Below are 57,671 nucleotides of genomic sequence, written 5' to 3' on the forward strand. Positions count from 1 at the left end.
CAACGCACCCGACAACACGACCGCGACTACCGCATCAACGCCGAACGCACCCGCAACGCAGCCGCTATCGCTCTCGACGGCGACCCGCCGTTCTGACGCGGAAAGCTCTGGCGTCCGCTCACCGCCGCCGCCCGACGATGCTGGGCCAGCGGCGATGTGGTGCTACCGTTGCGCGCGCGGACGAGTTGGCCGGGCGGCCGCGGGCCACGGGGCGACCCGGGGTTCGAGGAAAGTCCGGACTTCACAGAGCAGGGTGATTGCTAACGGCAATCCGGGGCAACCCGCGGGAAAGTGCCACAGAAAACAGACCGCCGCCCGCAAGGGCGGTAAGGGTGAAACGGTGCGGTAAGAGCGCACCAGCATCCCGGGTGACCGGGATGGCTAGGCAAACCCCACCCGAAGCAAGGCCAAGAAGGCCGCAACCTGGTTGCGGTCGCGCGAGCGTTCGAGGGCTGCTCGCCCGAGCTTGCGGGTAGGCCGCTTGAGGCACCCGGCGACGGTGTGTCCAGATGGATGGTCGCCTATCGGTCCTCCGTCAGGAGGCCGGTACAGAATCCGGCTTACAGGCCAGCTCGTCCGCCCGCTACTTCTTGACGGCCTTCTTCAGCGACGCCAACGCCTCGTCGATCCCGGCCTCGGCCTCAAGGGCCACCTCGACCTCCTTCTGGTACAGCACGCCGTAGGTGAAGGTGTCCTCGCCGGCGGCATGCGCGGCGTCGGCCTCGTGCAGCAGATGGGTCCGGCTCACCACGCTGTCCTGGTGGTCGCCGAGCAGGCTCTGGATCGTCTTGGCCTTGGCCTCCACCGCGGTGTCACCGATCGCCGAGGCGGTATAACGAAGTCGCTTGGCACGCTTGCGGATCCGGTGCAGAGACTCGTCGGTGCCATCGTCGGCGGCAGCCTTCGCCGCCTTCTGCACCTTCTTGTAGGCCGCCGCCATGCTCGCCGCGGCCGACTCCGACCCGGACTTCTCGGTGGTCTCCGACGGCGCGGCCACCAACTCGTCGAGACCGTCGAGCAGCCGGAAGTACCGCTCCGAGCGCATCGCCATCAACGACCGGCGCCACCCACCCGCATAGCGAGCCTTGGCACCGTCGACCAGCCGAGCCCGCACCGGACCGCGCACCAACTCCGGGGCCAGCGAGTCCAGTGCCTTCTCGTACTTCTCGGCGAGCACCTCGGCGTCACGGGCCACCCCGAGGATGCCCGCCAGTAGCTTCAGCTCGTCGAGGATCCAGGAATCCTCGGGCAACCCGAACGACTCGTCGGCCAGCAGGCTCCGGATCTTGCGGGTGGTGACGCGCATCTGGTGCACCGAATCCCACGCGTCGGCGCGCACCGCCCGATCCCACACCAACAGCTCGGCGACGTTCTCGGCCACCGCCCGGCGCACCGGATCGGAGGTCTCGACTCCGGCCGTCGACGGCTCACCGGTAGCCAACACGCGCGCCAGCTTCGACCCGTGCCCGGCCGGTACCGCGCCCGCGTCCAACAGCCGGTTGGACAGTCGGTCCAACAGATCGGCGGCTTTGCGCGGCTGGCCGATCAGCTCCAGCTCCCACTCCCGCCAGGTCTGCGGCTCGCTGTCGGGCCGCAACGCCGCCGCGTCGACCTGGTCATCGCAGAACTCGGCCAGCGGCGTGCCGTCGGCGCCGAACAACAGCGACACCGTCCGGTTGGTGGTGATGCGCGCAACGGCCGACAGCGAACGGTCCCGCACGATCGCGGCGACCACATCGCGGATGTCCTCGGGCACCGAGTCTGCCAACGGGGCCCGCACCTCGGTCCGCGCATCCGGCCCGGCGGGCAACTTCACATGCCAGCCCTCGTCGGTGCCCCCGGTGCGGCGGCGCAGGGTGATCTTGTGGGCGGCCAGGTCATGGGACGGTGTGTCGTAGTACACCGCCTCCAGCAGTTGGGTCGGCTGGTGCTGAACCCTGGACACCAGAGCGAGCCCCTCGAACGACGGCGAGACCGTGCTCTCGACGACGTCGAACTTGCGCTCAACCTCGGTGTGGCGCGACGTCTTTGGTTTGTCGGCAGGCATGTTCACCCTTGTTCGATGTGGCACCCGGTGCTTGTTGTGAACAGCGTGCCACATTCGGGCGAACAACCCACCGGGCGCGGGAGCGGGCCGAAACCGGGGCGGGTGGGACGTCTGGCGGTGGCCAGGTAATACGGTGTGCGCCATGACCGCTTTCGAGACGCTGAAGTTCACCAGGGACGGGTCCGTCGTCACCATCGTCCTGGACCGGCCCGACGCCGCCAACGGCATGAACGCGGAGATGACGCGCGACTTGGCCGCCGCCGCCACGCTCTGCGACACCCCGGACACCAAGGTGGTCACCCTGACCGGCGCCGGCCGGTTCTTCTGCGCGGGCGGTGATCTGAAGGCCATGGCCGCCGCCGATGACCCGGGCGTCTTCGTCAAATCCATGGCCAACGACCTGCACCGGGCCATGTCCACCTTCGCCCGGATGGACGCCGTCCTGATCACCGCGGTCAACGGTGTCGCCGCCGGAGCCGGTTTCTCCCTCGGCGTCTCCGGTGATCTGGTGCTGGCCGCCGAATCGGCATCGTTCACGATGGCCTACACCAAGGCCGGGTTGAGCCCGGACGGTGGAGCCAGCTACGTGCTGCCGCGGCTCATCGGCCTGCGCCGCACCCAGGAACTGATGATCACCAACCGGGTGGTCAAGGCCGCCGAGGCGCTGGACTGGGGTCTGGTCACCACCGTCGTTCCCGACGCCGAACTGCCCGACACGTTGGCCGAGCTGGCCGAGCAGATCGCTACGGGCGCCCGTGGTTCCAACTCGGCGGTCAAACAGCTGTTGCTGTCCAGCTACGCGAACGGATACGAGGCACAGCTGGAGAACGAGGCGCGCCATATCGCCACGAACGCCTCCTCCGCCGATGGCAGAGAAGGCGTCGCGGCATTCGTGGGTAAACGGGCGCCTGCCTTCGGCTGAGCCGGAGAACAGGCCGAGGGCTAGTAGGAGTGTTCGTCGGCGGGGAACACCCCGCCGGCGACCTCATCGGCGTACTGCCGAGCCGCACGTCCCAGCTCGGTGCCGATCTCGGCGAACCGCTTCACGAACTTCGCTGTCTTACCCGAGGTGAGCCCGGCCATGTCCTGCCACACCAGCACCTGCGCGTCGCAGTTGGGACCGGCGCCGATGCCGATGGTCGGGATGGTCAGCTTGCCGGTGATCTGGGTGGCGAGCTCGGCGGGGACCATCTCCAGCACCACGGCCACCGCACCGGCCTCGGCCACCGCGATCGCATCGTGGATGGTCTGGTCACCGTTGTCGCCGCGCCCCTGCACCCGGTAACCACCGAGGCCGTTGACGCTCTGCGGGGTGAACCCGATATGGGCGATCACCGGGATGCCCGCCTGGGTCAATGCGGCGATCTGCGCTGCGACCCGCTCGCCGCCCTCCAGCTTCACCGCGTGCGCCCCGGTCTCCTTCATGAACCTGGTCGCGGTCTCCAGCGCCTGGTCGACGCTGCGCTCGTAGCTGCCGAAGGGCAGGTCGGCGACCACCAGCGCGTGCTGGGCGCCGCGAACGACCGCACTGACCAACGGGATCAGTTCGTCGATGGTGACGCGGACGGTGGTGTCGTAGCCGTACACCACGTTGGCAGCGGAATCGCCGACCAGGAGCACCGGGATGCCGGCCTCATCGAAGATCCGGGCGGTGGAGTAGTCGTAGGCGGTCAGCATGGACCACTTGTGGCCTTCGGCCTTCCACTTCTGCAGGTGGTGCGTGCGCACCTTCACGGGGGTATTGCCGGCACCATAAACGGACTGTTCAGACATCTTTGTCCTTCGATGTGGGTTGTCGGGTAGTCCTCGAGGCCCATTCGGGTCCCCGGGTCTTCTGACGCCGACAAGTCTGCCACCTTCGGGCGCATCGGGAGAACAGCGTGGTCGAGTGGATTTGCTCACACCGATCACCGGCAGCCCTACCATCGGCATCATGCAACGACTCAGTGGGCTCGACGCCAGCTTCCTCTATCTGGAGACGGCAGCCCAGCCGTTGCACGTCTGTTCCATCCTCGAGCTGGACACCTCCACGATGCCCGGCGGCTACACCTTCGACCGGTTGCGCGACGAGCTGGCCATGCGGGTCAAGGCGATGCCCGAGTTCCGGGAGAAGCTCGCCGACAGCCGTCTCAACCTCGACCATCCGGTGTGGGTCGATGACCCCGATTTCGACGTGCTGCGCCACCTGCACCGGATCGGACTGCCCGCACCCGGCGGCCGCGCCGAGCTGTCGGAGATCTGCGGTCACATTGCCTCTCTGCCGCTGGACCGCAGCCGTCCGCTGTGGGAGATGTGGGTCATCGAGAACGTCGCGGGCACCGACGCGCACTCCGGCGGGCGGCTGGCACTGTTGACCAAGGTGCACCACGCCGCGGTCGACGGTGTCACCGGCGCCAACCTGATGTCGACGTTGTGCACCACCGAGCCCGACGCCCCGCCGCCGGACCCGGTGGACGGCCCCGGCTCGGCGACCGAGCTGGAGATCGCGATCAATGGTGCATTTCGGTTCGTCACCCGGCCGTTGAAGCTGATGAACGTGCTGCCTTCGACGGTGTCCACCGTCGTCGACACCGCGCGCCGGGCCACCAAGGGGTTGACCATGGCGGCCCCGTTCGCCGCGCCCAAGACCCCGTTCAACGCGAATGTCACCGGACACCGCAACATTTCGTTCGCCGAGTTGGACCTCGCAGATATCAAGACCGTCAAGGACCGCTTCGGGGTGAAGGTCAACGACGTGGTGATGGCCCTGGTCGCCGGGGTCCTGCGCCGGTACCTGCTCGACCGTGACGAGCTGCCGGAGTCCTCGCTGGTGGCCATGATCCCGGTATCGGTGCATGACAAGTCCGATCGGCCCGGCCGTAATCAGGTCTCGGGCATGTTCTCCTCGCTGCACACCAACATCGCCGATCCGGTCGAGCGCCTCAGGGTCATCGCCGAGGCGAATTCGGTGGCCAAGCAACACAGCTCGGCCATCGGGGCCACCCTGCTGCAGGACTGGACGCAGTTCGCGGCCCCGGCGGTGTTCGGCATCGCCATGCGCGTGTACGCCCGCAGCAAGCTCTCGGCCGCCGCGCCGGTGCACAACCTGGTGGTCTCCAATGTGCCGGGACCGCAGGTCCCGCTCTACCTGCTGGGCTGCGAGGTGAACGCGATGTATCCGCTGGGCCCGATCTTCCACGGCTCGGGCCTCAACATCACCGTGATGTCGCTGCGCGGCAAGCTCGACGTCGGCATCGTCTCCTGCCCCGAACTGCTGCCCGACCTGTGGGAGATGGCCGACGATTTCACCGTCGAATTGGGGGACCTGCTCACCGCGGCGCGCGCCTGACCTCGCCCTCACCTGCTGTGATGTCGGCGCATGGCAGCATGGTCAGCCATGAACCTCACGCGCGGGATCCTCGCGGCCTCGATGACACTGCTGCTGGTATCCGGATGCAGCAACGCCGTCGAGGGTCGCGCCGTGCTGTCCGCGCCGCGGCCCGGCACCCCCGTGCAGTGGGCGCCGTGCGAGGCGGGTGCGGGGGAGTCGCAGATCCCCACCGGTGCCGAATGCGGGCTGCTGTCCGTGCCGGTCGACTACGACAAGCCCGATGGTGACGTCGCCCAGATCGCGATGATGCGCATCAAGGCCACCGGCACCAAGATCGGCACCCTGTTCATCAATCCCGGCGGCCCCGGCGAATCCGGCGTCAAGGCGGCCGCCTCGCTGGTGAGCAGCCTGCCCCAGCCGGTGCGGGAACGCTTCGACCTGGTCGGCTTCGACCCGCGCGGGGTGGGCGCCTCCAGGCCGGCGCTGTGGTGCAACTCAGATGAGGACAATGATCGCCAACGTGCGGACCCCACGGTCGAGTACGACGACGAGGGTGTGGCCCATATCGAGGCCGAGACCAAGGCCTTCGTGGACCGCTGCGTGGACAAGATGGGCGAAGAGTTCCTCGCCAACATCGGAACCCAAAGTGTGGCAAAGGATCTCGACGCCATGCGACAGGCTGTCGGTGACGAGAAGCTGACCTACCTCGGGTACTCCTACGGCACCAGGATCGGCGCCACCTACGCCGAGCTGTTCGGTGGAGACAAGGTGCGCGCGATGATCCTCGACGGCGCGGTCGATCCCAACGCCGATCAGCTGGAAGCCGATCTGCGTCAGGCCAAGGCCTTCCAGACCGCATTCGACGACTACGCCGCCGACTGTGCCAAGGATCCGGACTGCCCGCTGGGCACCGATCCGGCCAAGGCCACCGAGGTGTACAAATCGTTGGTCGATCCACTCGTCGACACACCGGCTCGGACCCGCGACCCGCGCGGGCTCGGTTACAGCGATGCGGTGGTCGGCACCATCCTGCCGCTGTACTCGCCGAGCCTGTGGCGCCATCTGACCGATGCGTTGACCGAGCTGCGCGCCGGCCGCGGAGACACCATGCTCGCGCTCTCCGACCTCTACATGGGTCGAGACGCCGACGGCCACTACAACAATTCGACCGACGTGCGGGTCGCCGTCAACTGCGTCGACGAACCCCCCATCACGGATCGCGATGTCGTCATCGAACAGGACCGCAAGTCCCGCGAGGTCGCCCCGTTCCTGAGCTACGGCGAGTTCACCGGTAACGCGCCGATGGGAACCTGCGCGTTCTGGCCGGTGCCGCCCACCTCGGAGCAGCACGAACTGCGGGTGCAGAACATGCCGCCCACCCTGGTGGTGTCGACCACCAACGACCCGGCGACGCCGTACCAGGCCGGCGTCGACCTGGCCCGCCAGCTCGGCGGAACGCTGTTGACCTACGAGGGCACCCAGCACACCGTGGTGTTCCAGGGCGACCGGTGCGTCGACGACATCTCCAGCAAGTACCTTGTCGACCTCCAGGTTCCGCCTCCGGGCACCCGCTGCTGACCGGCGGCCGACAGGTCACGGCTACGTCACCGTCTGATCTCCGCGGCGGTGCGCGGGCGAGCGGGCGCGCCGACCCGTGCGAGCATGGCCCGCATGTGGCTGGCGGGCAGGCTTTTCGCGATGCTGCTGGCCCCACTGTTGCTGGCCGGCGTGCTGGTTGTGCCGGCGCAGGCCGCCGTCTCGTGGGGCGGCTGCGCACAGCTGCTGGGTGACCGGCCGGTCATCGCCACCGCGCAGTGCGGCACCGTCGCCGTCGACGGGGCGCAGCTGGCGGTCATCCGGGTACCCGCATCGGGGGAGCGGATCGGGATATTGATGGTCAATCCCGGCGGTCCTGGCGCCTCGGCGGTGGACACCGTCGCCGATATGGGGACGGCCCTGGCCGACACCGAGATCGGCAGGCGCTTCGATCTCGTAGGCTTCGACCCGCGTGGAATCGGTTATTCCACACCGCAGCTGCGCTGCCGCTCCGACGCCGATATCGACGCCTACCGGCGCGAGCCGATGGTCGATTACAGCCCGACCGGGATCGCGCACACCGAAGAGGTCTACCGCTGGTTCGGTCAACGCTGTCTCGACCAGCTGGGGGCGCCGTTCCTCGCCGGTCTGGGCACCGATACCGCCGCCGACGACATGGACACCGTCCGCGCCGCCCTCGGTGAGGAGCAACTGAGCTACCTCGGCTTCTCCTATGGCACCGCGCTCGGTACCGCCTACGCCGAGCGCTACCCGGATCGGGTGCGCGCCATGGTGCTCGACGGTGCGCTGGACCCGGCGGTGGGGCCGATCGAGCGGAACATCGCCCAGCTCGCCGGTTTCCAGGGTGTCTTCGACGAGTACGCCGCCGACTGCGCCCGCTCGCCGGCCTGCCCGCTGGGCACCGACCCCGCCGCCTTCGTCAGCCGCTACCACGCGCTGATCGACCCGCTGGTCCAGCGGCCGGGCGCCACCTCCGACCCGCGCGGGCTGAGTTACTCCGATGCGATCACCGGCACCGCCAACGCGCTCTACTCGAAGCGGTACTGGCCCTATCTGACCAGCGGTCTGCTGGGGCTGGCCCATGGCACCGATGCCGGCGACCTGCTGATGCTCGCCGACAACTACCTGGGTCGCGATGCGAATGGCCGCTACAGCAGCCAGCAGGATGCCTTCACCGCGATCCGTTGTGCCGATTCCCGCTTCTCGCCGGACCCCGCGGTGTGGGTGGACGCCGACCGACGCACCCGCGCGGCCGCACCCTTCCTGGAGTACGGCAGCTTCACCGGGTACGCGCCGCGCGATATCTGCGCGCTGTGGCCGGTGTCCTCCACCCGCGAGCCGCACCCGGCCGTCTCACCGGGGCCGGGCAAGGTCATCGTCGTGTCCACCACGCGTGATCCGGCGACCCCGTACCAGGCCGGGGTGAACCTGGCCGCGCAGCTGCAGGCGCCGTTGGTGACCTTCGAGGGCAGCCAACACACGGTGGTGTTCAACGGCGACGCCTGCGTCGACACCTCGGTGCTGGCCTTCCTGACCGATCTGACCCCGCCCCCGGCCGGGTTGCGGTGCTGAATCGGCCGATTCGTCGCCACCGGACTCGGCCGCGTAACACAGATTTAACAGCCGGTACCTAGGCTTCGCCTATGGACCGCCAGAAGGAATTCGTGCTGCGCACGCTGGAGGAACGCGATATCCGTTTCGTCCGGTTGTGGTTCACCGACGTGCTCGGCTACCTCAAGTCGGTGGCGATCGCGCCCGCCGAACTCGAGGGCGCCTTCGAGGAGGGCATCGGCTTCGACGGCTCCTCGATCGAGGGCTTCGCCCGGGTGTCGGAGGCCGATATGGTCGCCCGCCCCGATCCGTCCACCTTCCAGGTGCTGCCGTGGTCGGACAGCGCGGGCAGGCATCACTCGGCGCGGATGTTCTGCGATATCACCATGCCCGACGGTTCCCCGTCGTGGGCGGATTCGCGGCACGTGCTGCGCCGCCAGCTCGCCAAGGCCAGCGATCTCGGCTTTTCCTGCTATGTGCACCCGGAGATCGAGTTCTTCCTGCTCAAGCCGGGCAACGACGAAGACCCGCCGGTACCGGCCGACAACGGCGGCTATTTCGATCAGGCCGTGCACGACTCGGCCCCCAACTTCCGCCGCCACGCCATCGACGCCCTCGAGCAGATGGGCATCTCGGTCGAATTCAGCCATCACGAGGGTGCGCCCGGCCAGCAGGAGATCGACCTGCGTTACGCCGATGCGCTTTCCATGGCCGATAACGTGATGACGTTCCGCTATCTGGTCAAAGAGGTCGCCCTCAGCGATGGCGTGCGGGCCTCCTTCATGCCCAAGCCGTTCTCCGAGCATCCCGGTTCGGCGATGCACACCCATATGAGCCTGTTCGAGGGTGACACCAACGCTTTCCACGGCCCCGACGATCCGCTGCAGCTCTCCGATGTCGCGAAGTCGTTCATCGCAGGCATCCTTGAGCACGCCAGCGAGATCAGTGCCGTCACCAACCAGTGGGTGAACTCCTACAAGCGGCTGGTGCACGGCGGCGAGGCACCGACCGCGGCGTCGTGGGGTGCGGCCAACCGCTCGGCGCTGGTGCGGGTGCCGATGTACACCCCGCGCAAGGCGTCGTCGCGGCGCATCGAGGTGCGTAGCCCGGACTCGGCCTGCAACCCGTACCTGACGTACGCGGTGCTGCTGGCCGCCGGCCTGCGTGGTGTCGAGAAGAACTACGTGCTCGGTCCGCAGGCCGAGGACAATGTGTGGAGCCTGACGCCCGAGGAACGGCGCGCCATGGGCTACAAGGAGCTGCCGGGCAGCCTCGGCGTGGCGCTGCAGGAGATGGAGAGCTCCGAGCTGGTGGCGGAAGCCTTGGGGGAGCACGTGTTCGACTACTTCCTGCGCAACAAGCGCACGGAGTGGGAGAACTACCGCAGCACCGTCACCCCGTTCGAGTTGAAGAACTACCTGTCGCTGTAGCTTGGGGGGGTGTCCAAACCCGTCACACAGCGTCCCAAGCTGCCCGGTGTCGGGCGCCTGGGCCTGGTCGAGCTGACCGCCCGGGCGGACCTGGACCGGCTCGGCTGGAACACCGACGACCATGTCGAGTTGTTGTGGTCGCTCTCGCGCGCGCCCGATGCCGATGCCGCGCTGCGCACGATGGTGCGTCTCGCCGACGCCCTTGAGAGCGACTGGGACGAGCTGAACGCCGCGCTGCTGAAGGACAAGTCGCTGCGCGGGCGGTTGTTCGCGGTGCTCGGCGGTTCGCTCGCCCTCGGTGATCACCTCGTCGCGCGCCCGCAGTCCTGGCGGCTGTTGGCGGGCGCGGTGCGGCTGCCGGACCGGGATGCGTTGGCCGAGCAGTTCGTCGCCGCCGCGCACGAGGTCACCGACACCCGACTGGCCAGCCTGCCGCTGCAGACGCTCTACCGTGACCGGCTGATGGTGCTGGCCGGTCTGGACCTGGCCCCGACCGTCGAGAACGAGCCGGTGCTGCAGTTCAGCACGGTCGGCGAGCACCTGTCCGATCTCGCCGACGCCGCGCTGGCCGCGGCGCTGGTGATCGCCGTCAGGACCGTGTGCGACGACCCCGGGAAGGCGCCGGTCATCTCGGTCATCGCGATGGGCAAATGCGGTGCGCGCGAACTGAACTACGTCAGCGACGTGGACGTCATCTTCGTCGCGGAGAATGCCGACGCGATCACCACCCGGGTCGCCGGTGAGATGATGCGGTTCGCCGGGGACACCTTCTTCGAGGTCGACGCGGCGCTGCGTCCGGAGGGCAAACAGGGCCAGCTGGTGCGGACCCTGGAATCACATGTCGCCTACTACGAACGGTGGGCCAAGACCTGGGAATTCCAGGCGTTGCTCAAGGCGCGTCCGGCCGCCGGGGACCCCGAGCTGGGCGCGCGCTATATCGAGGCGCTGATGCCGATGGTCTGGACCGCCTGCGAGCGTGAGGATTTCGTCCCCGATGTGCAGGCCATGCGTCGCCGCGTCGTCGAGCTGGTACCGGCCGGCGTGCGTGATCGTGAACTCAAACTGGGCACCGGCGGCCTGCGCGATGTCGAATTCGCGGTGCAGCTGCTGCAACTGGTGCACGGCCGCACCGATGACACGCTGCACGTCGCGTCCACCGTCGATGCGCTGGCCGCACTGGGTAGCGGTGGGTACGTCGGCCGCGACGATGCCGCCAATCTGACGGCCTCCTATGAGTTCCTGCGGTTGCTCGAGCATCGGCTGCAGTTGCAGCGCCTCAAGCGCACGCACATGTTGCCCGAGCCCGATGACGAGGAGGCGCTGCGCTGGCTGGCGCGCGCGGCTCATGTCCGGCCCGACGGCCGGCATGACGCCCTCGGCGTGCTGCGCAACGAGCTCAAACGGCAGAGTCACCGCGTGTCGCGGTTGCACGCCAAGCTGTTCTATCAGCCGCTGCTGGAGTCGGTCGGCAAGCCCGGCATCCAAGACGTGATGTCCACCGAGTCGGCCGAACGACAGCTGGCCGCACTGGGTTACGAGGGTCCGAGCAGTGCGTTGACCCACCTTGCCGCGCTGACCGGTGAGGGCGGCCGCCGCGGGCGGGTGCAGCAGGTGTTGTTGCCCACGCTGCTGGACTGGTTGTCCGACACCCCCGACCCCGACGCGGGGCTGTTGGCCTACCGGCGCATCAGCGAGGAACTCGGTGACCTGCGCTGGTATCTGTCCACGCTGCGTGACGAGGGGGCGGTCGCCAAACGCCTGATGCGGGTGCTGGGCACCTCGGCGTATGTCCCTGATCTGTTGATGCGCGCCCCGGAGGTGATCCAGCTCTACGCCGACGGGCCGTCGGGTCCCAAACTCCTTGATGCCGACCCCGATACGGTCGGTCGGGCGCTGGTCGCCTCGGCCGCACGACATCAGGATCCGGCCCGCGCGATCGCCGCGGCGCGCACCCTGCGCCGTCGTGAGCTGGCGCGGGTCGCCTCGGCTGATCTGTTGGGCATGCTCGAGGTCACCGATGTGTGCCGGGCGCTGACCTCCATCTGGGTGGCGGTGCTGCAAGCCGCGCTGGATGTGGTGATCCGGGACAAGACCCCCGCCGCGGGAGCGCCCGCGCGCATCGCGGTGATCGGGATGGGTCGCCTCGGTGGCGGCGAACTCGGGTACGGCTCCGATGCCGATGTCATGTTCGTCTGCGAGCCCGACAACGGCGCCGAGGAGTCGGTCGCGGTCAAGTGGTCGGTGACGATCGCCGAACAGGTGCGCGCCCTGCTCGGAACCCCCAGTGCCGACCCACCGTTGGAGGTCGACACCGGTCTGCGGCCGGAGGGCCGCAACGGTCCGCTGGTGCGCACGCTGGCCTCCTACGAGGCGTACTACTCCCAGTGGGCGCAGCCGTGGGAGATCCAGGCGCTGTTGCGGGCGCACCGGGTGGCCGGTGACCTGGAGTTGGGGGAGCGGTTCCTTCATCTCGTCGACAAGACCCGATATCCGGCGGGCGGGGTGTCGGCCGAGGCGGTCCAGGAGATCCGCCGGGTCAAGGCACGCGTGGATGCCGAGCGGTTGCCGCGCGGTGCCGATCCCAACACCCACACCAAGTTGGGCCGTGGTGGATTGGCCGATATCGAATGGACCGTCCAGCTGCTGCAGCTGCGCTACGCCCACGAGATACCGGCGCTGCACAACACCTCGACATTGGCGACGCTGGATGCCATCGGCGCTGCGGAGTTGCTCGCCGAGGGTGATATCGCGCAACTGCGGGAGGCGTGGCTGACGGCCACCCGGGCCCGTAACGCGCTGGTGTTGGTGCGCGGCAAGGCGACCGATCAGTTGCCTGGCCCGGGCCGGCAACTGAACGCGGTGGCGGCGGCGGCGGGATGGCCCGGTGGCGACGGCGGCGAGTTCCTCGACAACTACCTGCGCGTCACCCGACGTGCGAAAAACGTGGTGCGCAACGTGTTCGGAGCCTGAGATGCAGCCCTTCCCCGAGATCACCGCCGCCGAGCATGACCGTCAGCGGGCCCTCTACGGTCCGCTCACGGCGGCGATCCGTCGGCTCGTCGCCGCCGGCATCCGCACCGGTGCCGACGCCGAGACCGTGCACGCCGCGCAATCGGCCATCGAGGCGGCGGCCGAGGCGCTGGAGGGCAGGCAACACGATGCGCCGCGCACCATGCGCCATGCCGAGACGGGGCGACCGGTCACCTGGGCCGACCCGGCGATCGGTCTTCGCAATGCCATTGCACCGCCGCTGCACATCGAGCACGGTGACGACGGCCGGTGCTGGTCGGAGTTCAGCCTCGGGTCGCCGTATGAGGGCCCGCCGGGGCGGGTGCACGGCGGGATCTGTGCGCTGGTGCTCGATCACATCCTGGGAGAGGTGGCCAGCGAAGGTCTGGTGAAACCGAGGTTCACCGGGACCCTGACACTGCGATACCGACGCGGCACACCGCTGGGCCGGCTGCGGGCGGAGGCCTGGGTGGAACGCATCGACGGCGTGAAAGCCTTTGCCCGCGGCCACATTTTGGATGACGAGGGGCCCACGGTGGAAGCCGAGGGCATCTTCGTCATGCCGGCCTGGGCGCGCCCGGCGGTCTAGCTCGCGACCCTGCCGCGCTTTTTGCCGACGACGCTGTCCAGCGCGATGGCGCCGCCGCCGATGAACACCAGCAGCAGGAATGCAAAGCAGTACAGGACGGTGACCTCGCCGCCGTTGTCGATCGGCCACAGTGCCGTGGGCTGGTGGGCGGTGAAGTAGGCGTAGGCCATTTCGCCGGAGGCGATGAAGGCCGCGATCCGGGTGAAGAGTCCGGTCAGGATCAGCAGGCCGAGGACGAGCTCGATCACACCGGCATACCAGTAGGGCCAGGTGCCCACGGGCACGGTGCCGCTCTCCATGGCGGTGGGGAAGCCGAAGAGCTTCTGGGTGCCGTGCACGGTGAACAGCAGTCCGAACACGATTCGGAATGCCGACAGTGCCAGCGGGGTGAACGAGGCGAGCTTGGAGTCCAGACCTGTAGATGACATGGACCCGATAATAGGACCGTGGTCCGTTTTGGATCTAGTCCGCCGGCGTGCGACTTCTCACTCGGTCGAGGGAATAAGCGCCGCCCCCGGTGAACACGAACAGCAGGAAGACGAAACAGAACAGGATGGCGTCCAGGCCGCCGTTACCGCCGTATTCGGGGCTGACGATCGGCCACAGCGCCAGCGGCTGGTGCTGCCAGAAGTAGGCCACCGCCATCGATCCCGACGCGATGAACGCCGCGGCGCGGGTGAACAGACCGGCCATGATCAGCACACCGGCGATCAGCTCGATCAGCCCGGCGTACCAGACCGGCCACGACCAGACCGGCATCTCCATCGCGATGGGCCACCCGAAGATCTTCGAGGTGCCGAACAGGGTGAACAGGAACCCGAAGACGACCCGGACCAGACTCAGCACCGCCGGGGCCGCCGAATTGAGACGATCGGACAGATTGATCATGTCGTCCGACCCTACCCACCGGCGGCGAGGATCTGCGTGAGCCGCTTCTTCTTCAGGTTCTGCTGGATCACCCAGGACACGTCCGGATCGGTGTCGTCCAGGGACGAAAACACCGGCAAACCGGACTCCGGTGCCGCGGCCACCGCGACACTCCAGCAGTAGCCCAGGGTCTGACGCAGGGTGCGCAGCGCTTGGTCCCGGCGCGCGTCGGCGGGCCACCTCGCCACGACGGCTGTTGCGACGGTGCAGGTGTCGATGGCACACGCCGCCGCGGGCTCGGTGCCCAGCAGCCTTGGCTCGCAGATCGCGGCCACCGCGGCGCGCACCACCAGTGGGTCCCTGTCGCGGGCCCACCGCGTGACCAGCTTCTGCACGGTGCCGATATCGCTGTCCGCCAACAACTGCAGGCCGAGGACCACCCCCTCGCGGACCCGCCAGCGCGGATCGGAGGCCGCGGTGTGCGCCCGCGCCCGAGCGGCGGTGTCGGTCGCGCGGGTGCCGAGGGCGACGGCCCCGCACATGGCGCGGTACTCGTCGGCGCTGTCGACGACGCGGTCGATATCCCCCTGATCGGCCAGCGCGCCGAACGCCAGCGCCAGCTCGGTGTTGGCGCGGGGGCCGGGCAGCCCGGAATGCTCGTCCAGATAGCGTGGCCAGCTGGTCCGCGGGAGGGCGTGGAGTTCGGCGGTCCAGTGCGTCCGCGGAGTCATGGACCAGAGCTTAGGGGTACCGGGGAACTTCCCCGCGAAAGCAGAAGTGCCCCAGGTCATAGGACCTGGGGCACTTCTGTCGACTGCCCTGCTTCAGACGGCTGGTCAGACGCCGCAGAATTTAGACGCAGCAGAAATTAGACGTCGTAGTACAGGCTGAACTCGTACGGGTGAGGACGGATCTGGATCGGCATGATCTCGTTCTCCCGCTTGTAGGAGATCCAGGTCTCGATCAGATCCTCGGTGAACACGCCACCCTCGGTGAGGTACTCGTGGTCCTCTTCCAGGCGGTCGATCACCGCGGCCAGCGAGGTCGGGGCCTGCGGGATGTTGGCGGCCTCGTCCGGGGGCAGCTCGTAGAGATCCTTGTCGACCGGTGCCAGTGGCTCGATCTTCTTCTTGATGCCGTCGATACCGGCCATCAGCATGGCGGCGAACGCCAGGTACGGGTTACCCGAGCTGTCCGGGCAACGGAACTCAAGACGCTTGGCCTTGGGGTTGTTGCCGGTGATCGGGATACGGACACAGGCCGAGCGGTTGCGCTGGCTGTAGACCAGGTTGATCGGGGCCTCGTAGCCCGGCACCAGACGCTTGTAGGAGTTCACCGTCGGGTTGGTGAACGCCAGCAGCGACGGCGCGTGGTGCAGGATGCCGCCGATGTAGTGGCGCGCGATATCCGACAGGCCGGCATAACCGGACTCGTCGTGGAACAACGGCTTGCCGTCCTTCCACAGCGACTGGTGGGCGTGCATACCCGAACCGTTGTCACCGAAGAGAGGCTTGGGCATGAAGGTGACGGTCTTGCCGTTCTGCCACGCGGTGTTCTTGATGATGTACTTGAACAGCAGCACATCGTCGGCTGCGGCCAGCAGCGTGTCGAACTTGTAGTTGATCTCGGCCTGGCCCGCGGTGCCCACCTCGTGGTGACCGCGCTCGAGCACGAAGCCGGCGTTGGTCAGGTTGGTGGCCATCTCATCGCGCAGATCCACGTAGTGGTCGTACGGCGCGACGGGGAAGTAGCCGCCCTTGGGGCGCACCTTGTAGCCGCGGTTGGGGGAGCCGTCGGCCTCGTAGGGCTCGCCGCTGTTCCACCAGCCGGACTCGGAGTCCACCTCGTAGAAGGTGCCGTTCATCTTCGAGTCGAAGCTCACCGAGTCGAAGATGTAGAACTCGGCCTCGGCACCGAAGTAACAGGTATCGGCGATACCGGTGCTGACGAGGTAGTTCTCCGCCTTGCGGGCGACGTTGCGTGGGTCGCGCGAGTAGGCCTCACGGGTGAAGGGATCGTGCACGAAGAAGCTCAGGTTCAGCGTCTTGGCTGCCCGGAACGGATCGATGCGCGCGGTGTTGGGGTCGGGCAGCAGCATCATGTCCGACTCGTGGATCGACTGGAAGCCGCGCACCGACGAGCCGTCGAAGGCCAGTCCGTCCTCGAAGACGCTCTCGTCGAACGCCGAGGCCGGGATAGAGAAGTGCTGGACGACACCGGGCAGATCGCAGAACCGAATGTCGACGTATTCGACGTTCTCGTCCTTGATCAGCTTGAAGATGTCATCGGAGGTCTTTTCTGCCACTACGAATTCTCCTTTTCTGGTGACCCGCGCGTTGACGCTATGGACACCATGTTGCACGGTCATCAACCGTATGTTGCGTAGACGTTACGCAATGGCCCGTCGGGGCCCGGAACCTATGCTTGGGGCATGGCCCGTGAGATCTCATCCTGGTTGTCCGGACCGGAGCCCTTCGATTCGGCCGCAGGCGCCCCCGGGCAGGACCGCGGCGACTATCCCGGGCACCGGCTGGGATTACCGCAGCACGGATCGGGCTCGATAGCCGGTTTCGGCAGGCGCGCGGCCGCACTGCTGATCGACTGGCTGATCGCCTACGGTCTCACCGCACTGGGCATGTCCTTCGGGCTGGTCTCGCTGACGATGATGTCCACGGTGGTCCTGCTGGTGTGGTTCGTCCTGGGTGCGGTGTCGGTGCGCCTTTTCGGTTTCACCCCTGGTCAGCTCGCGCTCGGCCTGATGGTGGTGTCGGTGGACAACCGTCAGCACGTGGGACTGGGCCGGGCGGCGGTGCGCGGCCTGCTGGCCGCACTGGTGATCCCGGCCCTGTTCACCGACTCCGACCAGCGCAGCCTGCACGATCTGGCCACCAAGACCGCCGTCGTCCGGCGGTAGGCCCCGACTTCGGTTGACTCTGCGCACAGGGCGCGAAAGGTCGAGTGGCGCGCACCTTCACCGCAGAGTCAGCGACTAACTTTCGTGGCGGACCTGACCGTTCATCATCGTCATCGTCACCTCTGCGGCATGGATGTCGTGCGGGTCGATATCGAAGATGTTGCGGTCCAGCACGATCAGGTCGGCCAGCTTGCCGACCTCCACCGAGCCCACCTTGTCCTCCAGCCGGATCTGATACGCCGCACCGAGGGTGTTGGCGTGTACGGCCTGCTCGACGGTCAGCTTCTGGTCGGCCGGGGCGAGGACCTCGGCATCCGGCTTGCCCACGAGTTGACGGGTGACGCCGATCTGGATGGAGTCCAACGGCTTGTAGGTGGAGAAGTAGCCCGCCGCGGGCCAGTCGGTGCCCAGCGAGATGCGCCCGCCTGAACCGAGCACCGCCTGCGGCCGGTAGAGCAGATCCTTGCGCGGTGCGCCATAGCGGGCACCCATGTTCTCGATGGTGTCGGGATCGGCCGACATCCAGTTCGCCGAGAACTGCGCGGTGACGCCCAACTGGGCGAAACGCGGCGCGTCGGAGTCCTCGACGTAGACCAGGTGCGCGATGGTGTGGCGCCGGTCCCGCGGCGGGTTGGCCGCGATGGCGCGTTCCACGGCGTCCAGACCCACCCGCGCCGTGCGTTCACCGCAGGCGTGGATGTGTACGTCGTAGCCCGCCGCGTCGACATCGTTGACCAGCCGATGCCACTGCTCCTCGGTGAACGGGGAGGCACCGGTGGAGTCGGGTTTGTCGGCGTAGGGCTCGATGAGCCAGGCGGTGTACCCGCCCTGGGTGCCGTCGCCGACGATCTTGACCACACCGACGGTCACCAGCTCGCTGGAGACCGCATCGCGCACCGCGGTGAACTTCTCGACGGTGCCCTCGATCGGGGCGCCCCGCACCGAGTACGAGGCCGCCACCCGGATCGGCAGTTCGTTGCGTTGCTCGATATCGGTGTAGATCCGCAGGATCGCGGCCTGATCGTCACCGATGGGCGGCACCCCGGCATCGAAGACCGACGTGATACCGGCCGCCGAGGCCTTGGGCAGCCAGCCCTGTACGAGGGTGGCCATGGTGTCCGGGGAGATCGGTTCGACGGCGTCGACGAGGCCGAGCACCGCGTTGACCTCGAGGACATACCCGGTCGGCTCACCGTTCTCGTCGCGCGCGTAGTAGCTGAAGCCCGGGATCGGGTCCGGGGTGTCGCGGCTGACGCCGGCCAGCTCCAGGGCCTTGCTGTTGGCCCACAGGCTGTGCCCGTCGATGGCGAAGAAGAAGCCGGGCCGGTCGGGTAGCACCCGGTCCAGATCGGCGCGGGTGGGTCCCTGCGGGCCGAACATGTCGACACGCCAACCGAATCCACGCACCGGGCCGGTCGGATTGGCCTTGGCATAGGCGGCGATGGCATCCAGGGCCTCGGCCAGCGTGGGCACCTGCAGGTCGACACCGGAGGTCAGGAATGCGCCGAGGAACGGATGGGTGTGCCCCTCGACGAAACCGGGCATCAGCAGCTTGCCGCCCAGGTCGATCACCGTGGTGTCCGGGCCGGCGAGTGCCATCGCGCCGGCGTCGTCGCCGACGTAGCTGATGGTGTTCCCGGTGACCGCGACCGCCTGGGCCCACGGCGCCGGGCCTGCCACGGTGTAGACCCGTCCGTTGCGGAAAACGGTGGTCGCCGAGCCACCCGGTCCGGGGCTGGGATCAGCGCCAGGGGTGGGCGCCGGCGAGGAATCCGGGGCGCAGGCGGCGAGCGTGCCCACGGCGGCGGTCGCTGCGACGATGGTTGCCGCGCGCAACACGGTGCGCCGGTCGGTCAGTGCGGAGAAGTGCGGTGCCCATTCACATGCGGTGCACATGCACCCGCCCGGCTGTCATGGGTGTATCTAAGCAACCGGGGTGTACCGGTGGCGGCAACTCGCCGAAAATGGCGGCCGCGCCCTATTGCCCTACTTGCGGCGGACGGTGCGCCCGACGCCGCGCATCTTGGCCTGGTTGGGCAGCGGGCCCTTGGGCATGGCGGCCGGACCGATCTTGGAGCCCAGTGCCACCAACTTCGATTCGAGCGAATCCATCTGCTTGGTCGTGATGTTGGCGGGCAGTTTGCCGAGGTGACGCTCCAACTTGGCCAGCGGCACCTCGCCCTCGCCGTTGCCCACCACGATGTCGTAGATCGGAACGTCGCCGACCAGCCGTGCGGTCTTCTTCTTCTCTTGCGCCAGAAGCGGTTTCACTCGGCTGGCCGAACCCTCGCCGACCAGGATGACACCCGGGCGGCCGATCACCCGGTGCACGGCGTCGAAGTGCCCGGTCGCCGCGACGCCGGGGGTGACGCGCCAGCGGCCACGAAGGTTGTCCAGCGCCCAGGCGGCCGCGCCGGTCTGTCCCTCGGCCTTGCGGTACACCGATTTCTGGGCGCGGCGGCCGAAGATGATGAAGGCCACCAGCGCACCGAGGATGATGCCCAGCGGGATCATCATGTACAAGGTGAAACCGCCGGCCAGCACGCCGAGCGCGATCGAGACACCCACGATCAGCACGAACGCGCCGATCATGTACGGCAGCAGCCGGGTGTCCTCTTTGCGTTGGATCTGGAAGGCCTGCCACAGCTGGCTGCGGCGCTGCTTGGACGCAGCCTTACGGGCGGCCTTCGCCTCGGCCTTGGCGGCCTTGGTCTGGGCGGGATTACGCGATTTCGCCATTCGACAAGTTTACGATGCGCCGGAGGCTGCTCTGACCCGCGCAGCCTCGGCGTACAACTTGCCCGCCCGGTAGGACGACCGGACCAGCGGTCCGGCCAGCACACCGGTGAAACCGACGCTCTTGGCGTAGTCGGAATGCTCGACGAATTCCTCGGGCCGCACCCAGCGCTCGACCGGATGGTGGCGCGGTGAGGGCCGCAGGTACTGGGTGATGGTGACGATATCGCAGCCCGCTTCGTGAAGATCGACCAGCGCGGTGCGCACCTCCTCGGGGGTCTCGCCCATGCCGAGGATGAGGTTGCTCTTGGTCACCAACCCGAAATCACGGGCGGCGGTGATGACGTCGAGGCTGCGCTGGTACCGGAAGGCGGGGCGGATGCGCTTGAAGATGCGCGGCACCGTCTCGACATTGTGGGCGAACACCTCGGGGCGGGACTCGAACACCTCGGCGAGTTGTTCGGGTATCGCGTTGAAATCCGGGGCGAGCAGCTCGACACCGGTGTTCGGGTTGAGCTGGTGGATCTGGCGGACGGTCTCGGCATACAGCCAGGCACCGCCGTCGGGCAGATCGTCGCGCGCCACCCCGGTAACCGTCGAATAACGCAGACCCATGGCTTGCACGCTCTCGGCGACGCGGCGCGGTTCATCACGGTCGAGCTCGGCGGGCTTGCCGGTGTCGATCTGGCAGAAATCGCAGCGCCGGGTGCACTGTTCGCCACCGATCAGGAAGGTGGCCTCGCGGTCCTCCCAGCATTCGTAGATGTTGGGGCAGCCGGCCTCTTCACACACGGTGTGCAGACCCTCGCGCTTCACCAGGCTCTTGAGTTCGGTGTACTCCGGGCCGGTGCGCAGCGTGGTCTTGATCCACGGCGGTTTGCGTTCGATGGGGGTCTCGGCGTTGCGCACCTCAAGGCGCAGTAACTTACGGCCTTCAGGGACGACACTCACGACGTCGATGCTACGCGGATCTGTCCGTCCAAAGCACCCGAGACGGCCTCTGCCACCGCGTCGGTGACATCTTTCACTCGCACATGCCTGCCCAGTTCGGCGGTCAGTGAGGTGACCCCGGCATCGGCGATGCCGCAGGGGATGATCCCACCGAACGCGCCGAGGTCACAGTCGCAGTTGAGCGCGAAGCCGTGCAGGGTGACCCCGCGGGCCACCCGGATGCCGATGGCGCCGATCTTGCGCGCGGGACCCGCAGGCCCGGCGGGCACCCAGACCCCCGACCGCCCGTCGACCCGCGTCGTGTGTAGACCGAGATCGGTGCACACCGTGATGAGCGCCTCCTCAAGGCGCCGAACGAAATTCACCACATCGAGTGGTTCGGCCAGTCCGATGATCGGATATCCGACGAGCTGGCCGGGTCCATGCCAGGTGATCTTGCCGCCGCGGTCGGTGTCGACCACGGGGGTGCCGTCCAACGGCCGCTCGTGATCCTCGGTGCGCTTGCCCGCGGTGTAGACCGGCGGGTGTTCGAGCAGCAACATGGTGTCCGGGCCACCGGCCACCCGCGCGTCGGCGATCTCCCGCTGCAGCTGCCAGGCCTGCACGTAGTCCACGCTGCCCAGCACGCGCACCTGCAGCGGTTCGGCGGAGGAACGGATGGAGGTCACCCGAGAGACGTTACGCCGGTGGGACACCGGCCAGACACCTACGCCGGTGGGACACCGGCGGTCACATAGCTCAGCGCGGCACCGACGGTGTTGTGGTGAAAGACGAAACCGGCCCGCTCCAATGCAGCCGGGATGGCCCGCTGGCCGGCCAGCAGACCCTCGTCGGCGAACTCGCCGAGGGCCGCGCGCAGCGCGAACCCGGGGACGATCATCGGGGTGGGGCGGTTGAGGGCCCTGCCGAGCGCGGCGGTGAACTCGCCGTTGGTCACCGGCGCCGGGCCGGTGAGGTTGACCGGACCCGCCAGCTGCTCATCGGTGAGCGCGAACCGGATCGCACGGATCTCGTCCTCCAGGCTGATCCACGGGAAGTACTGCCGCCCGTTGCCCAGGCGGGCGCCGAGGCCGAGACCGAAGATGGGGCGCAACCGGTTGAGCATGCCACCGGCGGGGGAGAGCACAAGCCCCGTGCGCAGCAGCACCACCCTGGCACCGGCGTCCTCGGCAACCGCGGTCGAGGCCTCCCAGTCCGCGCAGAGCTGGGCCAGGAACCCCGTGCCACACGGTGCGGTCTCGTCGACCACCCGGTCCCGGGTGTCCCCGTAGTAGCCGACCGCGCTGGCGTTGACCAGCAGCGGGACGCCCGCGTCGGCCACGGCCGCGGCGAGCACCTCGGTCGGGCCGATCCGGCTGTCCCGCAGGCTCTGCTTGAACGAGCCCGACCAGCGTTTGTCACCGACACCGACACCGCACAGGTTGACCACCGCATCGACGCCGGCCAAGGCGTCGATGTCGAGCTGGCCGGTGGCCGGATTCCAGAACACCTCGTCGGGACCCGCCGGCGAGGTGCGCACCAGGCGCAGCACCCGGTGATCGGAGGTGCGCAGCGCGGTCGTCAGGGCTGAACCGATCAGCCCCGACGACCCCGCGACAGCGATGACCTGCCCGGCCATCGGTTACAGCCCCAGATCGGCCTCGAACGCGCCTTCTTCGAGCCGGCGCTTGACCGTGGTCAGGAAGCGGCCGGCGTCGGCACCGTCGATGAGGCGGTGATCGTAGGTGAGCGGCAGGTAGGCCACCGACCGCACCCCGATCGACTCGTTGCCGAACTCGTCGGAGATGACGCGCGGGCGCTTGACGATCGCACCGGTGCCCAGCATCGCCGCCTGCGGCGGGACCAGGATCGGGGTGTCGAACAGCGCGCCCTGGCTGCCGATGTTGGTGATGGTGAAGGTGCCGCCGGACAGCTCGTCGGGCTTGAGGTTGCCCGACCTGGCGCGCGCGGCGATATCGGCGATGGCCCTGGCCAGGCCACCGAGGGAGAGATCACCGGCGTTGTGGACGACGGGGGAGAGCAGACCCTGTTCGGTGTCCACCGCGAAGCCGAGGTGCTCGGCGTCGTAGTAGGTGATCTCCTTGGTGTCCTCGTTGTAGCTGGCGTTGATGTTCGGGTGCGCCTTGAGGGCGTCGACGACGGCGACCGCGAAGAACGGCAGGAACGTCAGGTTGACGCCCTCACGCTCGGAGAAGCTCTTCTTCGCCTTGGCGCGCAGCGCCACGATCTTGGTCAGGTCGACCTCGTGCACCTGGGTCAGCTGCGCGGTGGTCTGCAGGGACTCGCGGGTCTTCTTCGCGGTGATCTGCCGGATGCGGTTCGCCTTCTGCGTGCTTCCCCGCAGATGCGCCAGGGATGGGGCCGGGGCGGCCTCCTTCTTCTGGCCGGCCGCCGGGGCGACAGCTTCCTTCTCCTGGCCGGCCGCTGGTGCCTTTGCCGCCTCCGCGGCCGCGAGCACATCCTGCTTGCGGATGCGCCCGCCCACGCCGGTGCCCTTCACCGAGGACAGGTCGACGTTGTTCTCGGCGGCCAACTTGCGCACCAGCGGTGTGACGTACGGATTGGCGTCGGTCTCGCTGCCCGCCGCCGCCGGGGCGGGTTCGGCCTTGGGCTCCGGCTTCGGTTCGGGCTTGGCCTCTTGCTTGGGCTCAGCCTTGGGTTCGGGCTTGGCCTCTTGCTTGGGCTCAGCCTTGGGTTCGGGCGTGGCCTCCTGCTTGGGCTCTTCCTTCGGCTCGGGCTCGGCAGCAGCACCCTCGGCGCCGGCGTCACCGATCTTGGCCAGCTCGCCGCCCACGGCGACCACATCGTCCTCTTCGGCACTGATCGACAGCAGGGTGCCCGCGACCGGTGACGGGATCTCGGTGTCGACCTTGTCGGTGGACACCTCGACCAGCGCCTCGTCGACGGCGACCTCGTCGCCGACCTTCTTCAGCCAGCGGGTGACGGTGCCCTCGGTGACCGACTCGCCCAGCTCGGGCATCTTCACCGACGTCGCGTCACCGCCGCCGGACGCCGCCGGTTTGGCGGGCTTGGCTTGTTCCGGTGCGGACTCTTCGGCCTCGGGCTCGGGCTCGGCTTCCTCGGCGGCGGCGGCGGCGGCGGGCTCGGGCTCGGCTTCGGGCTCGGCTTCCTCGGCGGGGGTCGAGTCACCGGTCGGGGCGGACTCGCCCTCCTCGCCGATCAGGGCGAGGTCGCCACCGACCTCGACGACATCGTCCTCGGCCGCGATGATCTTGGTGAGCACGCCGGCGGCCGGTGACGGGATCTCGGTGTCGACCTTGTCGGTGGATACCTCGAGCAGTGGCTCGTCGACGGCGACGGTGTCACCCTCTTGCTTGAGCCATCGTGTGACGGTCCCCTCTGTGACGCTCTCACCGAGTGCGGGCATCTGGACTGAGATTGCCATGGGTTTTGACTCCTCGAAAGTCATCGTCACGTGTCGAATGCGGTGCCCTTCCATCCTGTCATGTCCGCCGTTCGCGGTCGTCGCGGACCGCCGACTCGATGCTCTGGCACCATCGAATCAAGGGTCGGAGAGGAGAATCCGCAGTTGGGACTGTTGGACAAGTGGCGGCGGCCGCGCGGTGGCTCGCGGGGCCTGGCCCGTAAACAGGCATCGGCCGACCTGGAGTACCTGCGTCACTGGGTCGCGACGCACACCGGAGTCGAGGCATTCGTCGAACCTCAGACCACGGTCACCGAGGTCACCGTGGTGCTGGTGGCCGTCGACGGCGAATGGACGCGCAGGCGCACCGGTGGGGAGGCCGGCGCCAAACGGCTCAGCAGGCAACTCGACATCCCGGTATACGACGTCCAGAAGGTCGGCTATCCGCAGCGGATGCGCGACTACGATGCCCGACGCCGGATCGAACGCGACCGGGAACGCCGCCGTGAACTAGAGGGGTAGCCATGTCAGCAGTCGCCGAACGGTTCGTCACCAGCGCCGACGGGACACGCATCGCCGTCTACGAGGAAAACGGCACCGCCGGGCAGGCCGCCCCCACCATCGTGCTGGTGCACGGTTGGCCCGACTCACACGTGCTGTGGGACGGTGTGGCGCCGCTGCTGACCGGACGATTCCGGGTGGTGCGCTACGACAACCGCGGTGTCGGTAATTCCGACGTGCCCAGCGACACCGCCGCCTACACCATGGCCCGCTTCGCCGACGATTTCGCCGCGGTGGCCGCCTCCGTCAGCCCGCAACACCCGGTGCACGTGCTGGCCCACGATTGGGGCTCGGTCGGGGTGTGGGAGTACCTGGGCAGGCCCGACGCGCCATCGGTGGTGGCGTCGTTCACCTCGGTGTCCGGACCCAGCGCGCGGCATCTGAACCGCTATATCAAGGACGGGCTGCGCAGGCCCTACCTGCCGCGCCGGTTCGCCCGCGGGGCCGCCCAGCTGGCCCGGTTGTCGTATATGGGCGCGTTCTCCGTGCCGGTGCTGGCCCCGGCGGCCGTGCGGTGGGCGTTCTCCCGCGGTGCCATGGACCGCCGCCTGCGGCGCGACGGCGTCGACCCGCAGAACATCCATCACTCCCCGGCGCTGGCCGCCGACGCCGCCCGCAGCATGAAGGTCTACCGGGCCAACTACTTCCGCACGCTGCGTCAGCCGCGCGCCGAGCACGGCGTGACCGTGCCGGTCCAGGTGATCGTCAACCGGCGCGACCCCTATGTGCGGCCCTATGCCTACGACGACATCGCGAAATGGGTGCCGCGGCTGTGGCGCCGCGATCTGCACGCCGGTCACTGGGCGCCGATGTCGCATCCGGCCCAGCTGGCCGCCGCCGTCGGTGAGTTGGTCGACCATCTGCAGGGCGCCCCGGCGGCGCGCACGCTGGCCAGGGCGAGGGTCGGTGTCTCCCGGCCGCCGTTCGGTGACCAGCTGGTGTCGATCACCGGCGCCGGCAGCGGTATCGGGCGCGCCACCGCGCTGGCCTTCGCCGAACGCGGCGCCGAGATCGTCGTCAGCGATATCGACGAGGACGCGGCCGCCGAGACCGCCGCGCAGATCAGTGCCGCGGGCGGGACCGCGCACGCCTACCGGTTGGATGTCGCCGACGCCGACGCCGTGGAACGCTTCGCCGAGCAGGTGTGTGACACCCACGGTGTGCCCGACATCCTGGTCAACAACGCCGGAGTCGGGCACGCCGGGTTCTTCCTGGACACCCCGGCCGCGAACTTCGACCGCGTCATGGACATCAACTTCGGCGGCGTCGTCAACTGCTGCCGGGCCTTTGCCGCGCGGATGGTCGATCGCGGCCTGGGCGGTCACGTGGTCAACGTCGCCTCGATGGCCGCCTACGCCCCGACCCAGTCGATGAACGCCTACGCCACCAGCAAGGCCGCGGTGTTCATGTTCTCCGACTGTCTACGCGCAGAACTGGATTCGGCGGGCATCGGCCTGACCACGGTGTGCCCCGGCGTGATCGACACCAACATCGTGAGCACCACGCAGTTCGATATGCCCTCGGCCGGCGATTCCGCGGTGGAGGCGATGCGGGCCCAGATCGTCAAGGGATTCAAACTGCGTCGCTACGGACCGGAGAAGGTCGCCAAGGCCATCGTCGCGGCGGTGCAGAACAACACCCCGGTGCGGCCGGTGACCCCCGAGGCCTATCTGGTCTACGGCGCGGCGCACGCGTTACCGCAGGTGATGCGCAGTACCGCGCGCGTCAAGCTCGGCTGAGCCGGCGGCGGCAGGCCCGCGAGTGGCCACTTGTGACACGGCTTCTCGTGAAAAGCGTGCGATAACCGGCCACTCGGCGGCGGACACTACCCGTTGGCCGCAATGTCCTCCAGGACCGCGAACATGGTCCTCGTGGGGACCCCGGTGCCGCCCTTGGGGGTGTAACCCCACGGCCCGCCGGTGTTGTACGCCGGCGCGGCGATATCGATATGCGCCCACTCGACACCCTCGGCGACGAACTCCCGCAGGTACACCCCGGCCACCAGCATCCCGGCGTACCGGGACGAGCTGACATTGGCCAGGTCGGCCACCTGGGACTTCAGGTCGTCCTTGAGCTCCTCGGGCAACGGCATCGCCCAGCCGTTCTCGCCGACGGCCTGCGACAGCTCGGCGACCCGGTCACGGAAGTCCTCGCTACCCATCACCCCCGGGGTGCGCGCACCCAGCGCCACCGTCTGGGCGCCGGTCAGGGTGGACGTCTCGATCAGGTAGTCGGGGTCGTCCTCACAGGCCCGCACGATCGCGTCGGCGAGCACCAGTCGTCCCTCGGCGTCGGTGTTGAGCACCTCGACGGTGGTCCCGCCGTACTGGGTCAGCACATCGCCGGGGCGCTGCGCGGTCGCCGAGGGCATGTTCTCGGCCATCGGGACGTAGGCGATGACGTCGATGGGCAGCTTCTGCTTGGCTGCCAGCACGACGGTGGCGACCACGGCCGCCGCCCCGCCCATATCGGAGGTCATGTGGTGCATGTTGGCCGCCGGCTTGATCGAGATGCCGCCGGTGTCGAAGGTGATGCCCTTGCCGACCAGCGCGACCTTCTTGGCGCGCCGACCGCCACCGGAGTGGGCCAGGCGCACCAGCCGCGGTGGCCGCGAGGATCCCTTGCCGACACCGATGATGCCGCCGTAGCCGCCCTTGGTCAGCGCCTTGTCGTCGAGCACCTCCACCGTCAAACCGACGGCCTCACCCAAAGCCTTTGCCTGCTTGGCGAATTCGTCGGGGTAGAGGTGGCTGGGCGGGGTGTTCACGAAATCGCGGGCGGTGGCCACCGAGGTGGCGATGTCGACCGCGCGCTGCACCGCCGCCTTGGTGGCTGCCTTGGTATCGGTCGTCAGCGCGATGATCTTCTTCAGTCCGGCGTCCTTGGGTGCGGTCTTGGGGCTGCGGAAATCGGTGAACCGGTAGGAACCGAGGATCAACCCCTCGACGGTGGCGCCCAGATCCAGCGCGGCGGGCGCGGCGACCACGGTGCCGACCTTGTCCAGCGAGCGGGCGGCCGCCCCGGCGGCCCGGCGGATGGTGTCGGATGCCCATTCCTCGCGCGCATCGCCGAGACCGACGGTCAGCACACTGGCCACCGGCAGCTCCGCGATGACGAGCCGGTGCAGCTGGCCCTCGGCGCCGGTCGCATTGAGCGCCGCCAGCGCCGACTCGATGGCGGCCACCGCATCGGCGCCGAGGTGGGTCTGGTCCTCGGCCACCGTGGGACCGTCCTCGCCGGCGACCACAGCGACCAGCAGGACGGCGTCGGAGACACCCCTGCCGGGCAGGGACGAGCTGACGGTGACGGTGGGGGCCTGGTATCCGGGTGCGCTGCTCACCCGGACAACCCTAATCAGGAATCAGCATGTACGCGGTGACCGGCTCGGCGAAGCCCTTCAGGGTCAGCGCGGCCGGCGCGCTCACCGCGACACCGGGCAGCAGCTCGTGCAGCGTCGCCGACACCAGGATCTGCCCGGGTTCGGCGGCGGCCACCAGCCGGGCCGCCCGGTTCACCGGACTGCCGAAGTAATCGCCACCGATGGCCAGCACGGTGCCGAAATCCAGCCCGGCACGGATCGGCAGTCCGGCCTCGGCGGCCCTGGGGTGACCGACCAAACCGACGGCAACCGCGACGAGCTGGGTGGGGCTCGGGGCCACCCACATGACCTCGTCGCCGATGAACTTGACCAACCGGGCACCCGCAGCATGGATGAGATCGGCTGCGGCACCGCTGAATTCATTGAGCAGTGCGGCCAGCTCCAGCGTTTCCAGGGTCTGGGTCAACGCGGTGAACCCGGAAAGGTCGGCGAATCCCACACCGCACACCACGGTCGCAGAGTCCTCGTGTGCCACCAGTTCCAGGTAGCGGCGGGTGTTCTGCAGGTGATGCCGGTGCACGGCATCGATCAATGCACCCAGGCGCGGCACGAACGCCGAGGCCTCGCGGTAGGCGCGGGCGGTGACGAGTTCATCATGGGATTGCTCGATCTGGATGTCGGGGCTGGCATGGCGGATCGTGGACGCGACCGCCTCCGACAGCCGGGCCAGCACCGAGCCGACGACCCGCAGCAGCCCGGTGGCCGGCTCGTCACCCAACGCCCGCCGCATCTCCGCCCACAGCGCCAGGCCATCCACATCGGGCCCGCTCAGCACGATCTCGTCGGGCCCGGCGACGGTGAGCCCGAGCGCGGCCCAGGCGTGTTCGACCTCGGCGACCGTCATGCCCAGCGCCGCGGCGGCGGTGCGCACGCTGTGTACCGGCGGGCCCGACAGTTGCACGGCATCCCCGGCCAGGCCGAACAACCGTCCGCGCCGCTCGGCGTCGATCATCTCTTCGGCGGTGAAGCCGAGACCGTCGAGGTATTCGATGAGCGGCGCCCGCTCACGCGCATCGGGAATCCCGCCGGCGACCAGCGCGTCGAAATCCACCACCGGGCAAGTGTGCCAGCAGGTGGTGTCGCACTAGGGTGAGTTCGTGAGTGATGACCTGCTGCACGGCCCGCTGGAAGAACAACACCGCGCCCTGGGCGCCAGCTTCGCCGAGTTCGGCGGCTGGCTGATGCCGGTGGCCTACGCCGGCACCGTCGCCGAACACACCGCCACCCGGGAGACCGTCGGCCTGTTCGACGTCAGCCACCTCGGCAAGGCCCTGGTGAAGGGTCCGGGCGCGGCCGCCTACGTCAACAGCGTATTCACCAACGACCTGGAGCGGATCGGCCCCGGCAAGGCCCAGTACACGTTGTGCTGCAACGACTCCGGGGGAGTGATCGACGATCTGATCGCCTACTACGTCGCCGACGACGAGATCTTCCTGGTGCCCAATGCCGCCAACACCGCGGCGGTGGTCGCCGAGTTGCAGCGTCACGCACCCGACGGACTGACCATCACCGATGAGCACCGTTCATACGCGGTGCTCGCGGTGCAGGGGCCGAAATCGGCCGAGATCGTCGGCGGGTTGGGGCTGCCCACCTCGATGGACTACATGGGTTACGCCGACGCCGACTATGACGGTGTGCCGGTTCGGGTGTGCCGCACCGGCTACACCGGTGAACAGGGTTTCGAGCTGCTGCCCGAATGGGAGCGCGCTCACATCGTCTTCGACGCACTCGCCACGGCCGTGCAGGCCGCCGGCGGGCAACCGGCCGGACTGGGTGCCCGCGACACCCTGCGCACCGAGATGGGCTACCCGCTGCACGGCCACGAACTGTCGCTGGACATATCGCCGCTGCAGGCCCGCACCGGTTGGGCCGTCGGGTGGAAGAAGGAATCGTTCTGGGGCCGCGATGCGCTGCTGGCCGAGAAGCAGGCCGGGCCCACCCGCACCCTGCGCGGTCTGAAGGCGTTGGGGCGCGGCGTGCTGCGCGCGGATCTGACCGTCCTCGACGGTGAGACGGTGGTGGGCACGACGACATCGGGGACGTTCTCGCCGTCGCTGAAGGTCGGTATCGCGCTGGCGCTCATCGACACCGCGGCCGGTATCGAGGACGGCCAGACCGTCACCGTCGACGTCCGCGGCCGGGCGCTGGAGTGTGAGGTCGTCAAGCCGCCGTTCGTTTCCGCGCGCACCAGATAGCAGCCGCTGGCACACGCAAAACCGCTAGCCAACGGGTTATACAATCGGGTCATGACTGACGGCCCCCTCGAATTCTCGCTTGCCCGCAACACCTCACCGGCAAGTGACGAGGTAAGGGACGCCATCCTGGCCGACCCCGGTTTCGGCCGTTTCCACACCGACCACATGGTCTCGCTGAGCTACACCCGCGCCGACGGTTGGCACGACGCGCAGGTGCTGCCCTACGGGCCGATCGAGCTGGATCCGTCGGCCATCGTGCTGCACTACGCACAGGAGATCTTCGAGGGGCTCAAGGCCTATCGCTGGGCCGACGGTTCGATCGTGTCATTCCGTCCCGAGGCCAACGCCGCCCGACTGCAGGCCTCGGCCAACCGGCTGGCCATCCCGGAGCTGCCCACCGAGGTGTTCCTGGAATCGTTGCGACAGCTGATCGCCGTCGATGAGAAATGGGTGCCCGCCGCCGGTGGTGAGGCCTCGTTGTATCTGCGGCCGTTCGTCATCGCGACCGAACCCGGACTCGGGGTGCGCCCATCCGACGAGTACCGCTACCTGGTGATCGGGTCGCCGGCCGGCGCCTACTTCAAGGGTGGGATCAAGCCGGTCAGCGTGTGGCTGTCCAACGAGTACGTGCGTGCCTCGCCCGGCGGTACCGGTGCGGCCAAGTTCGGCGGCAACTACGCCGCGTCGCTGTTGGCCCAGGCCCAGGCCGCCGAGCACGGTTGCGATCAGGTGGTCTGGCTGGACGCGCTGGAACGCCGCTATGTCGAAGAGATGGGCGGGATGAACCTGTTCTTCGTGTTCGGCAGCGGCGGGTCGGCACGCTTGGTCACCCCGGAACTGTCCGGTTCTCTGCTGCCGGGGATCACCCGGGATTCGTTGTTGCAGTTGGCAACAGACGCCGGGTTCGCCATCGAGGAACGCAAGATCGATGTCGACGAGTGGCAGAAGAAGGCGACCGCGGGGGAGATCACCGAGGTGTTCGCCTGCGGCACCGCCGCCGTCATCACCCCGGTGTCGCATGTCAAGCATCGCGACGGTGAGTTCACCATCGCCGACGGCCAGCCCGGTGAGATCACCATGGCGCTGCGTGACACGCTGACCGGCATCCAGCGCGGCACCTTCGCCGATACGCACGGCTGGATGTCGCGGCTCAACTGATCTGATTGTGACAAGGGCGGGTGCGCCGGCGGTGGCCGGCACACCCGCCCTTGTCACATCTGCGGTCGTTCGCTAGGCGGCCAACTCCCAGACCAGCTGCTGGGCAACCGGATTCGGGTTGGTGGCCGTGATCAGCTCATAGCCGCTCGCCGCCCACGCCCACATGAACGTGGCCAGTGGGACCGCCATGCCCTGTCCCACGGGTTCCGGCAATCCGCTGTCGTTGACGTACACGACGGCGTAGGTGTCGCCGGGCCTGTTCGGGTTGGGCACCTTGAGGTTGATGCCGATGACCGAGAGCGCGTGATTGGCGTTGACCATCGTGCTGTCGAAACCGAGGCCGAGTGCACTCCACATGCTGTTCGCGTTGATCATGGCGATGGTGCCCTTGCCCTCCACCAACGCCTCCTTGAGCTGGCCGAGCGCATCCTGACCGTCGCGGAAGTTGGCGTCACCTTCGGTGTACTCGCTCATGCGATACGTCTCGACCTCCAGACCCTTGACCCGCAGCAGCTGGGCGGTGTCCTCGGTGGTCAGGCCGTTGGTGCCCTCGTCGATCCACATCATGCCGGGGTGCGAGACGCTGGGGGTTTGCTTCGCCAGGTCCAGGAACTCCTGCTCGGTGGTGGCCGTCGGCCGCGTGCCGGTGAGCTGTCCCCACACCGAGGCGACCGCCATCACGGCGCAATCGTCGTCGTTCTGGTGCACGTAGAACTCCCGGCCGCCCAGCGGGTCGCCGTACTGTCCGGTGCCGCCGAACTCGATCAGGATTTCCAGCCGGGTGGTGCTCGGCCGGGACAGGCCGAACGCGACGGCCAGCGAGTGCAGGACGTGCTGGGCCAGGCCCGCGAGGCCGGGCAGACGGGCCGCGGTGCCGTTATCGGCTTCGATGACGAAGTAGTCGACGGTTCCCGGCGCCTGCAGGATGGGCTTGGCGGTGTAGGTGTACTTGCCGGTGACGGGGTCGACGGTGACGGTCCCGTAGGTGGCCTGCTCGGCGACGCGGTAGGTCAGGTCGAACCCGTTGTTGCTGTGCCCGACCACGGTGCCGACCACGCCGGTGCCGGGCACCTGCTCGGCCTTGCCGTTCTCCAAGGTCGGGGCGGCATTGTTGAAGATGAACCGCAGGTGCCGGACGATGTTGTCCCACAGCGAGTTCGACTCGATGGCCGGTTCGGCCGCCGGTGTCGGTTGGGCGTTCTGGGTGGCCGTGTTCGGCGAGCCCGAGGACGGTCCGGCCCGCGGGGTCGCCGCCGACTCCTCGGCGCCCGGGGCGCCGTTCTGGCCCTCGGGGGTGGTGATCTCGGTTTCGTCGATGATGACCTCACCCGCGGCCGGTTCACCGGTGGTGACCGGTGGCGCAGACGATTCGGCCGTTGTGGTCGTGTCATCGGCGGTATCGGCCAAGGTATCGGCGGTGGTATCGGCGAAGGCCGCCGTCAACGCGGTGTCGCGCTGTTCGGTCAGCGCGGCGCGAAGTTCGGCCCGGTGCAACGCCGCGGTCGCGGCATCGGAACCGGTGTCCTCGGTGCGGGTGTCGGTACGGTCGGTGCCCGAGGTGTCGTCATCGGACCGGTTGTCCCCGGCTCCGGTGCCACCGGCTCCGGTGGAGGTGGTGTCGCTGAGGCTGGTGCTGCTGTCGGCGGTGTCCGTGCTGGTCGCCGAACCCGAGCGTGTGTCGGTGCTCGCCGCGCTGCTGGAACTGGACTCCGAACCGGAGGAATCCGTATCGGCCGCAGCGGCCGCGGCGCCGGTGACCATGGCCGCGCCCAGTCCCATCGCGAGCGCGCCGGCGGCGACCCAGGCCGTGAACCGGCGGGTGATCGGCGCGGCCGGGGGATCGTATCGACGGGTGGGCGGTTCGGTGGGTATGCGGCGGCGCCGTCGGCGGCTTGGATCCACGAGGTTTGTTCCTTTCCCGACCGGCGCGATCCCTGCTGGATCCTGTCCCGGTGAAACGGCACGTTAGGTGCTGCACCGGTGACGCACAGCAACTTCGCAGAAATTATCAGAGGCGTTAATTGGATGTGCGTTTGCAACGACTTTTGTGCGGGTACTGCACTAGTTCGGTGCGTTTCGCGGCATCCGTGATGGGCCGGTGCGCACCCAGCTGTGAGCAAAAATTGCAGTTCAAAGGTGATCCTGGCAAAAGCACCACTCGTTGCTGAAAATGTCCGCGCGCGTCTATCGCGTCGCGGCGGAATTATTCGGTCGGCGCCGTATCCGAGACTGGGGTGACTGGCCAGCTAATGCACTCGGCCGCGGTCAGGTGCCGCAGAAGGTGCGGTAACCGGCCGTGAATTCCTGATCGGCCGGCGCCGCGTAGCGCTCCAGGCCCGGTCGTTCGGTGAAGGGGTCGCCGATCGCATCCAACAGTCGGTGCGCCGGGGCCAGGTCCCCGCCGGTGGCCGCCGCCAGCGCCTCCTCGACCAGGTGATTGCGCGGGATGTAGACGGGATTGACACGGTTCATCGCGGCGGTGTCCGGAGCGAGCGCGCGCCAGCGTGTCACCCAGTCCAAGAGTCCCAACGGCACATCGCCACGGGCCAGACCGCGGAAGAAGGAGGTGTGGTCGACGGCGTGCTCGGTCAACAGCCCAGGCAGTTCGTCGACCAATGCGTCATCCGAATGCTCTTGTCCGAGGCCGAGTTTGGCGCGCATGCCGGACCGCCATGCGGCCTGGTATCGCGGCGCGAACTCACCGAGGGTGGCGGTGGCGAGCTCGATCGCCGCGTCGGTGCCACCACCGGACTGCGCCAACAGGGGCAACAACGTCTCGGCGAAACGCGCCAGATTCCAGCCGGTGATCGCCGGCTGATTGCCATAGGCATAGCGGCCCCAGCTGTCGATCGAGCTGTACACCGTCGCCGGATCGAACACCTCGAGGAAGGCGCACGGCCCGAAATCGATGGTCTCGCCGGAGACCAGCACGTTGTCGGTGTTCATCACCCCGTGGATGAAGCCCACCAGCATCCACCGCGCGATCAGTTCGGCCTGCACCGTGATGACGGCATCGAACAACGCCAGGTACGGGTCGGGCGCATCGGCGCATTCCGGGTGGTGTCTGGCGATGGCGTGATCGGCCAATCGGCGCAGCAGTCCGGCGTCCCCGGTGCTCGCGGCGTAGACGAAGCTGCCCACCCGCAGATGGCTGGCGGCAACGCGAGCCAACACCGCGCCGGGCAGCACCGTCTCCCGGTGGACCGGTGCACCGGTGGCCACCACCGACAGCGACCGCGTGGTGGGGACCCCGAGCGCGTGCATCCCCTCACTGACGATGTATTCGCGCAACATCGGCCCGAGCGCGGCCAGCCCGTCCCCGCCGCGGGACAGCGGCGTCGGCCCGGAACCCTTCAGGTGGAGATCGCGACCGTCGGGGAATTCGCCGAGCAGCAATGCGCGGCCGTCGCCCAGGCGCGGTTGCAACCCGCCGAATTGGTGTCCGGCGTAGACCTGTGCGACGGGCGACGCGGTGGACGGCAACCGCGTACCGGTGAGCAAACCGATGCCCTCGTCGGATCGCAACCACTGCGGGTCCAGGCCCAGCTCGCTGGCCAGTGGCTCGTTGAGGACGGCCAGGGTGGGCTGCGGCGGAGTAACGGCCTGCCAGCTGACGGCCAGCTCGGGAAGTTCTCTGGCAAAGCGGTTGTCCAGCGCGACGGTCGACGCGGTCATCCCTCCGACGCTAGCCGACCGCCAGGCCCAGTGCCGTCAGCGTCGTCGTGACCTCCACCGAAGCCCCGAGCACGTCGCCGGTGACACCGCCGAAGCGGCGCACGCAATGACCCACCAGCAGCGCGCAGACCACCAACGCCACCAGCACCACCAGGGGGCCCTGCCACGGCCGCGGCGTCACGAAGGCGGCGGCCACGGCGAGGACGACCGCCCACGCCGCCACGATCCACCGCGGCTGGGAGCCCGCGACCAGACTGCCCAGCGTGCTGCCCGGCGCGGCCGGTACCGCACGGCGGCAGGTCGCCACCACCGCGACCCGGCCCGCGGCGACGGCGACGATGATCGCCGCCGGTCCCAGCGCGCCGAACGCAAGTCCCTGCACCACGATCGCCACGACGATGGCGGCCACCCCGAACGGGCCTGCGGTCCCGTCGCGCATCACCGCCAGCGCCCGTTCGGGCGCGCCGTAACACCCCAGCCCGTCCACCGTGTCCGACAGCCCGTCGATATGCAGTCCGCGGGTGCACAACAACACCGTGACGACCGCGAGCACACCGGCCAGCGGACCCGGACCCCACAGCGCCGTGGCGCCGACGCCGACCAGCGCTGCCACCGCCCCCAGCGCCGCGCCGACCACCGGCAACGCAGTCAACGCGCCGCGCCCGAACGGGTGCTCCGTCCTGACCGGTAGCACCGTGCCGAAGGCGAAAGCCGAGGCCAGCGGGCCGATCACGAGGTCGTATCGGGTGCGCCGGTGACCGCGGCCTCGGCGAAGGTGGCCATCGAGGCCAACGTGGCGACCGCGGCGCGCAGCACCGGAAGCGCCACCGCGGCGCCGCTGCCCTCACCCAGTCGCATGCCCAGGTCGATGATCGGTTCGAGCTCCAGGCGCTGCAGCGCCAGGGTGTGGGCCGGTTCGGTGGACCGGTGTCCGGCCTGCCACCAGGCGCGTGCTCCCGGCGCCAGCTCCTCGGCCACCAGCGCCGCGGCGGTAACGACCACGCCATCCAGCAGCACCGGCGTCCGGCGGATCGCGGCCTGGGCCAGGAACCCGGCCATGGCCGCCAGGTCGGCACCGCCGCACACCCGCAGCAGCCCGATCGGATCGGCCACCACGGCGCGGGCCCGATAGAGCGCATCGCGAATGGCCGAGGCCTTGCGCGCCCAGCCCGCATCATCGATCCCGGTGCCGCGCCCGATCACCGCCACCGGCTCCGAGCGGGTCAGGGCGGCGATCAATGTGGTTGCCGGCGTGGTGTTTCCGATCCCCATATCGCCGGCGATCAGCAGATCCGCACCGCCGTCGACCTCCTCGTCGGCGATCGCGCGCCCGGCGGTGATCGCCGCTTCGGTCTGCTCGGCGGTCAGCGCATCCTCGACGGCGATATTGCCGCTGGCGCGCCGGATCCGGTGGCTGCCGACGGCGTCGGTCGTCTCCTCGGCGTCCACCGCGATATCGGCGACCCGGACCCCGGCCCCGGCGAGTTCGGCGAGCACATTGATGGCGGCACCGCCCGCGGCGAAGTTGGCGACCATCTGCGCGGTCACCTCCGGGGGAAACGCGGACACACCGGCCTGGGCCACCCCGTGATCCCCGGCGAACACCACCACCCGGGCCCGCTCGAACTGCCGCGGCGGACACAGGCCCTGGCAGGCCGAGACCCACACCGAGAGCGCCTCCAGCCGCCCCAGCGAGCCGGGGGGTTTGGTCAGCGTGAGCTGGCGGAGCAATGCGGCCTGCCCGGCGTCGACGTCGGGCGTGAGCACAGTGGGGAACACGTTGGGGAACCCAGCGGGGACCTCGGTGGGGAATTCTGCGGTCATGACAACTCCTTCACGGCCAGCGGTTGGCCGGCGACGACGAGCACCACCCGGTCGCACACCGCGGCAAGCCGCTGGTTGAGCGTGCCGAGCTCATCGGTGAACAACCGGCCGGCCGGCGTCGCCGAGACCACCGTCAGCCCGACCTCCGGACTGACCAGCACCAACGGCCCGGTGACGGTGTCGATCGCGGCGCACAGGTCATCGATATCGGCGCGGACCGACCCGCCGGTCCATGCGTCGCGGCGGTCCATCACCGCGGTGAGCCAGCCGCCGATATCGTCCACCAGCGTCGGCGTCACCGGGTCGTCGCGCAAATGCGTTGCCACATCGGCGGATTCGACGGTGTGCCAATGCGCTGGCCGGCGGTCGCGGTGGGCGGCCACCCGCACCGACCAACTGTCCGCACCCGCGGGCACCGGCCCGGTGGCCAGATAACGCACGGTCGAGGACGCGGCGAGCAGGCCCTCGGCATGGCCCGATTTACCCGACCGGATACCGCCGAGGACGAGCGCACGCACCCCGGACCGGGCCGGGCGAGTGGGCATGGGCCCGGCTCAGACGTCGTCGCCGCGGTTGACCTGCGGGCGCGGGGCGCGCATCCGGCGCAACTGCGAGGCGCGGCTGGCGGCATAGAAACCCAGCTTGAACCCGGTTTCGGTGTTGTCGGGGAACTTCTCGTCGACCTTGCGGTTGACGTAGCGGCCCACGATCACCCCGTCGATGACCATCACGACCAGCAGCACCGGCATCGCGAACGACAGCGGCTGCTGCACGGCGGGCGAGGGGACCGACAGGGTCACCAGGATCAGGCCGAGCGCGATCGGCATGAACAACCCGAGCAGATTGCGGCGGGCATCGACCAGGTCGCGCACGTAGCGGCGCACCGGGCCCTTGTCGCGGGGCAGCAGGTAGGCGTCGTCACCGGCCATCATGCGCTCCCGGCGGTCGGCCATATCGGCGCGCCGGGTCAGCTTCTGGGCCTTGCGCTCCTCCTTGGACAACTTCGGCCCCGCGACGGCCTTACGGCGCTTGCGGGCCTCGGCCGTCGTCATGGGCGCCGGAGCCACCGGACCGCGCTTACGGGCCGCCTCGCTGCGCTTGGGGGTCGGTCGGCCCTTCGGCGCGGTCCCCGTGTTCCTGGCCTCGGCAACATCGGCCGCCGAGCCCGACTGCCCGGCGGATTCCGCATCCTCCGGTTCGGGGTTGTCCTTGTTTCGGCCGAGCAGCTTCACGCCCGCAAGGTTACTTGCCCCGACCCCGAGGCCCGGCATGCACCTGCCAAAGCCACCCTCTACGCTGCTGGCATGACTGGCCTGGCGGTACTGATAGCGCCGGACTGCTTCGGCGACACCCTCACCGCGGTGCAGGCCGCCCGGGCAATCGCCGCGGGATGGGCCGAGGCCCGCCCGGCCGACACCCTGACCTTTGCCCCGCAATCGGATGGCGGCCCGGGGTTCGTCGAGGTCCTGGCCAGCAGGCTCGGTGGGCTGCGGCCGGTCACGGTGCACGGACCGCTGGGCGGCTGGGTGGACGCGCACTGGGTGCACCACGGCGAGACCGCCTATATCGAGTGTGCGCAGGCGTGTGGTCTGACCCTGCTCGGCAGGCGCCCCGATCCGGAGACCGCCGTCACCGCCGACACCCGCGGGGTCGGCGAACTCGTCGCGGCGGCCGTCGGGGCGGGTGCCCAGCGGATCGTCGTCGGCCTCGGCGGCAGCGCGACCACCGACGGCGGCCGGGGTCTGGTCGAGGCACTGGGCGGACTGTCCGCCGCCCGTCGGCGGCTGGCCGGGATCGAACTGATCGCTGCCAGCGACGTCGAACACCCGCTGCTGGGACCGATGGGCGCGGCAGCGGTGTTCGGTCCGCAGAAGGGTGCCGACGCCGCGACCGTCGCGCTGCTGGAAGAGCGGCTCACCGAGTGGGCGTCCCAGCTCGGGCCGGGTATCGCAGAACAGGCCGGGGCGGGCGCGGCCGGTGGGCTCGGCGCCGCGCTGCTGGCCCTCGGCGGCCGTCGCGAATCCGGGGCCGCCGTCATCGCCGAGCACACCGGGCTGACCGACGATCTGGCCGCCGCCGAACTCGTCATCACCGGTGAGGGCCGTTTCGACGACCAGTCGCTGCACGGCAAGGTGGTCAGTGCGCTGGCCGGCGGTGTGCGCGAACGCGATGTCCCGGTGCTGGTGCTGGCGGGCCAGGTCACCCTTGATACGGCGGCACTGGCCGACGCGGGGATCGCGGCCGCCCATTCGGTGACCGATTTCGCGGGTTCGGTACAGCTGGCCATGGACGATGCGCAGGCCCAGCTGACCGGACTGGCCCGGCGCACCGCGGCCGACTGGCCCGCACGGCTCGGGAATAGTGACCGAGCAAGGTACCGTTGAAGACATCGCGATTGCACCAGCACTTCTTCAGGAGATGCAATGACTGTTCAGGACGACACCACCACCGAAACCCATGGTGCGGTGCTGACCGACGCCGCGGCGGCCAAGGCCAAGGCGCTGCTTGACCAGGAAGGCCGCGACGACCTGGCGCTGCGCATCGCGGTGCAGCCGGGCGGATGCGCCGGACTGCGCTACAACCTGTTCTTCGACGACCGCACCCTCGACGGTGACCTGACCACCGAGTTCGGTGGGGTGGCGCTGACCGTGGACCGGATGAGCGCACCGTATATCCAAGGCGCCACCATCGACTTCGTCGACACCATCGAGAAGCAGGGCTTCACGATCGACAACCCCAACGCCACCGGGTCCTGCGCCTGCGGCGACTCGTTCAACTGATCCGACCGACCAGGCCGCGCGCCGGCAGGTCGATCACGCTCACCCGGACCGGCTGACTCGTTCAGCCGGTCCGTTGCGCTTTGTCAGCCCGTGCGCTGCACGCGGTCAGCCCGTGCGCTGCACGTAAGAACACACGAGGATCTCGTCGTCGAACGCCAACAGCTGGCCGACGGCCTGCATATCGGTACCTACCGGCACCGCACCGCGACCCCGCCCGGATTCGGTGACCCGCATGGTGAACAACGCCTGGGCCTGATTGGTCGACCACGGCACCAGCTTGTCGATCGAGGTGACCTGGACGCGGCCGTACTGCTTCTCGAAACCGTCGGCGTTCAGCTCGGCCAGCGCCAGATCGGACTTACGGTCGGCGACCTCGTCATACAACCCGCACAGGGTGTGCCGGGCGATCACCTCGACATCCCCGTCGGCCAGAGCGTCCAGAAAACCCTGGATGGCCGGTTGCACGGTCTGGGCCGTCATCGGCTCGGGGCCCGGGTCCCGTCCGGTGAGCACCACCGCGGCCCCGGCGACCACCACGACCGCCGCGACGGCGACCGCGCCGATCACCAGGTATCGCCGCCGGTTGTTCCTGGGGTACGGCACCGGCGGGGGCAGGGCGCCCGGATACCCGAACTGCCCGGCTCCCGGTGGCCCGCTCGGCGGTGGAAAACCTTGCGGGGGAGGAGAATCGGGATAGGGCACGGGGCCGGACATGTGGTGCTTTCCGCAGTCTGGGATGAAGATCGGACTGATAAGCAGGCTAGCGCACCCCGGGCCTACGGCATCGGTGCCGAAGCGCCGTCGTCCATGCGTCTGTAAGGTGCGCCTAGCTAACTTGATGACTTTCGAAGGGCGTTTTTTCGTGACCATTGCGGTGACCGGATCCATTGCGACTGACCATCTGATGAAGTTCCCCGGCAAGTTCTCCGAGCAGCTGCTGCCGGACCACCTGCAGAAGGTGTCGCTGAGTTTCCTGGTCGACGACCTGGTGATGCACCGCGGCGGCGTCGCGGGCAACATGGCCTTCGCGATCGGCGTGCTCGGCGGTGATGTCGCCCTCGTCGGCGCGGCGGGCCAGGATTTCGGTGACTACCGCCAATGGCTCGACGACCACGGCGTCAACACCGAGAACGTGCTGATCTCCGACAGCGCGTACACCGCGCGGTTCGTCTGCACCACCGACGAGGCGATGGCCCAGATCGCGTCGTTCTACCCGGGCGCGATGTCCGAGGCCCGCAACATCGACCTCGCCGAACTCGTGAAGCGCAGCGGTGCACCGGAACTGGTGATCATCGGTGCCAACGACCCGGACGCCATGTTCCGCCACACCGACCAGTGCCGCGAACTGGGCCTGGCATTCGCCGCCGACCCCTCCCAGCAGCTGGCCCGCCTCGACGGTGAGCAGATCCGCCGCCTTATCGACGGTGCGACCTACCTGTTCACCAACGACTACGAGTGGGATCTGCTGCTGCAGAAGTCGGGACTCTCCGAGGCCCAGGTCATGGGCCAGATCAAGATGCGCGTCACGACGCTGGGGGAGAAGGGCGTCGACATCGTCGGAAGCGATGGCACCTTCGTGCACGTCGGCATCGTCCCGGAGCGCCATCAGGCCGACCCGACCGGCATCGGCGACGCGTTCCGTGCCGGGTTCCTGACCGGCCGGTCCGCCGGGCTCAGCCTGGAACGGTCGGCTCAGCTGGCCTCGCTGGTGGCCACCCTGGTGCTGGAAGCCACCGGTCCGCAGGAGTGGACCTGGGACCGCGACTCCGCGGTGGCGCGCATCTCCGAGGCCTTCGGCGCCGAGGCCGGCGCCGAGATCGGTGCGGCGATCGGCGCCGCCGGATAGTTACAGCTGCACCGGGTAGGTCGGTTCGCTGATCTGCGGTGACACCGTGCCCTCGACGAAGATGGCATGCCACAGCATGAAGATCAGCACCGTCCACAACCGGCGGCTGTGATCGCCGGATCCGGCGCGGTGATCGTCGAGCATGGTGCGCACCGCGGCCAGATCGACCAGATCGCCTGCCTGCGACGTCTCGATGGTGTGCTGGGCCCAGTCCAGCAGCGGCCCGGTCTTGAGCCAGTGTCGGATCGGCACCGGGAAGCCCAGCTTGGGCCGGTTGAGCACATGCGCGGGGACGATCGGCTCCAGCGCGCGGCGCAGCGCGTACTTGGTGGTGGTGCGGGTGATCTTCTGGTCGAAGGGCAGCCGGGAGGCCACCTCGAACACCTCGGGGTCCAGGAACGGCACCCGCAGTTCCAGCGAGTTGGCCATGGTCATCTTGTCGGCCTTGACCAGGATGTCGCCACGCAACCAGGTGAACAGGTCGATGTGCTGCATGCGTGCCACCGGATCCCAGCCCGCCGATTCGGCGTACAGCTGCGCGGTCACGTCGGTGTGGGTCCAGTCCGGCCGGAACCCGGGCAGGGTGGCGCGCAACTGCTCGTCGGAGAAGCTGCGGGCGTTGCCGTAGTAGCGCTGCTCCAGCGTCATCGAACCGCGGTGCAGCAGGCTCTTGCCCCGCATGCCCTCGGGCAGCGGGCGCGACGCCTTGCCAAGCGACCGCCGCAGTGGTCGCGGAATGTAATCGAACGCCTTGAGCGACAACGGCTCCCGGTAGATGGTGTAGCCGCCGAAGAGCTCGTCGGCGCCCTCGCCGGAGAGCACCACCTTGACGTGCTTGCGCGCCTCGCGGGCGATGAAGAACAGCGGTATCAGCGCGGGGTCGGCCACCGGCTCGTCGAGGTACCAGACGATCTCGGGCAGTGCGCTGACGAACTCCTCGGCGCTGACCACCTTCGTCACATGGCGCGCCCCGATCGCCTTCGCCGATTCGACGGCGACATCGACCTCGGAGAACCCCTCCCGCTCGAAACCGGTGGTGAAGGTGATCAAGCGTGGATTGTGCCGCATCGCCAGCGCCGCGATGGCCGTCGAATCGATACCGCCGGACAGGAATGCGCCGACCGTCACATCGGCGCGCATGTGCTTGGCGACGGAGTCCTCGAGCACCGCGGTGATCTCGTCGTAGCGGGCCTGCTCGGCGCCGTCGACGAAGGGCACCGCGGCGAACCGCGGGCGGAAGTAGCGGCTGACCACCGGCGCCCGGCCGGGCCGGATGACGGCGTAGCTGCCCGACTCGAGCCGACGGATCCCGCGATGCAGCGTCTCGGGCTCGGGGACGTACTGCAGCACGGTGTAGTGCTGCACGGCGCGATCGTCGATATCGAGATCCAGCCCGGCCGTCGGGGCGAGGTCGATAAGGCACTTCTTCTCGCTGCCGACGACCGTCCCGCCCGGCCCGGTGGACATGTAGAGGGGTTTGATGCCGAACGGATCACGGGCGCACAGCAGCTCGGCGGTCTGGGTGTCCCAGAGCGCGAAGGCGAACATGCCGCGCAGCCGATTCAGCACATCGGTGCCCCAGTAATGGAAGCCCGCGACGATCGCCTCACCGTCACCGTCGGTGTGGAAGACCGCGCCGAACTCCTCGCGCAGCGCCTCCCGCAACTCCAGGTAGTTGTAGATCTCGCCGTTGAACACCAGCGCGTAGCGATCGGGGGCCTCGGCGGGCCCCCAGCGCAGCGGCTGATGACTGTGCGCGATATCGATGATCGACAGTCGGTTGAAACCCAACACGACATCCTCGTCGGACCATGTTCCCGGTTCGTCGGGGCCACGGTGACGCATCAGATGCGAGGCCCCCGAAACCGCTTCGACCAGCATCGGAGTGGTCTGAACGGTCGGGTCGGTCAGATACGCCAGCAGTCCGCACACCGCGCCAGTATGCCGAATCGTGCGGTCGCTTCGCTCGACCCGGCGGGCGTGGTCTACGCTGCGTAGTATTCGCCAAGTTTGACCGACCGCACTGCGGTTCACCGACTTCATCTAGGAGGCGCCAACGTGACCGCTCGCGGGGTTCGTTTGGTGGCGTTGTCATTGGTTTTGGGTGGTACGGCCATCCTGCTGAGCGGCTGCAGCTACCAGGAGATCTTCGGACTCGGCTGGCCGCAGGGCATCACCCCGGAGGCGCGGTTGAACCGCGACCTGTGGGTGTGGTCGGTCATCGCCTCGTTCGTCGTGGGCGGCATCGTGTGGGCGCTGATCTTCTGGACCAGCGTCTTCCACCGCAAGAAGGCGACCGATACCGAACTGCCCCGTCAGTTCGGCTACAACATGCCCCTTGAGCTCGTGCTCACCGTCGTGCCGTTCCTGATCATCTCGGTGCTCTTCTACTTCACCGTGGTGGTGCAGGAGCGGATGCTGCACAAGGATCCCAATCCCGAGGTCGTCGTCGACGTCACCGCCTTCCAGTGGAACTGGAAGTTCGGCTACCAGAAGGTCGACTTCGCCGACGGCACGCTGGCCTACGACGGCGTCGACAACGAGCGCAAGGAAGCCATGCGTTCGGTGCCCGAGGGCGTCGACGAGCACGGTATCGAGCGGGTCGGACCGCTGGCGGGCAAGAACAGCGAAGATCGCAGCTACCTGAACTTCAACAAGATCGAGACGCTCGGTACCAGCAACGAGATCCCGGTCCTGGTGTTGCCCAAGGGCAAGCGCATCGAGTTCGTCATCGCTTCGGCCGACGTGATCCACGGTTTCTGGGTGCCGGAGTTCCTGTTCAAGAGGGACGTGCTGCCCAACCCCAAGGAGAACAACTCCGACAACGTGTTCCAGGTCAGCGAGATCGAGCAGACCGGTGCCTTCGTCGGGCGCTGCACCGAGATGTGCGGCACCTACCACGCGATGATGAACTTCGAGGTTCGTGTCGTGGAGCCCAACGACTTCAAGGCCTACCTTGAGTATCGCGAGGCCAACCCGGAGGCCACCAACGCCCAGGCGTTGCAGGCCATCGGTCAGGACCCGCTGGCCACCACCACCTTCCCGTTCGACACCCGCCGCGGTGAGCAGGTCGGCGCCCCCGCGCAGGCGAGCAAGTAAGGACCACGCATGCATATCGAAGCCAGGCTGTTCGAGTTCCTGACCGGATTCTTTGTGCTGGCCGCAGTGGTGTACGCAGTGCTGACCGCGCTGTTCGCCACCGGTGGCATCGAGTGGGCGGGTACCACCGCGCTGGTGCTGTCCACCGGTCTGACACTCATCACCGGCACCTTCTTCCGCTTCGTGGCACGGCGCCTGGACACCCGGCCCGAGGACTACGAAGACGCCGAGATAAGTGACGGCGCCGGCGAGTTGGGCTTCTACAGCCCGCACAGCTGGTGGCCCATCCTGATCGCGCTGTCCTTCTCGACCGCCGCCGTCGGTGCGGCGCTGTGGCTGCCGTGGCTGATCGTCGCGGGCATCTGCTTCGTGCTGGCGTCTGCCGCCGGCCTGGTCTTCGAGTACTACACCGGCCCCGAGAAGCACTGACCCCACCTTCGGCCAGGTCACAACCGTGCGTCAGTTCGTCGGCGTACCGTGTCGGCCCGGTCCGGATGGTCGCGGTGTTGGGTAATCTTGCCGAGGCAGCAGTCGAGATGGATAGGCCGAGGTTTAGTTGCAGATGAGCGGGCCGTCAGGACCGGAGTCTTCGGGCGGGGACAGGGATAAGAAGTCCCGGTCCGACGAGACCGATATCCATTCGCGGGCATACTCCGCCCCAGAATCCGAACAGTTCGTCAGCGCCCCGTACGTGCCGCCGGATCCGGCGCTCTACGACTACGACAACTATGCGCCGCTGGAACCCGAGGACGACCGGCCGCCGCGCTGGCCGTGGGTGGTCGGTGTCGTGGCCATCGTCGCCGCGATCTCCCTGGTCGCCTCCGTCGCCCTGCTGGTAACGCGTACCGACAGCGACAACATGGCTAATCCCACGACGTCCACCACGACGGCGCCGCCGGTGCAGGACGCGATCACCACGACCACGCCTCCGCCGCCACCCCCGCCGCCTCCGACCACCGAGGCACCGCCGCCTCCGCCGCCGGAAACGGTGACGGTGACCCAGGAGCCGCCGCCCCCGCCTCCGCCGCCGCCGGCCGAGGAGCCCGCGCCGCCGCCGGCCACCAGCGAGGCCCCGCCCCCGCCACCACCGACGACGACGCGGCCCGCGGGACCGCGGCAGGTCACCTACACGGTGACCGGCACCAAGGCTCCCGGTGACATCATCACCGTGACCTATATCGACGCGTCGGGCCGCAGCCGCACCCAGCGCAATGTCTACATTCCCTGGTCACTGACGGTGACCCCGATATCGCAGTCGGAGGTGGGCTCGGTGCAAGCGTCCAGTCTGTTCCTGGTGAGCCGGCTGAATTGCTCCATCACCACCAGCGACGGGACAGTCCTGTCGTCCAACACCGGCAACGCCGCGCAGACGAGCTGCTGATGCCGGATATCACGACACCAAGGACATCGCGGACGCTTTCGGGCCCGCCCGACCTCGACCGCATCCTGCTCGGCGTGTGCGCCGCGGTGTGGCTGGCCGCCCTCGGTGTGTCCGTCGCGGCGGTGGTGCGCCTCGTCGACCTGGGCAGTGGGCGCGGCACGGTGCGCGCCGAGCTCGCCGAGGCCTCCGGTTCGCAGACACCCTGGGTCCTCTACACCGTCATCGGGGTGTCCGCCGTGGTCATCGCGGTGGCGATCCCCCTGCTGGTCCGGGCCCGTAAGCAGAGCAGCGAGCGGCCGGTGCGCAGCTTCACCCCGGCCGGGGGGTCGGTGTCCGAGGACATCGCCGCGATCACGCCCCGTCCCGGTCGCCGACGCGCCGCCGAGACGCCGGTCGTCGGTAGCGAGCCCGCCGTGCGTGCCGGTGCACTGCCCGCGGTCGTGGAACAGGTCTATCTGCGCTGCACAGCGGGCGTGCTCGCCGCCGTCGGCGCGGGCACCCTCGCGGTGGCCGTGGCGACCTATCTACTGGCCGGCGACAACGAGACGGGTGCGATCGCGCTCTTCATCATCGCCGGGCTGGTCACCCTCGCCATGCCTGTGCTGCCGTGGTTCTTCCTGCGCGAGCTGCGCGCGGTGCTGGGGCTGGGCACACCCGCCGCCTGAGGTTTGTTTCGGGAGCCGACGGGCGTCTCCCTGGCGTCAGTCGTAACGGTGGGTTGGCCGCCGAAGCTGAACTGGGGTAGGGGATTGGGGCCGGCGGACCTACGTGAATGCCGTGTCGACGCGGACGGTGCTGTTCTGACTGAACACACGTAGGCCGATACAGGTAGGCAGGGCTAACCGGTGCTCGGGCGCCAATCCTGCGGTGGATCCTCGCCGACCAGGCCGTCGACCGCCTCCCGCAGCAGATCGGCATGCCCGGTATGCCTGCCGTACTCCTCGATCAGATCGCACACGCTGCGGCGCAGGCTCGCCCGGCGACCGTCGGACCAGACGATGTTCACCGGTTGGTCAAGGCCGCCGTCGGCCAGCGCCGCCGCGAGCCTGGTCCTCGACCGCGCGACGGTGTCGTCCCACAGCGCGTACAGCCGGGCGGGGGAGTCTTGGGCGGCGGAGGTGAAATCCCAGTCCGGGTCGGCATCCCAGTCGGCTTCGTCCTGATAAACGCTGTCCCAGGGCTCGCCCATGGCGGAATCGTCCAGACCGGGGCCGAATCGCTGCGCCTCGGCACGTGCCAGGTGTTTGAGCAATCCGCCGAGAGTGAGTGTGGAGGCCCCGATCCGGGTGGCCAGCCCCGCGGCGTCCAGGCCGTCGGCCTTCCACCGGAACGTGGACCGCAGCCGGTCCAGAGCGCCCAGCAGATGTTGTTCCTCGGAGCCGGACAGGGGTGGCTCCCATGGCGGGTCGACGGACATGAGCCTCAGACTAACCACCGGGGTAGGGGAGTGGAGCACGAAAAAGGCCCGCGCAGCCAAGACTGCGCGGGCCTCTGTCGGTCGATCTCTAGTGGTGCCCGTTGGAGCCGTTTCCGTTGGAGCCATGGCCGTTCGAGCCATTGGTGCCCTGGCTCTTGCTGAGCACCGCCAGCGCCTTGTGCTCGGCGGCGTGAGCCGCCTCGGTCAGCGCCTCGTGCTCTTCGATCGGATCGGCCTTGAGGAAGCTACCGGTACCCGGCGAACCGGCGGACCCGAGCTTGTTCATCCGCTTCGGCAGCGCGGCACCCTGGTATTCCAGCGGAATCGGGTGTCCATGCTCGTCGACCGGGCCGAGCGGCTGGTGCAGCTCGATGTAGGCGCCGTGCGGCAGACGGGTGATGATGCCCGTCTCGATACCGTGCTCAAGCACCGCACGGTCACTGCGCTGCAGGCTGATCGCCCACCGGTAGGTGATGTAGTAGACGATCATCGGCAGCACGACCATGCCGATACGGCCGATCCACGTGGTCGCGTTCAGCGAGATGTGGAACTTCAGCGCGATGATGTCGTTCATGCACATGAAGGTCAGCAGGATGTAGAACGAGATCGCCGCGGCGCCCACTGCGGTCCGTGTCGGAGCGTCACGCGGACGCTGCAACAGATTGTGGTGCGCATCGTCGCCGGTGAGCTTCTTCTCGATGAAGGGGTAGGCCATCAGCAGCACGAAGACCAGGCCCATGCCCATGGCGACCCACACCGACTGCGGGATGGTGTAGTTGCCGATGTAGAACTCCCACGCCGGCCAGGTACGGGCCAGACCGTCGGTCCACATCATGTAGAAGTCCGGCTGGCTACCCGCCGAGATCTGCGAGGGCTTGTACGGGCCGAGCACCCAGATCGGGTTGATCTGCAGCAGACCGCCCATCAGGCCCAGCAGACCGGTGATCATGGCGAAGAAGGCGCCCGACTTGACCGCGAACACCGGCATGACGCGCACGCCGACGACATTCTTCTCGGTACGGCCGGGGCCGGGGAACTGGGTGTGCTTCTGGAACCACACCAGCGCCATGTGCACGCCGATGAGCGCGAGCATGATGCCCGGGATCAGCAGGATGTGCAGTGCGTACAGGCGCGGGATGATGATCTCGCCGGGGAAGTCGCCGCCGAAGAGCGCCCAGTGCAGCCAGGTTCCGATGACCGGCATACCGAGGGTGATCGAGGAGAACGCGGCGCGCAGGCCGGTGCCGGAGAGCAGGTCGTCGGGCAGCGAGTAGCCGAAGTAACCCTCGAACATCGCCAGGATCAGCAGCAGCGAGCCGATGACCCAGTTGGCCTCGCGTGGCCTACGGAAGGCACCGGTGAAGAAGATGCGCGCCAGGTGCACCATGATCGACGCCGCGAACAGCAGGGCCGCCCAGTGGTGGACCTGTCGCACGAACAGGCCGCCGCGGACCTCGAAGCTGATCTCCAGGGCCGATTCGTAGGCCCGTGACATCTGGATACCGCGCAGCGGCTGGTAGACGCCGTCATAGGTGACGTGTGCCATCGACGGATCGAAGAACAGCGTCAACCACACACCGGTGATCAACAGGATGATGAAGCTGTACAGCGCGATCTCACCCAGCAGGAACGACCAGTGGGTGGGGAAGACCTTGTTCAGGACTCCGCGCCGCACCGCCTCCGAGGGGTGATAGCGGGAATCGATCGCATCACCTTGTGCGGCTGCGATATCAGCGAGCTTGGGACTCATGATTTCCGCTCCCAGAATGCCGGTCCGACGGGTTCGATGAAGTCGCCGTTGGCGACCAGATAGCCGTCCTTGTCGATGGTAATGGGCAGCTGCGCCAAGGCTCGGGCAGCGGGGCCGAAGATCGGGCGCGCGAAGTGCAGCGCGTCGAACTGCGACTGGTGGCACGGGCACAGGATCCGGTAGGTCTGCTGCTCGTACAGCGATGACGGGCAGCCCAGGTGCGAGCAGACCTTCGTGTAGGCGAACAGCTCACCGAAGTTGAAGCTCTCCTGGCCCTGACGCTTGACCACGCGCGGCATGTCCTGGGGCTTGATGCGGATGAGCATCACCGGGTTGCGCACGCCCATGGCGATCTCGAACAGGTGGTGCGACGACTCGACGGTGGTGCCGTCGCCGTCGGACTCACGCCACGGGAACACGGTCTCCATGCCGCCGGCGTCGATGTCCTCGGGACGCATCTTGACGAACGCCGACTCGCCGGGCAGACCGGTCGCGCGGGCCACGTAGATCGTCTCGCCCTCGTAGCGCGGGGTCCAGCCGGAGGTCCACAGCACGGCCTTCTTGCCCTCGGCGGTCGGCACGACCGGCTTCCACGGGTTCTTGATCAGGCCGCCCATGAAGGCCACCAGGGTGCCCAGGCCGAAGGCGCCCAGGCCGATACCGGCCGACAGGCCGATCAGCTTGCGACGCTTGATCGTCGAACCCTCGAGCGCATCGGTCAGGTTCGCGACGATGGTCTTGCGGTGGATTTCCGCCGACGCGCCGTCATGGCGGTCCTGGATGGTGATCTCTTCGGGGATGAACTTCTTCTGGAAGAGCACCGCGCCGACACCGATGGCCAGGATCGACAGACCGAAGGTCAGGCCGTAGAGCGGGGTGGCCAGCGTGTAGAGGCGTTCGCCCTCGCCACCGTAGGGGACGTACTCCCACGGCCAGAAGAGGAAGACCAGCAGCAGGGCCAGCCCGGAGAAACCGCCGAGCAACAACCAGTAGGCGACGGTGCGCGAGGCGCGCTTCTCGGCCTTGGTTCCCTCGACCGGCCAGCGCGGCTCCTTGTAGACGATCTCGACACCGTCGAGTTTGCCGCCCAGTTCGAGCAGCTCCTCGCGGGACATCTTCGCCAGTTCCTCGTCACTGGGCTGACCGGGGACCGGCCCGCCCGAGGTGTCGCTACCCTTGATGTTCGCGCTCATGCACGAGCTCCGATCCACATCGTGATGCCGACTGCGGCCACGATCCCGATGATCCAGATGGCCATGCCTTCAGTGGTGGGGCCGAAGCCGCCGAGACCGTAGCCGCCGGGATCCGGGGTGTTGGCCGCCTCGACCACATAGGTGACGATGTCGGCCTTTTCCTCGGGGGTGAGCTGACGATCCGAGAACTTCGGCATGTTCTGGGGTCCGGTGAGCATCGCGGTGTACACCTGCGCGGGGACCTTCGCGGCCTCACCGAGGTCCGGGGCGTACTTACCGGAGGACAGGGCTCCGCCCTTGCCGGTGAAGTTGTGGCAGGAGGCGCAGTTCAACCGGAACAGGTCGCCGCCGCGGGCGACGTCGCCGGCCAGCAGGGACTCATCGGCGATCTGGCCGTTGGCCTCCCGCGGGACGATCGGCCCGCCACCGTTGGCCTGGACGTAGGCGCCCAGTGCGTCGATCTGATGCTCGTCGAAGACCGGATCCTTGCGCGGGGCCTGCGCCTCGCCGCGCATCGCGGGCATCCGGCCGGTGGAGACCTGGAAGTACACGGCCGCCTCACCGGTGCCGATCAGGCTGGGACCGCGGTCGGTGACACCCTGCAGGTTCGCGCCGTGGCAGCTGATGCACGAGGTGTCGAACAGCTGCTTACCGGTGCGCAGCAGCGCCGACTGCGATTCGTCGGCCACCGCCACCTGAGGTGTCGGCGTCAGCGTTGCGGCGACTACACCGGCTGCCGACAACCCGAGCAGCAGCAGCAGCGCTGCCGACACACGGCGTCGAAACCGACGGCGGGACTTGGTGGACGACATCGATCCCCTTCTCATCTTTGAGGTCAACGGACGCATCGGCGAGCCGGTCACCGTACGAAGTAGATGACTGCGAACAGCGCGATCCACACGATGTCGACGAAGTGCCAGTAGTACGACACGACGATCGCGGCGGTGGCCTGTGCGGGAGTGAACTTGCTCATCCGGGTACGGATCAGCAGGAAGATGAAGGCGACCAGACCGCCGATCACGTGCAGGCCGTGGAAGCCGGTGGCCAGATAGAACACCGACCCGTACGCACTGCCCGGGATCGTGGTGCCGTGCTCGACGAGGTGGATGTATTCGTAGCCCTGGCCGAGTACGAAGAACGTGCCCATCAGGAGCGTGATCACGTACCAGCGGCGCAGCCCGAAGACGTCACCCCGCTCGGCGGCGAAGACACCCATCTGGCAGGTGAAGGAGGAGGCGACCAGCACCGCGGTGACCGGTACGGCCAACCACAGGTTCAGCTCGGTCGGCTCGGGCGGCCATACACCCTGTGCCTGAGCCCGCGCGGTGAAGTACATCGCGAACAGACCAGCGAAGAACATCAGCTCACTGGAAAGCCACACGATGGTGCCGACACTGACCATATTCGGCCTGTTCAGCGAATGTACGCGGGAGGTAATCGCGGTCCCCGAGGTCCCAACAGCGCTCGTCACAGGTGCAAGTATGACGCTTTGTAGTTGACGAACACCAGCCGGGTTCAGAATTGGGCAGAAACCCGAGGCGGTGCACCACTGGTGACGGCCGGATAACGGTGCGCGCACGGGCGATAACATCACGGCGTGTCATCCGCTGAGAACGTCTCCGAGAACATCACCTGGCCCCTGATCCTGGGTCGGCTCACCACGCATCAGGATCTGTTGCGCGGCCAGTCGGCATGGGCCATGGACCAGATCATGACCGGCTCGGCGACCCCGGCGCAGATCTCCGGGTTCGCGGTGGCGATGCGGATGAAGCGACCGACGTCGGCGGAAGTGACCGAACTGGCCGACACCATGCTCAAGCATGCCCGCCGAATCCCGGCCGCACTGATCGGTGACCGGGCGGCCGAGGCCGTGGACATCGTCGGCACCGGCGGCGACGGCGCCAACACCGTGAACCTGTCGACCATGGCCTCCATCGTCACCGCGGCGTCCGGTATCCCGGTGGTCAAACACGGCAACCGCGCCGCCTCGTCGCTGTCCGGTGGCGCCGACACCCTCGAGGCGCTGGGCGTGCGCATCGACCTGGGACCCGACGAGGTGGCCCGCAGCGTCGCCGAGGTCGGTATCGCCTTCGCCTTCGCGCCGCAGTTCCATCCGTCCTACCGGCATGCCTCGGTGGTGCGCCGCGAGATCGGCGTGCCCACGGTCTTCAACCTGCTCGGTCCGCTGACCAACCCGGCCGCGCCGCGCGCCGGGCTGTTCGGTTGCGCCTGGGGCGATCTGGCCGAGGTGATGGCCGGGGTCTTCGCCGCCCGCGGTGCCAGCGCGCTGGTGGTGCACGGCGATGACGGTCTCGACGAACTCACCACGACGACCACCAGCACCATCTGGCGGGTGCAGGCAGGCACGGTGGACCGGCTGACGCTGGACCCCGCCGCGTTCGGTTTCCGGCGGGCCGATCTCAGCGAGCTCGTCGGCGGCGATGCCGAGGCCAACGCGGCCTCGGTGCGTGCGGTGCTGGGCGGGGCCCAGGGCCCGGTGCGCGATGCGGTGATCCTCAACGCCGCCGGCGCGATGGTGGCCCACGCCGGACTGACCAGTGATGCGCAATGGACACCGTCCTGGGAGTCCGCGCTGGCCCGGGCCGCCGAGTCGATCGACTCGGGCGCAGCGGAGCGGCTGCTGGCCAACTGGGTGCGCTTCACCCAGAAGGCCGCAAGCTAGCGCGGTCCGCCCGGCGCGGCGGATGCACGCCGTAGCGGTCGTCGAGCAGATCGGTCTCGGGTCTGCTGGCCAGCTGCGCGGTGCGCGCACGGGCCGCCCAGCCGGCCCAGTGCATCACCGATCCGATCGGTGACGCGTAGCCGGGCTCGGCGGTCACGATGCGCACCCCGGGAGTGGTCAGCCACCGGGCGATCAGCCCCGTCTCCTCGACCAACGCACCGCCCAGCGGCGCGTCCTCGCCCAGGATCGTCTGTGCCGCAGCGGTGATGGCGTCCACCACCGGCATCGGCGGAACACCCCGGCGGGCGCACCCGGCCGAGGCGAGCTGCCCGTGCCGGATGACCGCGAGGTGCCAGCCGCCCTGGCCGTCCGGCTGGGCCGCCACGATCTGATCGACGTCGGCCAGGGCGCGCAACTGTTGGCCACGGGCGATCTTCTCGACCGCGGTCGCGGTGTGATCGCGTAAGCGGGCCGCGGTCTCATAGCGGTGTTGGCCGGCCAATTCCTCGATCTGTCCGACGACGTGGGCGATGACGCTGTGGTCGGCGCCGTCGATCAGATCGGCCGCCCGGCGCGCGGCCGAGGCGTACCCGGCCAAATCCGCACCGGGCGGGGCAGGGCAGGGGGAGAGCTCGCGTTCGGCGCAGCGGTGCTGTGCGCTGCGGGACAGCCGGGCGGTGCAGGTGCGCAGACCGGCGCCGCGGGCCAGCACCTCGGCGGTGTCGACGGCGTCGGCTCGCGCCGTGAACGGCCCCAGCGCGCGCGGGCTGCGCGGGCGGCGGACCACCGACAACCGGGGGAACGCCTCCTCGGTCAGGGTGATCCACCACCACTTGCGCGGGAATTTCGACCGCCGGTTGTAGGGCGGCGCGTGGGCCGCCAGCAGCCGCAGCTCGCGCACCCCGGCCTCCAACTGGTGCGCGCACTCCACATGGTCGACGCGGGTGGCCAGCGCGACCATCTCCTTCATCCGGGTGCGCGGATCGGCTCCGGTGAAGTACTGGCCGACCCGGCGGCGCAGGTTGACCGCCGTGCCCACGTAGAGCACCTCGTCGGCCGGCCCGCGGAACAGGTAGACCCCCGGACTGCTCGGAACGTCTTGGGCCAGATGGCGTTTGCGACGTTGTGGCGCACTCTTGTCGGGTAGGTAGCCGCGCAGTTCGGAGTAGGTGTGCACGCCCTGGTTGCCGACCCGTTCGATCAGGCCGTGCAGGACGTCGACGGTGGCGCGGGCGTCATCGAGGGCCCGGTGGGTCGGCGTGGTCGAGGCGCCGAACAGCCGGGCCAGCGCGGAGAGCTTGACCGAGGGCGCCTCGTCGCGGGTCAGCACCCGGCGGGCGAGTTTGACCGTGCACAGCACCTGTGGCTGCGGCCAGGGCAGTCCCTGTCGTTGCGCGGCGGCCCGCAGGAACCCGATGTCGAAACCGGCGTTGTGGGCGACCAGGACCGCGCCGCGGGAGAACTCCAGGAAGGCCGGGAGCACCGTGTGGATCTTCGGCGCGTCGCGCACCATCGCCGTGGTGATTCCGGTCAGCTCGACGATCTGCGGCGGGATGACGCAATCGGGGTCGACCAGGGTGGCCAGCTCCCCGAGTACCGCGCCGCCGCGAATCTTGACCGCACCGATCTCGGTGATGGCGTCGTGCTCACGGCTGCCGCCGGTGGTCTCCAGATCGACCACCACGAAGGTCGTGTCGGCCAGTGCGATACCGGCTTCCGGATCGGCAAGCGGGTCGGCCCAAACGTCGGCCGGACCGTCGAGGTCGGCGAAGCTCAGCTGCGGCACATCGGCGACGGTAGCCGTGGGCGGTGACATCCCCAGCCGCGTGCGCGGGCTGGACCGGCGGGGCGTGTCGGTGCCCGCCGTTACGGTGCGGGGGAATCGCCGGACGACCCGGCGCAGGGAAGGACGGACGGCCATGACACACCCGATGGGTGAGGATTTCGAGGAGTTCAGCGGTGCGGCACAGGTACCCGGGCACGGCTCGGTGACCATCGACTGCGATGACTGCGCCGTGCGCGGTCCGGGCTGCCAGGACTGCGTGGTCAGCGTGTTGCTCGGAGTTCCGGCAACTTTGCTGGATGACGAGCGTCAGGCGCTGGAGGTGTTGGCCGATGTCGGTTTGGCGCCGCGGCTGCGGCTGGTTCCGATCCGTCGGCAAGGGCCTCCGGATGGTAGAACTGGTGTGGCGTGATGACACGTGATCAACCACGGGAAGCAAAAATTTAATCCCGGACGCCTGTCGAATTCACGCCCTCCGTTGGACAAGCCCGATGCCGTTTCGTAACCTGTTCGAGACCTAACAGTAGTTCGTCGCGGCTGACTCGCAGTTGTAAGGACGCAATACCTTGAGGCCTGATTTGTCGGACCGGCGTAAGCGTGGCGTTAAGCGAGCCCTCATCGGTGCGTTGGCGGGCCTGACCATCCTGGGTGGATCGCTGGCCACCGGCGTCAACGCCGACCCGGCCGAGGATGCGCTGGCAAAGCTCAATGAGCTGTCCCATCAGGCCGAGATCGCCACCGAGAACATGCACGCCGCCCAGCTCGATCTCGACGAGAAGCTGGCTGCGCAGGCCGCCGCCGAGGACAAGCACAACGCCGACCTCGCCGCCGCCGACGCGGCGAAGGCCGACCTGGCAAAGTTCCAGACCTCGGTCAACAACATCGCCGCCGCGCAGTACATGGGTGGTCGCACCGACGGGCTGGACGCCATGCTGACGGCGAGCTCGCCGCAGGTGCTCATCGACCAGCTTGCCGTGCAGCGGGTGATGGCCACCGAGATGTCGGCCCAGATGCACAACTTCAAGCAGACCAGCGCCTTGGCCGCGCAGGCCGAATCCGCCTCGGCGCGCTCGGCCGCCGATGCCAAGACCGCCGCAGAGCAGGCCGCCGCAGTGCGCGCTGATCTGCAATCCAAGCAAAGCAAGCTGCAGGTCGAGATCGCCATCGTCAAGTCGCAGTACGAGCGGCTGACCCCGGCCCAGCGCGAGACGCTTGCCGCGATCCCGCCGGTGCCCGAGGGCGTCGTCCCGCCCCCGCCCGCACCGTTGCCCGCAGACGATCCCGGTGTGCTGGCAGCACCGCCCGCGGGTATCCCGCCCGGTGATATCGCCCCGCCGGCCGCCGCGCCGGGATCCGGCGGAGGCTCGGCCGCCGTGCAGGCCGCGTTGACGCGCCTCGGTTCGCCGTACTCGTGGGGAGCTGAGGGCCCCGGGGCCTTCGACTGCTCCGGTCTGGTGAAGTGGGCCTTCGGGCAGGCCGGTATCTCGCTGCCGCATTCCAGCTACGCCCTGGCCGCCGGTGGCCAACCGGTCTCGACCGACCAGATGCAGCCCGGTGATGTCGTGTCCTACTACTCCGATGCCTCGCATGTCGGGATCTACATCGGCAACGGCATGATGGTGCATGCCTCGACCTTCGGTCAGCCCGTGGTGGTGGCCCCGGTCAACAACGCACCCATCCACAACGTGCGCCGGTACTGATCCGCTGAAGGTCGCCCTGAGCGGCAGCGACGTGGCCATAGCCGCCATAGCCGCCATTGTCGGCATAGCCGCCGCGGTACTGCTCACCGGTTGCCAGACCACCTCGACGACGGCCGTGTCCGGTTCCGATGCGACGATGGCGACCACCGCGACGCCCGCCACGAACACGCCGGCAGGCACGGCCGTCACCACCACCGTCGCCCTGCCCGGTGGCCGCACCGGCGCTCTGCGCGGGCTCGGCGGTGCGCGCAGTCAGCCCTTGATCGACCGGATCGCCGCCGAGCTTCCCGGCGCGGTGGATGCCGTCTCCGCATTCTGGGGGACGGACTGGCCTGGCCAGATCGTGGTCGTGGTGACCGAATCCGACGAGCAGTTCCGGGTGCTCGCCCACGGCAGTGCCGATATCGCGGCCGCCACCACCGCCGACGGCATGGTGTTTGCTCCAGGCGCCGCCGACATGGGCGCGACCGCCCTGGGCATCGTGGTCCGCCACGAACTGTTCCACTACGCGGCCCGCGCGCAGACCGTGGCCGACGCTCCGCTCTGGCTGACCGAGGGGGTGGCCGACTACGTCGGGCGCCCGGCTCAACCGCCCCCGCCGGACGGCGCGCGACTGGCGCAGCTGCCGACGGACGCCGACCTGCAGACCGCCGGCCCGGCGCGTTCGGACGCCTATGACCGGGCCTGGTGGTTCAGCCGGTTCGTCGCCGAGCGGTACGGTGCCCCGGCGCTCAAAGCGCTCTACCTGCGGGCCTGCGGGGCCGGGCATCCCGACCCCGCCACCGCCGTGCGGGAGACCCTGGGAACCGATCTGGACGAGGTGGTGGCGCAATGGCGTGCCTGGATGACCCGATAGCGTGGGCCGGATGACCCGGGTCCTGTTGCTGACCAACGACTTTCC

52 protein-coding genes and 1 other RNA gene (1 of these 53 running past the window's edge) are annotated in these 57,671 nt (G+C 68.5%); 25 read left to right on the forward strand and 28 right to left on the reverse strand.

Features of this window, described 5'->3' with window-relative positions; genetic code table 11:
- The first annotated feature begins 181 nt into the window (after positions 1–181).
- Positions 182–579: RNase P RNA component class A (gene rnpB, locus G154_RS25435), an RNA gene on the forward strand.
- A gap of 4 nt (positions 580–583) precedes the next feature.
- Here the strand turns inward: rnpB and G154_RS03005 are convergent.
- Positions 584–2,047, reverse strand: coding sequence for a CYTH and CHAD domain-containing protein (locus tag G154_RS03005; RefSeq protein WP_019512383.1), 1,464 nt, complete (start codon positions 2,045–2,047; stop codon positions 584–586).
- A 142-nt stretch (positions 2,048–2,189) separates the two neighbouring features.
- Here G154_RS03005 and G154_RS03010 point away from each other — a divergent pair, with 142 nt between their 5' ends.
- Complete coding sequence (locus G154_RS03010) at positions 2,190–2,969, forward strand: enoyl-CoA hydratase/isomerase family protein (RefSeq protein ID WP_019512384.1); 780 nt, start codon at positions 2,190–2,192, stop codon at positions 2,967–2,969.
- A 20-nt stretch (positions 2,970–2,989) separates the two neighbouring features.
- Here the strand turns inward: G154_RS03010 and panB are convergent, their stop codons facing one another.
- Positions 2,990–3,820, reverse strand: a complete 831-nt coding sequence (panB, locus tag G154_RS03015; RefSeq protein WP_019512385.1) for a 3-methyl-2-oxobutanoate hydroxymethyltransferase — start codon at positions 3,818–3,820, stop codon at positions 2,990–2,992.
- Positions 3,821–3,980: 160 nt separating this feature from the next.
- Here panB and G154_RS03020 point away from each other — a divergent pair, with 160 nt between their 5' ends.
- The 6 genes from G154_RS03020 (at position 3,981) to G154_RS03045 (ending at position 13,493) form a co-directional block, all read left to right on the forward strand.
- Positions 3,981–5,375, forward strand: coding sequence for a wax ester/triacylglycerol synthase family O-acyltransferase (locus G154_RS03020; RefSeq protein WP_023985986.1), 1,395 nt, complete (start codon positions 3,981–3,983; stop codon positions 5,373–5,375).
- Positions 5,376–5,423: 48 nt separating this feature from the next.
- The gene (locus G154_RS03025) at positions 5,424–6,935 is read left to right on the forward strand and encodes an alpha/beta hydrolase (protein ID WP_019512387.1); all 1,512 of its coding nucleotides are present in this window, start codon (positions 5,424–5,426) and stop codon (positions 6,933–6,935) included.
- 93 nt (positions 6,936–7,028) lie between these two features.
- Positions 7,029–8,486: an alpha/beta hydrolase gene (locus tag G154_RS03030; RefSeq protein ID WP_019512388.1), complete on the forward strand. Its 1,458-nt coding sequence runs from the start codon at positions 7,029–7,031 to the stop codon at positions 8,484–8,486.
- Positions 8,487–8,557: 71 nt separating this feature from the next.
- A complete protein-coding gene (locus G154_RS03035; protein WP_019512389.1) occupies positions 8,558–9,895 on the forward strand; it encodes a glutamine synthetase family protein in 1,338 nt (445 codons plus the stop codon).
- Between the two features lie 9 nt (positions 9,896–9,904).
- Positions 9,905–12,865, forward strand: a complete 2,961-nt coding sequence (locus G154_RS03040; protein ID WP_019512390.1) for a bifunctional [glutamine synthetase] adenylyltransferase/[glutamine synthetase]-adenylyl-L-tyrosine phosphorylase — start codon at positions 9,905–9,907, stop codon at positions 12,863–12,865.
- 1 nt (position 12,866) lies between these two features.
- Positions 12,867–13,493 (forward strand): PaaI family thioesterase, encoded by a 627-nt coding sequence (locus G154_RS03045; protein WP_019512391.1) that lies wholly within the window; start codon positions 12,867–12,869, stop codon positions 13,491–13,493.
- Here the strand turns inward: G154_RS03045 and G154_RS03050 are convergent.
- The 4 genes from G154_RS03050 to glnA all read right to left on the reverse strand — a co-directional run bounded on the left by G154_RS03050 (position 13,490) and on the right by glnA (position 16,665).
- Positions 13,490–13,921 carry a DoxX family protein gene (locus G154_RS03050; RefSeq protein ID WP_019512392.1) on the reverse strand — a complete coding sequence of 144 codons (432 nt, stop codon included), beginning with the start codon at positions 13,919–13,921 and terminating at the stop codon, positions 13,490–13,492. The genes G154_RS03045 and G154_RS03050 overlap by 4 nt on opposite strands.
- A gap of 34 nt (positions 13,922–13,955) precedes the next feature.
- On the reverse strand, positions 13,956–14,381 hold the full coding sequence (locus G154_RS03055; RefSeq protein ID WP_019512393.1) for a DoxX family protein: 426 nt from the start codon (positions 14,379–14,381) through the stop codon (positions 13,956–13,958).
- Between the two features lie 11 nt (positions 14,382–14,392).
- Positions 14,393–15,091, reverse strand: coding sequence for a hypothetical protein (locus G154_RS03060; protein ID WP_019512394.1), 699 nt, complete (start codon positions 15,089–15,091; stop codon positions 14,393–14,395).
- A gap of 137 nt (positions 15,092–15,228) precedes the next feature.
- A complete protein-coding gene (gene glnA / locus G154_RS03065; protein ID WP_019512395.1) occupies positions 15,229–16,665 on the reverse strand; it encodes a type I glutamate--ammonia ligase in 1,437 nt (478 codons plus the stop codon).
- A 126-nt stretch (positions 16,666–16,791) separates the two neighbouring features.
- Between glnA and G154_RS03070 the strand changes: the two genes are divergently transcribed.
- Entirely contained in the window at positions 16,792–17,274 is a 483-nt protein-coding gene (locus G154_RS03070) for an RDD family protein (RefSeq protein ID WP_019512396.1), read from the forward strand.
- 75 nt (positions 17,275–17,349) lie between these two features.
- Here the strand turns inward: G154_RS03070 and G154_RS03075 are convergent, their stop codons facing one another.
- The 6 genes from G154_RS03075 to sucB form a co-directional block, all read right to left on the reverse strand.
- Entirely contained in the window at positions 17,350–19,170 is a 1,821-nt protein-coding gene (locus G154_RS03075) for an amidohydrolase (protein ID WP_019512397.1), read from the reverse strand.
- A 90-nt stretch (positions 19,171–19,260) separates the two neighbouring features.
- A complete protein-coding gene (locus tag G154_RS03080; RefSeq protein ID WP_019512398.1) occupies positions 19,261–20,013 on the reverse strand; it encodes a DUF4191 domain-containing protein in 753 nt (250 codons plus the stop codon).
- A 9-nt stretch (positions 20,014–20,022) separates the two neighbouring features.
- Positions 20,023–20,961 carry a lipoyl synthase gene (lipA, locus tag G154_RS03085; RefSeq protein WP_023985985.1) on the reverse strand — a complete coding sequence of 313 codons (939 nt, stop codon included), beginning with the start codon at positions 20,959–20,961 and terminating at the stop codon, positions 20,023–20,025.
- Positions 20,958–21,629 (reverse strand): lipoyl(octanoyl) transferase LipB, encoded by a 672-nt coding sequence (gene lipB, locus G154_RS03090; RefSeq protein WP_019512400.1) that lies wholly within the window; start codon positions 21,627–21,629, stop codon positions 20,958–20,960. The genes lipA and lipB overlap by 4 nt, the downstream gene beginning before the upstream one ends.
- 38 nt (positions 21,630–21,667) lie before the next feature.
- Positions 21,668–22,579, reverse strand: coding sequence for a TIGR01777 family oxidoreductase (locus tag G154_RS03095; RefSeq protein ID WP_019512401.1), 912 nt, complete (start codon positions 22,577–22,579; stop codon positions 21,668–21,670).
- Between the two features lie 3 nt (positions 22,580–22,582).
- On the reverse strand, positions 22,583–24,367 hold the full coding sequence (gene sucB / locus G154_RS03100) for a 2-oxoglutarate dehydrogenase, E2 component, dihydrolipoamide succinyltransferase (RefSeq protein WP_019512402.1): 1,785 nt from the start codon (positions 24,365–24,367) through the stop codon (positions 22,583–22,585).
- Positions 24,368–24,511: 144 nt separating this feature from the next.
- Between sucB and G154_RS03105 the strand changes: the two genes are divergently transcribed.
- Both G154_RS03105 and G154_RS03110 read left to right on the forward strand, forming a co-directional pair.
- Positions 24,512–24,868 carry a hypothetical protein gene (locus G154_RS03105; RefSeq protein ID WP_019512403.1) on the forward strand — a complete coding sequence of 119 codons (357 nt, stop codon included), beginning with the start codon at positions 24,512–24,514 and terminating at the stop codon, positions 24,866–24,868.
- Between the two features lie 2 nt (positions 24,869–24,870).
- Complete coding sequence (locus tag G154_RS03110) at positions 24,871–26,646, forward strand: SDR family oxidoreductase (protein ID WP_019512404.1); 1,776 nt, start codon at positions 24,871–24,873, stop codon at positions 26,644–26,646.
- Between the two features lie 86 nt (positions 26,647–26,732).
- On the opposite strand, the gene G154_RS03115 is transcribed toward G154_RS03110, so the two are convergent.
- The gene (locus G154_RS03115) at positions 26,733–28,247 is read right to left on the reverse strand and encodes a leucyl aminopeptidase (protein ID WP_019512405.1); all 1,515 of its coding nucleotides are present in this window, start codon (positions 28,245–28,247) and stop codon (positions 26,733–26,735) included.
- A gap of 10 nt (positions 28,248–28,257) precedes the next feature.
- Positions 28,258–29,340, reverse strand: a complete 1,083-nt coding sequence (locus G154_RS03120; RefSeq protein WP_019512406.1) for an adenylate/guanylate cyclase domain-containing protein — start codon at positions 29,338–29,340, stop codon at positions 28,258–28,260.
- Positions 29,341–29,383: 43 nt separating this feature from the next.
- On the opposite strand from G154_RS03120, the gene gcvT reads away from it, so the two are divergent.
- Positions 29,384–30,481: a glycine cleavage system aminomethyltransferase GcvT gene (gcvT, locus tag G154_RS03125; protein ID WP_019512407.1), complete on the forward strand. Its 1,098-nt coding sequence runs from the start codon at positions 29,384–29,386 to the stop codon at positions 30,479–30,481.
- Positions 30,482–30,532: 51 nt separating this feature from the next.
- Entirely contained in the window at positions 30,533–31,639 is a 1,107-nt protein-coding gene (locus tag G154_RS03130) for a branched-chain amino acid aminotransferase (RefSeq protein WP_019512408.1), read from the forward strand.
- 72 nt (positions 31,640–31,711) lie between these two features.
- On the opposite strand, the gene G154_RS03135 is transcribed toward G154_RS03130, so the two are convergent.
- From G154_RS03135 to G154_RS03160, 6 genes are all read right to left on the reverse strand, one after another.
- Entirely contained in the window at positions 31,712–33,541 is a 1,830-nt protein-coding gene (locus G154_RS03135; protein ID WP_019512409.1) for a hypothetical protein, read from the reverse strand.
- Between the two features lie 363 nt (positions 33,542–33,904).
- The gene (locus tag G154_RS03140) at positions 33,905–35,314 is read right to left on the reverse strand and encodes a YdiU family protein (protein WP_019512410.1); all 1,410 of its coding nucleotides are present in this window, start codon (positions 35,312–35,314) and stop codon (positions 33,905–33,907) included.
- Between the two features lie 10 nt (positions 35,315–35,324).
- Positions 35,325–36,047: an adenosylcobinamide-GDP ribazoletransferase gene (locus tag G154_RS03145; protein WP_019512411.1), complete on the reverse strand. Its 723-nt coding sequence runs from the start codon at positions 36,045–36,047 to the stop codon at positions 35,325–35,327.
- Positions 36,044–37,138, reverse strand: a complete 1,095-nt coding sequence (gene cobT, locus G154_RS03150) for a nicotinate-nucleotide--dimethylbenzimidazole phosphoribosyltransferase (protein WP_019512412.1) — start codon at positions 37,136–37,138, stop codon at positions 36,044–36,046. Before cobT ends, G154_RS03145 begins: the two co-directional genes overlap by 4 nt.
- Positions 37,135–37,656 (reverse strand): bifunctional adenosylcobinamide kinase/adenosylcobinamide-phosphate guanylyltransferase, encoded by a 522-nt coding sequence (locus tag G154_RS03155; protein ID WP_019512413.1) that lies wholly within the window; start codon positions 37,654–37,656, stop codon positions 37,135–37,137. The genes cobT and G154_RS03155 overlap by 4 nt, the downstream gene beginning before the upstream one ends.
- 36 nt (positions 37,657–37,692) lie before the next feature.
- A complete protein-coding gene (locus tag G154_RS03160) occupies positions 37,693–38,370 on the reverse strand; it encodes a DUF3043 domain-containing protein (protein WP_019512414.1) in 678 nt (225 codons plus the stop codon).
- A 72-nt stretch (positions 38,371–38,442) separates the two neighbouring features.
- Between G154_RS03160 and G154_RS03165 the strand changes: the two genes are divergently transcribed.
- Positions 38,443–39,522: a glycerate kinase gene (locus tag G154_RS03165; RefSeq protein WP_019512415.1), complete on the forward strand. Its 1,080-nt coding sequence runs from the start codon at positions 38,443–38,445 to the stop codon at positions 39,520–39,522.
- Between the two features lie 39 nt (positions 39,523–39,561).
- On the forward strand, positions 39,562–39,918 hold the full coding sequence (locus G154_RS03170; protein WP_019512416.1) for an iron-sulfur cluster assembly accessory protein: 357 nt from the start codon (positions 39,562–39,564) through the stop codon (positions 39,916–39,918).
- A gap of 105 nt (positions 39,919–40,023) precedes the next feature.
- On the opposite strand, the gene G154_RS03175 is transcribed toward G154_RS03170, so the two are convergent.
- Positions 40,024–40,632, reverse strand: a complete 609-nt coding sequence (locus G154_RS03175) for a hypothetical protein (protein ID WP_023985983.1) — start codon at positions 40,630–40,632, stop codon at positions 40,024–40,026.
- Positions 40,633–40,780: 148 nt separating this feature from the next.
- Between G154_RS03175 and G154_RS03180 the strand changes: the two genes are divergently transcribed.
- Positions 40,781–41,764 (forward strand): carbohydrate kinase family protein, encoded by a 984-nt coding sequence (locus G154_RS03180; protein WP_019512418.1) that lies wholly within the window; start codon positions 40,781–40,783, stop codon positions 41,762–41,764.
- On the opposite strand, the gene asnB is transcribed toward G154_RS03180, so the two are convergent.
- On the reverse strand, positions 41,765–43,696 hold the full coding sequence (gene asnB / locus G154_RS03185) for an asparagine synthase (glutamine-hydrolyzing) (RefSeq protein WP_019512419.1): 1,932 nt from the start codon (positions 43,694–43,696) through the stop codon (positions 41,765–41,767).
- 126 nt (positions 43,697–43,822) lie between these two features.
- On the opposite strand from asnB, the gene G154_RS03190 reads away from it, so the two are divergent.
- The 4 genes from G154_RS03190 to G154_RS03205 all read left to right on the forward strand — a co-directional run bounded on the left by G154_RS03190 (position 43,823) and on the right by G154_RS03205 (position 46,909).
- Complete coding sequence (locus tag G154_RS03190) at positions 43,823–44,863, forward strand: cytochrome c oxidase subunit II (protein ID WP_023985982.1); 1,041 nt, start codon at positions 43,823–43,825, stop codon at positions 44,861–44,863.
- A gap of 9 nt (positions 44,864–44,872) precedes the next feature.
- A complete protein-coding gene (locus tag G154_RS03195) occupies positions 44,873–45,292 on the forward strand; it encodes a cytochrome c oxidase subunit 4 (RefSeq protein ID WP_019512421.1) in 420 nt (139 codons plus the stop codon).
- 133 nt (positions 45,293–45,425) lie between these two features.
- On the forward strand, positions 45,426–46,244 hold the full coding sequence (locus tag G154_RS03200; protein ID WP_023985981.1) for an MmpS family transport accessory protein: 819 nt from the start codon (positions 45,426–45,428) through the stop codon (positions 46,242–46,244).
- Entirely contained in the window at positions 46,244–46,909 is a 666-nt protein-coding gene (locus G154_RS03205) for a DUF2561 family protein (protein WP_019513623.1), read from the forward strand. The genes G154_RS03200 and G154_RS03205 overlap by 1 nt, the downstream gene beginning before the upstream one ends.
- Positions 46,910–47,082: 173 nt before the next feature.
- Here the strand turns inward: G154_RS03205 and G154_RS03210 are convergent, their stop codons facing one another.
- From G154_RS03210 to G154_RS03230, 5 genes are all read right to left on the reverse strand, one after another.
- On the reverse strand, positions 47,083–47,661 hold the full coding sequence (locus tag G154_RS03210) for a DUF664 domain-containing protein (protein WP_019513624.1): 579 nt from the start codon (positions 47,659–47,661) through the stop codon (positions 47,083–47,085).
- An 88-nt stretch (positions 47,662–47,749) separates the two neighbouring features.
- Positions 47,750–49,426 carry a ubiquinol-cytochrome c reductase cytochrome b subunit gene (locus G154_RS03215; protein WP_192817324.1) on the reverse strand — a complete coding sequence of 559 codons (1,677 nt, stop codon included), beginning with the start codon at positions 49,424–49,426 and terminating at the stop codon, positions 47,750–47,752.
- A complete protein-coding gene (locus G154_RS03220) occupies positions 49,408–50,604 on the reverse strand; it encodes a ubiquinol-cytochrome c reductase iron-sulfur subunit (protein ID WP_019513626.1) in 1,197 nt (398 codons plus the stop codon). Before G154_RS03220 ends, G154_RS03215 begins: the two co-directional genes overlap by 19 nt.
- On the reverse strand, positions 50,601–51,431 hold the full coding sequence (locus tag G154_RS03225; protein WP_031601586.1) for a c-type cytochrome: 831 nt from the start codon (positions 51,429–51,431) through the stop codon (positions 50,601–50,603). The genes G154_RS03220 and G154_RS03225 overlap by 4 nt, the downstream gene beginning before the upstream one ends.
- A 32-nt stretch (positions 51,432–51,463) precedes the next feature.
- A complete protein-coding gene (locus tag G154_RS03230; RefSeq protein WP_081649914.1) occupies positions 51,464–52,075 on the reverse strand; it encodes a heme-copper oxidase subunit III in 612 nt (203 codons plus the stop codon).
- A 126-nt stretch (positions 52,076–52,201) separates the two neighbouring features.
- Here G154_RS03230 and trpD point away from each other — a divergent pair, with 126 nt between their 5' ends.
- Complete coding sequence (gene trpD, locus G154_RS25815) at positions 52,202–53,287, forward strand: anthranilate phosphoribosyltransferase (RefSeq protein WP_019513629.1); 1,086 nt, start codon at positions 52,202–52,204, stop codon at positions 53,285–53,287.
- On the opposite strand, the gene G154_RS03235 is transcribed toward trpD, so the two are convergent.
- The gene (locus G154_RS03235) at positions 53,265–55,208 is read right to left on the reverse strand and encodes a DEDD exonuclease domain-containing protein (protein WP_234713146.1); all 1,944 of its coding nucleotides are present in this window, start codon (positions 55,206–55,208) and stop codon (positions 53,265–53,267) included. The genes trpD and G154_RS03235 overlap by 23 nt on opposite strands.
- 10 nt (positions 55,209–55,218) lie before the next feature.
- Here G154_RS03235 and G154_RS03240 point away from each other — a divergent pair, with 10 nt between their 5' ends.
- The 4 genes from G154_RS03240 to G154_RS03255 form a co-directional block, all read left to right on the forward strand.
- The gene (locus G154_RS03240; RefSeq protein WP_045546621.1) at positions 55,219–55,482 is read left to right on the forward strand and encodes a hypothetical protein; all 264 of its coding nucleotides are present in this window, start codon (positions 55,219–55,221) and stop codon (positions 55,480–55,482) included.
- Positions 55,483–55,636: 154 nt separating this feature from the next.
- Positions 55,637–56,770, forward strand: a complete 1,134-nt coding sequence (ripC, locus tag G154_RS03245; protein ID WP_023985978.1) for a peptidoglycan hydrolase RipC — start codon at positions 55,637–55,639, stop codon at positions 56,768–56,770.
- Positions 56,771–56,801: 31 nt separating this feature from the next.
- Positions 56,802–57,626 carry a hypothetical protein gene (locus tag G154_RS03250; RefSeq protein WP_019510976.1) on the forward strand — a complete coding sequence of 275 codons (825 nt, stop codon included), beginning with the start codon at positions 56,802–56,804 and terminating at the stop codon, positions 57,624–57,626.
- A gap of 10 nt (positions 57,627–57,636) precedes the next feature.
- Positions 57,637–57,671, forward strand: partial view of a glycosyltransferase family 4 protein gene (locus G154_RS03255; protein WP_019510975.1) — the 5' end (the start) only. 1,105 nt of this gene lie beyond the right edge of the window; 35 of the gene's 1,140 nt are visible here — the first part of the coding sequence; its start codon is at positions 57,637–57,639; the stop codon falls past the right edge of the window.

This window comes from Mycobacterium sp. VKM Ac-1816D (assembly GCF_000416385.1).
Taxonomy (GTDB): Bacteria; Actinomycetota; Actinomycetes; order Mycobacteriales; family Mycobacteriaceae; genus Mycobacterium; species Mycobacterium neoaurum_A.

What these genes read in the sequence shown, in the direction of transcription:
- G154_RS03005 (WP_019512383.1), bottom strand. Translation starts at nt 2,047, where the DNA reads ATGCCTGCCGACAAACCAAAGACGTCGCGCCACACCGAGGTTGAGCGC.
- G154_RS03010 (WP_019512384.1), top strand. Translation starts at nt 2,190, where the DNA reads ATGACCGCTTTCGAGACGCTGAAGTTCACCAGGGACGGGTCCGTCGTC.
- panB (WP_019512385.1), bottom strand. Translation starts at nt 3,820, where the DNA reads ATGTCTGAACAGTCCGTTTATGGTGCCGGCAATACCCCCGTGAAGGTG.
- G154_RS03020 (WP_023985986.1), top strand. Translation starts at nt 3,981, where the DNA reads ATGCAACGACTCAGTGGGCTCGACGCCAGCTTCCTCTATCTGGAGACG.
- G154_RS03025 (WP_019512387.1), top strand. Translation starts at nt 5,424, where the DNA reads ATGAACCTCACGCGCGGGATCCTCGCGGCCTCGATGACACTGCTGCTG.
- G154_RS03030 (WP_019512388.1), top strand. Translation starts at nt 7,029, where the DNA reads ATGTGGCTGGCGGGCAGGCTTTTCGCGATGCTGCTGGCCCCACTGTTG.
- G154_RS03035 (WP_019512389.1), top strand. Translation starts at nt 8,558, where the DNA reads ATGGACCGCCAGAAGGAATTCGTGCTGCGCACGCTGGAGGAACGCGAT.
- G154_RS03045 (WP_019512391.1), top strand. Translation starts at nt 12,867, where the DNA reads ATGCAGCCCTTCCCCGAGATCACCGCCGCCGAGCATGACCGTCAGCGG.
- G154_RS03050 (WP_019512392.1), bottom strand. Translation starts at nt 13,921, where the DNA reads ATGTCATCTACAGGTCTGGACTCCAAGCTCGCCTCGTTCACCCCGCTG.
- G154_RS03055 (WP_019512393.1), bottom strand. Translation starts at nt 14,381, where the DNA reads ATGATCAATCTGTCCGATCGTCTCAATTCGGCGGCCCCGGCGGTGCTG.
- G154_RS03060 (WP_019512394.1), bottom strand. Translation starts at nt 15,091, where the DNA reads ATGACTCCGCGGACGCACTGGACCGCCGAACTCCACGCCCTCCCGCGG.
- G154_RS03070 (WP_019512396.1), top strand. Translation starts at nt 16,792, where the DNA reads ATGGCCCGTGAGATCTCATCCTGGTTGTCCGGACCGGAGCCCTTCGAT.
- G154_RS03075 (WP_019512397.1), bottom strand. Translation starts at nt 19,170, where the DNA reads ATGTGCACCGCATGTGAATGGGCACCGCACTTCTCCGCACTGACCGAC.
- G154_RS03080 (WP_019512398.1), bottom strand. Translation starts at nt 20,013, where the DNA reads ATGGCGAAATCGCGTAATCCCGCCCAGACCAAGGCCGCCAAGGCCGAG.
- G154_RS03095 (WP_019512401.1), bottom strand. Translation starts at nt 22,579, where the DNA reads ATGGCCGGGCAGGTCATCGCTGTCGCGGGGTCGTCGGGGCTGATCGGT.
- sucB (WP_019512402.1), bottom strand. Translation starts at nt 24,367, where the DNA reads ATGGCAATCTCAGTCCAGATGCCCGCACTCGGTGAGAGCGTCACAGAG.
- G154_RS03110 (WP_019512404.1), top strand. Translation starts at nt 24,871, where the DNA reads ATGTCAGCAGTCGCCGAACGGTTCGTCACCAGCGCCGACGGGACACGC.
- G154_RS03130 (WP_019512408.1), top strand. Translation starts at nt 30,533, where the DNA reads ATGACTGACGGCCCCCTCGAATTCTCGCTTGCCCGCAACACCTCACCG.
- G154_RS03140 (WP_019512410.1), bottom strand. Translation starts at nt 35,314, where the DNA reads ATGACCGCGTCGACCGTCGCGCTGGACAACCGCTTTGCCAGAGAACTT.
- cobT (WP_019512412.1), bottom strand. Translation starts at nt 37,138, where the DNA reads ATGACCGCAGAATTCCCCACCGAGGTCCCCGCTGGGTTCCCCAACGTG.
- G154_RS03165 (WP_019512415.1), top strand. Translation starts at nt 38,443, where the DNA reads ATGACTGGCCTGGCGGTACTGATAGCGCCGGACTGCTTCGGCGACACC.
- G154_RS03170 (WP_019512416.1), top strand. Translation starts at nt 39,562, where the DNA reads ATGACTGTTCAGGACGACACCACCACCGAAACCCATGGTGCGGTGCTG.
- G154_RS03175 (WP_023985983.1), bottom strand. Translation starts at nt 40,632, where the DNA reads ATGTCCGGCCCCGTGCCCTATCCCGATTCTCCTCCCCCGCAAGGTTTT.
- G154_RS03195 (WP_019512421.1), top strand. Translation starts at nt 44,873, where the DNA reads ATGCATATCGAAGCCAGGCTGTTCGAGTTCCTGACCGGATTCTTTGTG.
- G154_RS03200 (WP_023985981.1), top strand. Translation starts at nt 45,426, where the DNA reads ATGAGCGGGCCGTCAGGACCGGAGTCTTCGGGCGGGGACAGGGATAAG.
- G154_RS03205 (WP_019513623.1), top strand. Translation starts at nt 46,244, where the DNA reads ATGCCGGATATCACGACACCAAGGACATCGCGGACGCTTTCGGGCCCG.
- G154_RS03210 (WP_019513624.1), bottom strand. Translation starts at nt 47,661, where the DNA reads ATGTCCGTCGACCCGCCATGGGAGCCACCCCTGTCCGGCTCCGAGGAA.
- G154_RS03220 (WP_019513626.1), bottom strand. Translation starts at nt 50,604, where the DNA reads ATGAGCGCGAACATCAAGGGTAGCGACACCTCGGGCGGGCCGGTCCCC.
- G154_RS03225 (WP_031601586.1), bottom strand. Translation starts at nt 51,431, where the DNA reads ATGAGAAGGGGATCGATGTCGTCCACCAAGTCCCGCCGTCGGTTTCGA.
- G154_RS03235 (WP_234713146.1), bottom strand. Translation starts at nt 55,208, where the DNA reads ATGGCCGTCCGTCCTTCCCTGCGCCGGGTCGTCCGGCGATTCCCCCGC.
- G154_RS03240 (WP_045546621.1), top strand. Translation starts at nt 55,219, where the DNA reads ATGGGTGAGGATTTCGAGGAGTTCAGCGGTGCGGCACAGGTACCCGGG.